At 69.1% G+C, this 56,689-nt stretch carries 51 protein-coding genes (1 of these 51 cut by a window edge); 20 read left to right on the plus strand and 31 right to left on the minus strand.

The annotated features are described in order from the left end of the window. Window positions 1-144: 144 nt before the first annotated feature. Window positions 145-735 (minus strand): hypothetical protein, encoded by a 591-nt coding sequence (locus tag VF584_03475; GenBank protein HEX8209224.1) that lies wholly within the window; start codon window positions 733-735, stop codon window positions 145-147. A gap of 834 nt (window positions 736-1,569) precedes the next feature. Here VF584_03475 and VF584_03480 point away from each other — a divergent pair. After that, window positions 1,570-2,394 (plus strand): hypothetical protein, encoded by an 825-nt coding sequence (locus tag VF584_03480; protein HEX8209225.1) that lies wholly within the window; start codon window positions 1,570-1,572, stop codon window positions 2,392-2,394. A gap of 383 nt (window positions 2,395-2,777) precedes the next feature. Here the strand turns inward: VF584_03480 and VF584_03485 are convergent, their stop codons facing one another. The 4 genes from VF584_03485 to VF584_03500 are packed head-to-tail and all read right to left on the minus strand — an operon-like array spanning window position 2,778 to window position 7,228. Then, window positions 2,778-4,025, minus strand: a complete 1,248-nt coding sequence (locus VF584_03485) for a glycosyltransferase family 4 protein (GenBank protein ID HEX8209226.1) — start codon at window positions 4,023-4,025, stop codon at window positions 2,778-2,780. After that, entirely contained in the window at window positions 4,022-5,023 is a 1,002-nt protein-coding gene (locus tag VF584_03490) for an NAD-dependent epimerase/dehydratase family protein (GenBank protein ID HEX8209227.1), read from the minus strand. The genes VF584_03485 and VF584_03490 overlap by 4 nt, the downstream gene beginning before the upstream one ends. Then, window positions 5,016-6,131 carry a UDP-N-acetylglucosamine 2-epimerase (non-hydrolyzing) gene (wecB, locus tag VF584_03495; GenBank protein ID HEX8209228.1) on the minus strand — a complete coding sequence of 372 codons (1,116 nt, stop codon included), beginning with the start codon at window positions 6,129-6,131 and terminating at the stop codon, window positions 5,016-5,018. Before wecB ends, VF584_03490 begins: the two co-directional genes overlap by 8 nt. Window positions 6,132-6,157: 26 nt before the next feature. After that, window positions 6,158-7,228 carry a polysaccharide biosynthesis protein gene (locus tag VF584_03500; protein ID HEX8209229.1) on the minus strand — a complete coding sequence of 357 codons (1,071 nt, stop codon included), beginning with the start codon at window positions 7,226-7,228 and terminating at the stop codon, window positions 6,158-6,160. A gap of 161 nt (window positions 7,229-7,389) precedes the next feature. On the opposite strand from VF584_03500, the gene VF584_03505 reads away from it, so the two are divergent. Beyond that, window positions 7,390-8,655 (plus strand): glycosyltransferase family 1 protein, encoded by a 1,266-nt coding sequence (locus VF584_03505; protein HEX8209230.1) that lies wholly within the window; start codon window positions 7,390-7,392, stop codon window positions 8,653-8,655. A gap of 112 nt (window positions 8,656-8,767) precedes the next feature. Here the strand turns inward: VF584_03505 and VF584_03510 are convergent, their stop codons facing one another. The 5 genes from VF584_03510 to VF584_03530 form a co-directional block, all read right to left on the minus strand. Continuing rightward, entirely contained in the window at window positions 8,768-9,028 is a 261-nt protein-coding gene (locus VF584_03510) for a hypothetical protein (protein HEX8209231.1), read from the minus strand. Beyond that, window positions 9,025-9,576 carry a DNA-3-methyladenine glycosylase I gene (locus tag VF584_03515; protein HEX8209232.1) on the minus strand — a complete coding sequence of 184 codons (552 nt, stop codon included), beginning with the start codon at window positions 9,574-9,576 and terminating at the stop codon, window positions 9,025-9,027. The genes VF584_03510 and VF584_03515 overlap by 4 nt, the downstream gene beginning before the upstream one ends. After that, window positions 9,573-10,886 (minus strand): APC family permease, encoded by a 1,314-nt coding sequence (locus VF584_03520; GenBank protein HEX8209233.1) that lies wholly within the window; start codon window positions 10,884-10,886, stop codon window positions 9,573-9,575. Before VF584_03520 ends, VF584_03515 begins: the two co-directional genes overlap by 4 nt. A gap of 550 nt (window positions 10,887-11,436) precedes the next feature. Beyond that, window positions 11,437-11,952, minus strand: coding sequence for a ricin-type beta-trefoil lectin domain protein (locus tag VF584_03525; protein ID HEX8209234.1), 516 nt, complete (start codon window positions 11,950-11,952; stop codon window positions 11,437-11,439). Window positions 11,953-12,158: 206 nt separating this feature from the next. Then, complete coding sequence (locus tag VF584_03530; protein ID HEX8209235.1) at window positions 12,159-13,364, minus strand: hypothetical protein; 1,206 nt, start codon at window positions 13,362-13,364, stop codon at window positions 12,159-12,161. A 202-nt stretch (window positions 13,365-13,566) separates the two neighbouring features. On the opposite strand from VF584_03530, the gene VF584_03535 reads away from it, so the two are divergent. After that, a complete protein-coding gene (locus VF584_03535) occupies window positions 13,567-14,796 on the plus strand; it encodes an MFS transporter (protein ID HEX8209236.1) in 1,230 nt (409 codons plus the stop codon). 55 nt (window positions 14,797-14,851) lie between these two features. Beyond that, window positions 14,852-16,048: a cytochrome P450 gene (locus tag VF584_03540; GenBank protein ID HEX8209237.1), complete on the plus strand. Its 1,197-nt coding sequence runs from the start codon at window positions 14,852-14,854 to the stop codon at window positions 16,046-16,048. Between the two features lie 222 nt (window positions 16,049-16,270). Here VF584_03540 and VF584_03545 read toward each other — a convergent pair whose 3' ends face one another. Further along, the gene (locus VF584_03545) at window positions 16,271-16,966 is read right to left on the minus strand and encodes an LrgB family protein (protein HEX8209238.1); all 696 of its coding nucleotides are present in this window, start codon (window positions 16,964-16,966) and stop codon (window positions 16,271-16,273) included. Then, window positions 16,959-17,315 (minus strand): CidA/LrgA family protein, encoded by a 357-nt coding sequence (locus VF584_03550; protein ID HEX8209239.1) that lies wholly within the window; start codon window positions 17,313-17,315, stop codon window positions 16,959-16,961. Before VF584_03550 ends, VF584_03545 begins: the two co-directional genes overlap by 8 nt. A 271-nt stretch (window positions 17,316-17,586) precedes the next feature. Here VF584_03550 and VF584_03555 point away from each other — a divergent pair, with 271 nt between their 5' ends. From VF584_03555 to VF584_03570, 4 genes are all read left to right on the plus strand, one after another. Then, window positions 17,587-17,961 carry a BlaI/MecI/CopY family transcriptional regulator gene (locus VF584_03555; GenBank protein ID HEX8209240.1) on the plus strand — a complete coding sequence of 125 codons (375 nt, stop codon included), beginning with the start codon at window positions 17,587-17,589 and terminating at the stop codon, window positions 17,959-17,961. Then, complete coding sequence (locus tag VF584_03560) at window positions 17,958-19,457, plus strand: M56 family metallopeptidase (GenBank protein ID HEX8209241.1); 1,500 nt, start codon at window positions 17,958-17,960, stop codon at window positions 19,455-19,457. Before VF584_03555 ends, VF584_03560 begins: the two co-directional genes overlap by 4 nt. A 372-nt stretch (window positions 19,458-19,829) precedes the next feature. Next, on the plus strand, window positions 19,830-21,746 hold the full coding sequence (locus VF584_03565) for a hypothetical protein (protein ID HEX8209242.1): 1,917 nt from the start codon (window positions 19,830-19,832) through the stop codon (window positions 21,744-21,746). 299 nt (window positions 21,747-22,045) lie between these two features. Then, window positions 22,046-23,443 (plus strand): MATE family efflux transporter, encoded by a 1,398-nt coding sequence (locus VF584_03570; protein HEX8209243.1) that lies wholly within the window; start codon window positions 22,046-22,048, stop codon window positions 23,441-23,443. A gap of 185 nt (window positions 23,444-23,628) precedes the next feature. Here VF584_03570 and VF584_03575 read toward each other — a convergent pair whose 3' ends face one another. The 4 genes from VF584_03575 to VF584_03590 form a co-directional block, all read right to left on the minus strand. Next, the gene (locus VF584_03575; protein ID HEX8209244.1) at window positions 23,629-24,714 is read right to left on the minus strand and encodes a glycosyltransferase; all 1,086 of its coding nucleotides are present in this window, start codon (window positions 24,712-24,714) and stop codon (window positions 23,629-23,631) included. A 93-nt stretch (window positions 24,715-24,807) separates the two neighbouring features. After that, window positions 24,808-24,987: a hypothetical protein gene (locus tag VF584_03580; GenBank protein ID HEX8209245.1), complete on the minus strand. Its 180-nt coding sequence runs from the start codon at window positions 24,985-24,987 to the stop codon at window positions 24,808-24,810. Next, on the minus strand, window positions 24,971-25,459 hold the full coding sequence (locus VF584_03585) for a hypothetical protein (GenBank protein HEX8209246.1): 489 nt from the start codon (window positions 25,457-25,459) through the stop codon (window positions 24,971-24,973). Before VF584_03585 ends, VF584_03580 begins: the two co-directional genes overlap by 17 nt. After that, the gene (locus VF584_03590) at window positions 25,456-26,163 is read right to left on the minus strand and encodes an arylesterase (GenBank protein HEX8209247.1); all 708 of its coding nucleotides are present in this window, start codon (window positions 26,161-26,163) and stop codon (window positions 25,456-25,458) included. Before VF584_03590 ends, VF584_03585 begins: the two co-directional genes overlap by 4 nt. On the opposite strand from VF584_03590, the gene VF584_03595 reads away from it, so the two are divergent. From VF584_03595 to VF584_03630, 8 genes are all read left to right on the plus strand, one after another. Further along, window positions 26,162-26,836 carry an ABC transporter ATP-binding protein gene (locus VF584_03595; GenBank protein ID HEX8209248.1) on the plus strand — a complete coding sequence of 225 codons (675 nt, stop codon included), beginning with the start codon at window positions 26,162-26,164 and terminating at the stop codon, window positions 26,834-26,836. The two genes, VF584_03590 and VF584_03595, sit on opposite strands and share 2 nt — an antisense overlap. After that, window positions 26,833-29,451 (plus strand): FtsX-like permease family protein, encoded by a 2,619-nt coding sequence (locus VF584_03600; GenBank protein ID HEX8209249.1) that lies wholly within the window; start codon window positions 26,833-26,835, stop codon window positions 29,449-29,451. The genes VF584_03595 and VF584_03600 overlap by 4 nt, the downstream gene beginning before the upstream one ends. A gap of 453 nt (window positions 29,452-29,904) precedes the next feature. After that, window positions 29,905-31,293 carry an RNB domain-containing ribonuclease gene (locus VF584_03605; GenBank protein HEX8209250.1) on the plus strand — a complete coding sequence of 463 codons (1,389 nt, stop codon included), beginning with the start codon at window positions 29,905-29,907 and terminating at the stop codon, window positions 31,291-31,293. A 270-nt stretch (window positions 31,294-31,563) separates the two neighbouring features. Further along, window positions 31,564-32,280 (plus strand): alpha/beta hydrolase-fold protein, encoded by a 717-nt coding sequence (locus VF584_03610; protein HEX8209251.1) that lies wholly within the window; start codon window positions 31,564-31,566, stop codon window positions 32,278-32,280. A gap of 2 nt (window positions 32,281-32,282) precedes the next feature. Continuing rightward, window positions 32,283-32,750, plus strand: a complete 468-nt coding sequence (locus VF584_03615) for a hypothetical protein (GenBank protein HEX8209252.1) — start codon at window positions 32,283-32,285, stop codon at window positions 32,748-32,750. A gap of 31 nt (window positions 32,751-32,781) precedes the next feature. Beyond that, a complete protein-coding gene (locus VF584_03620) occupies window positions 32,782-33,780 on the plus strand; it encodes a hypothetical protein (protein HEX8209253.1) in 999 nt (332 codons plus the stop codon). Further along, window positions 33,777-35,147, plus strand: coding sequence for a circularly permuted type 2 ATP-grasp protein (locus VF584_03625; GenBank protein ID HEX8209254.1), 1,371 nt, complete (start codon window positions 33,777-33,779; stop codon window positions 35,145-35,147). Before VF584_03620 ends, VF584_03625 begins: the two co-directional genes overlap by 4 nt. A gap of 76 nt (window positions 35,148-35,223) precedes the next feature. Continuing rightward, window positions 35,224-36,366 carry a carboxylate-amine ligase gene (locus VF584_03630; GenBank protein HEX8209255.1) on the plus strand — a complete coding sequence of 381 codons (1,143 nt, stop codon included), beginning with the start codon at window positions 35,224-35,226 and terminating at the stop codon, window positions 36,364-36,366. A 444-nt stretch (window positions 36,367-36,810) separates the two neighbouring features. Here VF584_03630 and VF584_03635 read toward each other — a convergent pair whose 3' ends face one another. Both VF584_03635 and VF584_03640 read right to left on the minus strand, forming a co-directional pair. Next, window positions 36,811-37,224 (minus strand): hypothetical protein, encoded by a 414-nt coding sequence (locus VF584_03635; GenBank protein ID HEX8209256.1) that lies wholly within the window; start codon window positions 37,222-37,224, stop codon window positions 36,811-36,813. Then, on the minus strand, window positions 37,221-37,604 hold the full coding sequence (locus tag VF584_03640; protein HEX8209257.1) for a hypothetical protein: 384 nt from the start codon (window positions 37,602-37,604) through the stop codon (window positions 37,221-37,223). The genes VF584_03635 and VF584_03640 overlap by 4 nt, the downstream gene beginning before the upstream one ends. Window positions 37,605-37,826: 222 nt before the next feature. Between VF584_03640 and VF584_03645 the strand changes: the two genes are divergently transcribed. After that, window positions 37,827-38,609 carry a gamma-glutamyl-gamma-aminobutyrate hydrolase family protein gene (locus VF584_03645; GenBank protein ID HEX8209258.1) on the plus strand — a complete coding sequence of 261 codons (783 nt, stop codon included), beginning with the start codon at window positions 37,827-37,829 and terminating at the stop codon, window positions 38,607-38,609. A 328-nt stretch (window positions 38,610-38,937) separates the two neighbouring features. Here VF584_03645 and VF584_03650 read toward each other — a convergent pair whose 3' ends face one another. From VF584_03650 to VF584_03685, 8 genes are all read right to left on the minus strand, one after another. Further along, window positions 38,938-40,452 (minus strand): amino acid permease, encoded by a 1,515-nt coding sequence (locus VF584_03650; protein ID HEX8209259.1) that lies wholly within the window; start codon window positions 40,450-40,452, stop codon window positions 38,938-38,940. 132 nt (window positions 40,453-40,584) lie between these two features. Next, window positions 40,585-41,931 (minus strand): cation:dicarboxylase symporter family transporter, encoded by a 1,347-nt coding sequence (locus tag VF584_03655; GenBank protein HEX8209260.1) that lies wholly within the window; start codon window positions 41,929-41,931, stop codon window positions 40,585-40,587. Between the two features lie 145 nt (window positions 41,932-42,076). Continuing rightward, the gene (locus VF584_03660) at window positions 42,077-42,487 is read right to left on the minus strand and encodes a biopolymer transporter ExbD (protein HEX8209261.1); all 411 of its coding nucleotides are present in this window, start codon (window positions 42,485-42,487) and stop codon (window positions 42,077-42,079) included. Between the two features lie 88 nt (window positions 42,488-42,575). Continuing rightward, window positions 42,576-43,031: a biopolymer transporter ExbD gene (locus VF584_03665; protein HEX8209262.1), complete on the minus strand. Its 456-nt coding sequence runs from the start codon at window positions 43,029-43,031 to the stop codon at window positions 42,576-42,578. 12 nt (window positions 43,032-43,043) lie between these two features. After that, a complete protein-coding gene (locus VF584_03670; protein ID HEX8209263.1) occupies window positions 43,044-43,511 on the minus strand; it encodes a biopolymer transporter ExbD in 468 nt (155 codons plus the stop codon). 3 nt (window positions 43,512-43,514) lie between these two features. After that, on the minus strand, window positions 43,515-44,183 hold the full coding sequence (locus VF584_03675; GenBank protein HEX8209264.1) for a MotA/TolQ/ExbB proton channel family protein: 669 nt from the start codon (window positions 44,181-44,183) through the stop codon (window positions 43,515-43,517). 199 nt (window positions 44,184-44,382) lie between these two features. Beyond that, window positions 44,383-45,153, minus strand: a complete 771-nt coding sequence (locus VF584_03680; protein HEX8209265.1) for a TonB family protein — start codon at window positions 45,151-45,153, stop codon at window positions 44,383-44,385. 745 nt (window positions 45,154-45,898) lie between these two features. Beyond that, the gene (locus VF584_03685; GenBank protein HEX8209266.1) at window positions 45,899-46,822 is read right to left on the minus strand and encodes an MBL fold metallo-hydrolase; all 924 of its coding nucleotides are present in this window, start codon (window positions 46,820-46,822) and stop codon (window positions 45,899-45,901) included. Window positions 46,823-47,052: 230 nt separating this feature from the next. Between VF584_03685 and VF584_03690 the strand changes: the two genes are divergently transcribed. Further along, window positions 47,053-48,825, plus strand: coding sequence for a stage II sporulation protein M (locus tag VF584_03690; GenBank protein HEX8209267.1), 1,773 nt, complete (start codon window positions 47,053-47,055; stop codon window positions 48,823-48,825). A gap of 144 nt (window positions 48,826-48,969) precedes the next feature. Here the strand turns inward: VF584_03690 and VF584_03695 are convergent, their stop codons facing one another. Then, window positions 48,970-50,070: an SPFH domain-containing protein gene (locus VF584_03695; GenBank protein ID HEX8209268.1), complete on the minus strand. Its 1,101-nt coding sequence runs from the start codon at window positions 50,068-50,070 to the stop codon at window positions 48,970-48,972. Between the two features lie 202 nt (window positions 50,071-50,272). Between VF584_03695 and VF584_03700 the strand changes: the two genes are divergently transcribed. Next, window positions 50,273-51,151, plus strand: a complete 879-nt coding sequence (locus tag VF584_03700) for a DUF72 domain-containing protein (protein ID HEX8209269.1) — start codon at window positions 50,273-50,275, stop codon at window positions 51,149-51,151. Window positions 51,152-51,444: 293 nt separating this feature from the next. Here the strand turns inward: VF584_03700 and VF584_03705 are convergent, their stop codons facing one another. Continuing rightward, complete coding sequence (locus VF584_03705; GenBank protein HEX8209270.1) at window positions 51,445-53,208, minus strand: acyl-CoA dehydrogenase family protein; 1,764 nt, start codon at window positions 53,206-53,208, stop codon at window positions 51,445-51,447. Window positions 53,209-53,353: 145 nt separating this feature from the next. On the opposite strand from VF584_03705, the gene VF584_03710 reads away from it, so the two are divergent. Continuing rightward, window positions 53,354-53,743, plus strand: a complete 390-nt coding sequence (locus tag VF584_03710) for a response regulator (protein HEX8209271.1) — start codon at window positions 53,354-53,356, stop codon at window positions 53,741-53,743. Window positions 53,744-53,870: 127 nt separating this feature from the next. On the opposite strand, the gene VF584_03715 is transcribed toward VF584_03710, so the two are convergent. The 3 genes from VF584_03715 to VF584_03725 form a co-directional block, all read right to left on the minus strand. Then, the gene (locus VF584_03715; GenBank protein HEX8209272.1) at window positions 53,871-55,610 is read right to left on the minus strand and encodes a PQQ-dependent dehydrogenase, methanol/ethanol family; all 1,740 of its coding nucleotides are present in this window, start codon (window positions 55,608-55,610) and stop codon (window positions 53,871-53,873) included. A gap of 10 nt (window positions 55,611-55,620) precedes the next feature. Beyond that, on the minus strand, window positions 55,621-56,187 hold the full coding sequence (locus VF584_03720; GenBank protein ID HEX8209273.1) for an MSMEG_3727 family PQQ-associated protein: 567 nt from the start codon (window positions 56,185-56,187) through the stop codon (window positions 55,621-55,623). Between the two features lie 453 nt (window positions 56,188-56,640). Beyond that, window positions 56,641-56,689 carry the final stretch of a hypothetical protein gene (locus VF584_03725; GenBank protein HEX8209274.1) on the minus strand. 341 nt of this gene lie beyond the right edge of the window, so only the last 49 of its 390 coding nucleotides appear in the window; its start codon lies off the right edge, out of view; its stop codon occupies window positions 56,641-56,643.

The raw sequence follows: 56,689 nt of genomic DNA on the forward strand, positions 1-56,689 counted from the left end.
CAACTTCTCATCCGCCGTGTGCTGCCGCCCCTTGGGCATCGTACTTTCCCCTTGCTCGTGGTCCCGGCCACTCGCCGGTCGAGGGGAAAGTGTAACTCTCAAGCGTTTGCGGAAAGTTCGATTTCCGCTGAACCAATACACCTTTCACGGCGGCCCCGGAGCGACGATCAAGACACCGGCTGCGATGAGCACCGGGATCACCAGGTAGGCCATCATCGCGGCCTGCTGCTGGCTGACATAGATACCATCTACCTGCAGCATCTTGCGGTAGGCGTAGCCAAGGTCAGACACCCAAGCCGCCTTAGGTCGGCTGTTGTTGCCGCAACCGATCCACTCCTGATACCGGGTGTTGACCTCATAAATGTAGATACACAGCCTACCCCAGTCGTTCCGCACCAAGGCAGTGTGCCAGTGGAATTCCTTTGTCCTGCCGCCGCGCCACCACGACTCTGACTTCTTATACGTAATGATGCTCAGATACTTTTGGTTGGGGTAGCGATCGCTCACCCACCCCGATTTGTAGTGCCAGTAGAAGTCAGTGTAGGTGTATCTATCCAACGGCACCCTGCCAACCCATTGCGAGCCGTTCCCGTTGAGGATGGAGTACTTCGGATCGGTTTCAGGCGGCGAAATCTGCTGAGCCGAATCGCTGAAGGTAGGCGAGCCGTTGCAGGCGCTAGAGAAGATCGCCAGGAGGACGGCGATCGTTGTGACCCGTCGAGTTGAGTTCCTCATGGTACTCTTCCTTTTTCCAGAGACGTTACCACACAGCAGATCACAGGAGTTCTGTGTTCGCAAGTGTGAAGGCTTGGGGTTGATTATTGGCTAAGGCAGCCCCACCCTGAGACACCATGCCGCGGCTCACCTCCTATTTTTCTCGGGTGGGGGGCCAACTCAACGCCCCTGATGGCGCATAGCCTGCCCCAAGGTTTGTGCTTCTTACGTTAAGTTAGACACATCGATTTATCGTCATTATGCCAGCGAACTGCGTTCTTCACTAAACGCCATAGCCTGAGCAATGCAACGAATAGAATGAACCCGGGGATCGTTGAGAGAGGACGTTCTAACATCGTTCGGCCACCAGCTTAAAATCGAGCTCAAATCAGCAACACAACGTAGTGACTTGATTGTTCCAACCTTGCGATACCGGCGCTCAATCGAGGCATAGAAAGTATCGCAATGCACCCAACTACACCGATCTCTGTTCTCCAAATCCCGTTTATCTCCCCTGGCCAAGATGTGTGGATCGGAAATGAGAGCCTATGGTTCTTTACACGTGTATCTTCTGCAAGGATCGATAATAGCACGTCCACGACCTTGAGAAGGCGCAAACCTCGCTTTCTTGAGGAGACGAATCTTCGTCACCGATCCCCATCCCTATCCAGCTCTTGCCTCCACCGGTCGCTCAAGCGTATATAACCGTTAGACCACGTGGTAGGGGGTCTTAGAGACCTTATTTCCAAACTGCTACATGGTTGGAGAGGGGGAAGTGAGAACTACGGGTGACACGGCCACACCGCGCCTTAGAAATCCCGTCTGAATCCAAACAGCTACTGATTGGAAATAACTATGCTGGAGGTCTTAACCTTACGAAAAATAATCGAACGGCGTGACCTGTTGCGCCTCGAGTTTCAAACACTCATGAGCCGGAGAACTTTCGCAGTCAAGCCGAATTCGAATCAATGGGAGTTCCTTCGGTTCGCGTTTGATGCACTGCTCGGCATGCGAGACCAAGTCTTCCCCTGTGATCGGCGGACTACTTCCCAATATGTTCATGAGGTCAATAAACGTCTCGCAGAATATTATGGGTCGGGAGGTCCAATCGTTTCCTACTTGTTCAAGCTCGTGCCTATGCGTCAAGGTCTGGCGCAGGGCCTGATTGATAAAGGATATCCTTCGGTAAATGGTTACGCTTTGGTAGTGAGAGAGTGGGTTGATCGCCGTAATGATGACCACCGGGCGAAAGACTTAATTGAGCGTCTCGCGATGGAGGTAATGCAGGCCGAGTTTGCAGTTTACAGCGCACTACCAACCGTAGATTTAACACCACTTCGCGGAAAGGTTTTGGATAACAGCCCGATTTACAAGTTGATAGCCGCGATTGCACAACGGAATAGCGCACGTGGATGGACAATCTCAAACCCAGGGAATCCCTCCAATATGCGACTGCTGGATATAAAGATCAAAAAACTTACCCATGAACGTGCCGAAGTGGCTACAAGGGAGTACTGGCTGCTTGACTACTGGTCCATACCACTCGGCCGGTATGTTAAGCCTCATTATCAAGTGGAAAATCGCCAAACCTACGTCTTCGTTAAGCAGGAGGAGCGTTGGTTGGCAATATCAAATAAACGACCTCCACCTGAACTTTTTGCAGATAGAATGAAAGCGTAATTCCACTCCAGTCTGTCCAGAGCCTCGCGAGGGGGCCTTCTTCTACGCACACGAGATAGCACACGGGCTCACTGCCCGTGTGCCTCTGGTCATATCACCCGAAGCGGGAAGCTTTCCGGAGCGCCGGGGGTGGCCACGGGACCTGGATCCCACCCTGCCTGGCCGTCCAAGTGCCGACGACGTGCGCGAGCGGGCCGAGGTCTGGAACAACTTAGGGGGTGCCGAAGCGAACGAACTGGGGCAACTCTAGTGAGCGTTGTTGTACTTTCATCTGCATGAAACGGCTCCGGGCATTCAGGTTGTGCGACGCGAAGAACTCAGGCGCAGCCGCCTGTGATATCAATCAGTCGTTGTCGGACTGTTCGGGTCGCACGCGGCAGCACTCAGCCCTCCGCGGGCGCCACCTCCCGCATCCACCCCTCCAGGCGAGTCGTCAGGCACTCGCGCTCGAAGTGCTCCAAAAAGTAGCCGCGGCCCCGGGCGCCCATCGCGGCGCGCTCCTCGGGAGAGAGGGCGCGCAGGGCGAGGACGGCGTCGGCGAGGGCGCGGGGGTCCTCGGCGGGGCAGGAGAGGCCGGCGCGGGCGTCGTTCACCACGCGCGCGCCCTCGCCGTCCATGGCGGCGATCAGGGGGCGGGCACTGGCCAGGTACGACGGCACCTTGGCGGGCAGCGTGTAGGCGTAGACCGGGGCGCGCTTCAGCGATGCCAGCAGCACGTCCGCGTGCGCAAAGAAGTGCGGCATGCGCTCCGCCGGGTGGCGCCCCAGCATGTGGACGGTGGCACCCAGCCCTCGCTCGCGCACCTCGCGCTCCACCCACTCCCGCATCCGCCCGTCCCCCACCACGATCCAGTGAATGTCGCCCCGGTCGCGCAGCAGCTCGGCGGCGGCCAGCAGCGTGGGAAAGTCCTGCGAGGCGCCGATGTTGCCGGCCACCATCACCCGGAACCCCGCGGGAAGCGGCGGAACGCCCTCGGTCTCTTCGGGCGAGAGCGGGCGGTAGAACGGCTCGGCGGACTGGGGGAAGTAGCGCACGCGCGCATCGCCATCCGCCAGTTCCGAGACGGGGCGCAGGAAGCCCTCCGACGACACCAGGATGCGGTCGCTGCCGCGGTAGATGCGCCGCGCCAGCCGCCGCACCGCACCCAGCACCGACTCGGACGAGACCGCGCCGGTGCCCTGGAGGACCTCCGGCCACAGGTCGAGCACCCAGAAGAGGAGCGCCGCGCCGGTGAGCCGCTTCAGCACGAGCGCGGGGATGCCGACGGTGATAGGCGACACTTCGTACACCAGGATCACGTCGTAGCGGCGGCGCGCCACCAGCGGGGCGAGCAGGCTGGCCGTGAGCGCGAACGAGGCGTAGTTGAGCGCCAGGCGCACCCCGCCCGCGCGTCCGCGGGGGAGCAGCGGCACACGGCGCACGGGGATGCCGTGGTACTCTTCCTGGCGGGGACGGAACGGAGTGTACCCCGGGTACGCGCGCCCCTCGGGGTAGTTGGGGATGCCGGTGAGGACCTCGACGTGGTGCCCGCGCTCCTTCAGCGCCAGCGCCAGGTCGTTGATGCGGAAGTCCTCCGGCCAGAAGTACTGCGAGAGGACCAGGATGCGCAGTGGGCGCTCGCCGGCCGTCATGCGCGCGGGTGGAGGCCGCGGTACCACCTCGCGGTGTCCGCCATCCCCTCGGCCATCGTGTAGCGCGGCGACCACCCCAGTCCGCGCAGCGTGGCGACGTCCACGCACAGCGAGCCGGTCAGCCGCTCGAGCGCGCCGGTGGTGAACGGCACCGGCACCGCGCGCGACACCACGTCCCCCGCGCGCGCGGCCAGCCGGGCGATGGCGCGCGGGATGGGGACGATGCGCGCCGAGACCCTCAGCGCCGCGGCGATGCGGCGCACCAGATCCGGCGTGGAGACGTCGTCGTCGTCGCTCACGAAGAGCGTGGCGTGGCCGGCGGCGGGGGCGGAGAGCACCGTCTCGACGGCGGCCACCACGTTGCCGGCGTACCCCAGGCTGCGCCGGTTGTGGATGCCCCCCACCGGCATCGGCACGCCGCGGTCAACGGTGCGGAAGAGCCGCAGCATGTTGGCGCGCACGCCGGCGCCGTACAGCAGCGGGAGCCGCAGGATCGGCGCGTGGATGCCCGCCGCCGCCTCCCGCACCACCTGCTCCGCCTCCAGCTTACTGATGCCGTACGCGTCCGCGGGGCGCGGTGTTACATCCTCGGTCCAGCACGTCGCGCTCCCCTCCCCCACCGCCTTCACCGAGCTGGCGTATACGAAGCGTGTGGCCCCCGCCTCCAGCGCCTCGCGCAGCAGGACGCGCGTCCCTTCCACGTTGACCGCCCGGAAGCGTTCCAGCGGATCGCGGGCGGAGTCGCGCAGGACGTGCGTGCGCGCGGCCAGGTGGACCACCGCCTCCACCCCCGCGCACGCCGCACGCAACGCGGCGCGGTCGGAGAGATCCGAAGCGCGCACCTGCTGGACGGACGCGGGGATGCTCGCGTGCTCGGCGCGCACCAGCGCGCGCACGCCGACGCCGAGCTTCAGGAGCCCGTCCACCACGTACGCGCCCAGGAAGCCCGTGGCGCCGGTGACCAGCACGCTGCCGGGAAGCGGCAGCCGCTCAGGCATCGTGCCAGACGGTGCGGCGGACGTAGCGCGTGTAGCTCAGGATGATGCGCACCACCTTGAGCGACACGGTCTCGGTGTCGTAGTCCGGCACAAGCGTGGGGCGGCGCTCGGCGTGCTGCCCCGTGACGACGCGGATGGCGTTCAGCACCTCGCCGGGCACCAGCCCGCACATCACCAGCGTCCCCTCGTCCATCCCCTCCGGCCGCTCGTGCGCCTCGCGGATGGTGACGGCGGGAAAGCCGAGCACCGACGCCTCCTCCGTCACCGTGCCGCTGTCCGAGACGACGCAGAACGCCCCCTGCTGAAGGCGCACGTAGTCGAAGAAGCCGAGCGGCTTCAGCATCCGCACGCGCGGGTCCAGGGGCACGCCCGCCGCGTCGATGCGCGCCCTGGTGCGCGGGTGCGCGGAGAAGATGACGGGCCGCTCCAGCCCCTCCGCCATCGCGTTCAGCGTCGCCACCAGGTTGGCGAGGTTGCGCTCGGAGTCCACGTTCTCCTCGCGGTGCGCGCTCGCCACGGTGTAGCCCCCCTCCGCCAGCTCCAGCCGCTCCAGCACGTCGGACGCGGCGATCTGCGCGGCGTAGTGCGAGAGCACCTCCTTCATCGGCGAGCCCGTCTTGATGACCGTCTCCGGCGCCAGGCCTTCGCGCAGCAGGTAGCGGCGCGCGTGCTCGGTGTAGGTGAGGTTGATGTCGCTCAGGTGGTCCACCACGCGGCGGTTGATCTCCTCCGGCACGCGGTCGTCGAACGAGCGGTTGCCCGCCTCCATGTGGAAGACGGGCACCCTGCGCCGCTTGGCCGGGTAGGCGGCGAGCGCCGAATTGGTGTCGCCCAGCAGCAGGAGGGCGTCCGGCTTCACCTCCGCGATCAGCGCGTCCGCTCGCGCGATGACGTTGCCCACGGTCTCCACCGGGGTCGCGCCGGCCGCCTGGAGGAAGTGGTCCGGCTGCCGCACCCCGAGCTCGCGGAAGAAGATGCCGCTCAGCTCCCAGTCGTAGTTCTGGCCGGTGTGCACCAGGACGTGGTCCGTGAACCGGTCCAGCTCGTGGATCACCCGGCACAGCTTGATGATCTCCGGCCGGGTCCCCACGATGGTCATCACACGCATCTTGAGCTCGCTTCGAGTGGGCCGGCTCAGCGAAAGATCTCGCCGGTCTCGGGAGCGGTGCCGCGGGTGAGGCGGTGCCGCTGCAGCAGCGCGCGCACCTCCGCCAGCGGCAGCGGCGCGGCGCCAGAGGTGTACTCGCCGGCAAAGGGAAGCTCGCGCGTCCCCACCTCGTCCACGCGCAGCTCGGGGAGGATGGGGAGGATCACCAGGTCGTCGCCGCGGAAGACGGTGTGCGCCACCTCTTCCTCGCTCACCAGGATCTCCTGGATCTTTTCGCCGGGGCGGATGCCGGTGTCGGTCATGGGGTACGTTTCCGCCTCGGCCACGGCCAGCGCGATGTCCGTAACCCTGGCCGACGCGAGGAGGGGGACGTACGTCTCGCCGGCGTTGGCGTGGCGCAGCGCCCGGAAGATCAGGTCCACCGACTCGTCCAGCGTCATCAGGAAGCGCGTCATCCGCCGGTCCGTGATGGGCAGGGGCTTGCCCCGCCGCACCAGGTCGATGAAGAAGGGGATGACGGAGCCGCGCGAGGCCATCACGTTGCCGTAGCGCACGTTCACGAAGCGGCAGCCGGGGGTGTCCAGGTTGGCCTGCACCAGGATGCGCTCCTGGATCGCCTTGGTCATCCCCATCATGTTCACCGGCTTGCACGCCTTGTCGGTGGAGATCCCCACCACGTGCTTGCCGCCGCCGCGGCTCTCGAAGACGGCGCGCGCCAGGTTGATGGCACCGATCACGTTGGTGTCCACCGCCGCCGCGCCGTGGTACTCGCAGGTGGGCACCTGCTTGAGCGCGGCGGCGTGAAAGATCACGTCCGAGCGCTCCACGTACCGGCGCATGTCCGCGTAGTTGCGCACGTCGCCGATGGCGAAGCGCGCGCGCTTGGCGGTCTCGTTGTAGATGACGTCGTCGGTGGCCGTGGCCTGGCGCATCAGCTCCAGGCGCATGGCGTGCTGCTTGGCCTCGTCGCGCGAGACGACGGTGACCGAGGCGGGCGAGCCCATCTCGTCCGCCAGTATCCGGTGGAAGAGGCGCTGGCCCAGCGACCCCGTGCCGCCCAGGATCAGGACCTCCGCGCCGTCGAGCGCAGCCTTCATGGTGTATCGCTGGATTCGCGGCAGCCGGGACGAAAAAGACGAACGTAGCGGATGATCGGTACCCCGGCAACGGGGCGCCGCGCCGCCTGTCGCGCGGCCGTGGGATCGGGTAGATTGCCCGCGCGCGGCAGGGAAAGCGCGCGGCCCTCCTGATCGATCCCATGCGCACTCTACTCGACGTCTCCTGGCTGGGCCTCGGGCACCTGTACCCCGAGAGCCGCAGCGGGAGCTTCCGCGCGCACCGCGATCTGGCCGCGGGGCTGCTGCGGACCGGCGAATGCGAACTGCTCTTCTGCGCGAACATCTCCAGCGTTGCCTTCTCCGGAACGGCGGAGTACCTGCGCACCGATCCCGTGCTCGCGCGGGTGCCCCTGATCGGCCCGTCCGCACCGGTGGCGTCCGGAATCGGCCGCGCCGCGCGCCGGGTGCACCGTGCTCTCCGGGAGTGGTTTCCCAACCACGCGATCCCGGGGGTGCTGCGCTCCGGCGCCCGCGCGCTCGACCAGCGCGTCCACCCGCCCATTACCGGCGCCGCGCCACCCGTCGACGTCTTCCACTCGCCGGGCGCCCCTCTCCCGCCGCTCCGCCCCGGCTCGCCGCCGCGCCTGCTCACCATCTACGACGTGGTGCACCCCCGCTACGCCGCGCTCTATGACGCCAACCGGGCGCAGTCGCTGGCCGTGACCATCGGGAGCCTGGCGCCTCACGACCGGCTGATCACCACCTCGCTGGCCACCCGCGACGACCTGGTGGAGATGGGGGTCGCCGGGGCGGACCGCATCTCGGTGGTCCCCCTGGCCGCGGACCCGGAGCTCTTCTTCCCCAGCACGGACCTGGCGCGGCGGGAGGCGGTGCGGGTGCGGCTCGGCATCCCGCCGGGGCCGTACCTGCTCTCGCTCGGGCTCCTGGACGTACGCAAGAACGTGGAAGCGGCCGTGGAAGCGTTCGCCCGCCTGGTTCGCCAGGAGGGGTGCCGCGACCTGTCACTGGTGGTGGTGGGGCCGCCGGGGAGCGGAACCGCGGGGGTGGAGCGGGCGGTGGCGGAGGCGCGCGCGCGGGGCGCCCGCGTGGTGATGGCCGGCTTCGTTCCGGACGAGGAGCTGGCGGCGCTCTACGGCGGGGCGCTCGGCTTCGTCTTCCCGTCGCTCCACGAGGGGTTCGGGATCCCGCCGCTGGAGGCGATGCAGTGCGGCACCCCCGTGATCGCCTCGAACCGCTCCTCGATCCCGGAGGTGGTGGGCGACGCCGCGCTCGTCGTCGATCCACAGGACGCCGACGCCCTTTCCCACGCGATGTACCGCCTGTACCACGACGGGGCGCTGCGCGACGATCTCCGCGTCCGGTCGCTGGCCCGCGCCGCCCACTTCAATTGGGACCGCACCGCCGCGGAGACCCTCGCCGCCTACCGCGCCGCGATCGCCGCCTGACCGGAAAAAGCATCACACAGAGGCCACGGAGGGAGACAGCGAAGGCACAGAGAACTCCTTTTCTGTTCTTGCCTTTACCCTCTGTGTCTCTGTGTGATGCTGCGGTTGCCGTTCAGTCGAAGCTGTTCGTGACCACGATGCTTTCGACGATCTTGCCGTTGCGCACCAGGGCGTAGCCGGTCTGCTTCCCCAGCTTCTTCCAGGTGTTGGACGGGTTCGCGAAGGCCCACACCTCGTCGCCCTCCTCCGCCTTGGCCTTGAGCTTCTGCCACGCCATGCGGATGCGCATCGCCGTCATCTCGGAGAGGTTGCGGTGCTCCGAGATGGGCGCGTTCCCCGCCTTCTGCGACAGCCACTCCTTGGGGATCTTCATAGCGGCACCGGCGTTGAGGTCATCCAGGGCGGTCGGAGCGCGGCGACCCGGGCGTACACGGGGCAGCCGGGGTGGTGCGCGCCCGGCAGGTAGCCCGTGCTCATCAGGAACTCGCCCACGATCTCGCCGCCGGTGAAGCGGAACGTCTTTCTGAACAGCTTCACCCACTCCTCCTTCGTGAGCGGGTGGTGCGCGTCCAGCCACCCCGCGAACGAGCCGTGCGACTCGCGCAGGCGCAGGACGGTGCGCGCGTTCTCGATGGCCGCGTCCACCTTGAGGCGGTTGCGCACGATCCCGGCGTCCGCCAGCAGGCGGGCGCGCTCGGCATCGCCGTACGCCGCCACGCGCTCCACGTCGAACCCATCGTAGGCGTGGCGGAAGGCGTCGCGCTTCTTGAGGATGGTGAGCCACGACAGCCCCGCCTGGTTGATCTCCAGCACCAGCCGCTCGAACAGCTCGTCGTCCTCGCGGAGCGGAAAGCCGTACTCCTCGTCGTGGTAGGGCCCGTGAAAGGGGTGCCCGTCCGCCGCCTCGCAGTACGTCGTCATCGCAGCGCGCGGCTGGGGCGCGTGATGAAGAAGATCATCGCCGCCAGCGCCAGCACCCCGAGCACCCAGGCCCACTCCTTCAGCGTCACCGAGAAGAGCATGAACGCGATCACCGCGAGCGCCAGCCACGGGATCACCGGCGCGGCGGGCACGCGAAAGGGCATCGCGCCGTCGGTGGTCACCCCGCGGCGGCGCAGCTCCCAGGCGGCCACGCAGCACGCCGCATAGAGCAGCAGCGTGCTGAGGTTGGCGAGCACGGCCAGGAGGATGAACTGGCTGGAGATCGCGAGCGCGCAGGTGATGACCGCCTGCACCATGATGGCGACGTGCGGCGTGTGGAAGCGGGGATGCACCGAGGCCAGCGCGCGCGGCAGGAATCCGTCGCGCGCCATGGCGAAGGGGCCGCGGGGGACGGCCAGGATCATCCCGCTCACGTAGCCAAAGGTGGAGACGGCGGTCCCCACCAGGATCAGCGTGCGCCCGCCGGAGCCCATCGCCTTCCCGGCAGCATCGGCGAGAGGCGTGGCGCTCTGCGCGAGCACGTCCGTGCCGAGCACCCCCTGCGCAACGGCGTGCAGCGCCAGGTAGAGCACAGTGATCCCCAGCATCGCCATGAGGATGGCGCGCGGAACGGTGCGCGCCGGGTTGCGGACCTCTCCGCTCGGCACCAGCGCGCTCTCGACCCCCGCGAAGGCGAAGATCAGCACGATGCAGGCGCGGGCCAGGCTCCCCGTCTCGGGCGGCGTGGAGGCCAGGTTGTCCGGGCTCACGGCCAGCGCGCCGGCCCCCACCAGCAGCAGCAGTGGCAGGAGCTTGGCGACGGTGGCGACGTCGTTGAGCCTCGCCCCCTGCTTGACCCCGCCGACGTTGACCCCGGCCAGCAGCGCGTACACCACCACGAGCACCCCGGCTTTGGCCACGCGCCCGCTCAGCGCCGGCACGAGCGCCGCCACCGAGTCGGCCAGCACGGTGGAGACGGCCGCGAGCGCAAAGGTCCCCACCGCCCACAGCAGCACCCCCGAGAGGAAGCCCACGAACGGCCCGAACGCCGTCTCCACGTAGGCATAGGGCCCGCCGGTGAGCGCCACCCGGCTCCCCGCATCGGCGAAGCAGAGGACGATCAGCCCCATGGCGAGCGCGCACACCGCGTACGCCCAGAGTGCGGAGGGCCCCAGCAGCTTCGACATCTCGCCGGGGAGGCGAAAGATGCCGCCGCCCACCGTCACGTTGACGATGCTGGCGGCCAGCGCCCACGTCCCCAGGGCGCGTACGAGGCGGGACTCGGTGGATGCTACCGTGGCTTCGGTCACGAGAGTGCGCGGCGGGCGGGATGGTCGATCAGGGGAACCCGCGGACGATACCGCCGCACGCAACCCGCGGCAAGGACGACGGGGACGCCGTGGATGGCGTCCCCGTGAGGAAACTGAAAGTGCGTTAGTGTGGGAGTGCGTTAGTGCCGAGTGCCGCCCAGTGCCCAGTGCCCAGTGCCCAGTGCCCAGTGCCCAGTGCCCAGTGCCCAGTGCCCAGTGCCCAGTGCCCAGTGCCCAGTGCCCAGTGCCCAGTGCCCAGTGCCCAGTCAGCCTTCCCCCCCTTCTGTCGTCCTGAGAGAGCCGCCGCGCAAAACACCCGCGTTGTACGCGTAGCTTCTGCGGCGAGTGAAGGATCTAGCCGGCGAGGCAAGAGGACGGCGGGTGACGACGGGCCCCTCGGCACGCGCAGTAAGATCCGTTGGTCGCCGCACTGGCTCGGCGTGGCGCCTCGGAGCCCGGCCAATGCGGCTCCCTCAGGATGACATAGTCGGGGGACTCAGCGCCGTCCTCAACATGCCCCCCGCGCACTAACGCACTCACGCACTGCGGTTCACGGCCTGGTCTTCCACCGCGTATTGCTCGGCGGGCTGCTCGGGTTGCAGGCGGCCATCACCAGCTTGGTCTCGTTGGTGCCGGCCTGCGCGGAGACGCAGTTGCCGCTCCCGCCCATCCACTGGCCGCTGCTGAGAAGGTACCAGTGCTGGCTGTCGGCGGTGCCGGTGAGCGGGCGGCAGGGCCAGATCTTCACCTGCGACCCGATCGAGCCGTTGGACGGGTAGTAGTCCATGCAGTACTGGTAGCCGTTGGCATCCTTTTGCCCCTTCTGCACGATGACGTGCCCGTCGCTCGCCCGCGTGAAGTACTGGTTGACGGAAGACTGGCAGTTGTAGATCTGGAGGTTGTTGCCGCCCGTAAGGTAGCCGCGGTAGTTGTCCATGCACTTGGCCGTCCAGGCAAGGCTCTCGTAACCGTAGTACGTCTGGGCGCTGGCGCCGCCCGGGAGTGCCGCGAGCGCCACGACCGCCGCGGCAAGGGCGAAGACGGATCTGATGCGGGTGAGGTGCATCCTGTTCCTCCGGGGTAGGGTGAGGGGATTACGCGGCCTCTGCGGCGCCGCGTGCGCCCAGTATAACGCGCCCGCCGTGACCTGGCCGTGATTTATTTGCGTAACGCTCCTTTTCAGGCGTCCCGCTCGCCCCGACCGGGGATGATGCGAAAAGCATGTGCGGCCGGTTCGTGTCTATCGCTGACACAAGCCTACGCGGACGATCGTCAGGAGGGGAGGTGCACCGTCACGGGCGTGGGGGAGCTGGTCAGGCCGCCGTTGCCGAGCTGCCCCCGCTCGCCGCCGCCCCAGCACAGCACGGTGCGGTCGCGAGTGAGGCCGCAGGAGTGCGTGCTCCCCAGCTCCAGCGCGGCGAAGCGGTGCGTAGCGACGCGCGTGCCCAGGGGGTCGCAGGTGATCGCCGCGGCGGTGGAGAAGCAGGGCGTGGGAGCCGGAGGTGTGCCGCCGAGCCGCCCGCTCGCCGTGCTCCCCCAGCAGACGACCGCATCGTCGCTGCCCGTGACGCACGCGTGCACCGCAAAGGTGTTCTCCGAGTTGAGCGCCAGCACGCGGAGCGGCGCCCCTCCGAACGCCGGCCGCGGATCGCGCCCGCCGGCGAAGTCGCCGGTGCCGAACGAGCCGGAGGTGTTGTCGCCCCAGCACGACACCCGCGCGTCCGCCGTCCTTCCGCAGGCGAAGGTGGTCCCCGTCATCAGCTCCACGTACGCCAGCTCGCCCCCGGCGCGCGCGGGGCGCGGCTGCATGGGTGCGGGGTCGGTGGTGAGGACGTTCTGCCAGTTCAGCCCCCAGCAGTACGCTTTCCCCGCCGCATCCAGCCCGCAGCTGTGGATGGTGGCCGCGACGACCGAGGTGAGCCGCACCGGCCCGGCGACCGGCTCCGGCAAGGGGTGCGTGTCGGTGTCGGCGCGGCCGATGCCGAGCTGGCCCTGCATGTTCCTCCCCCAGCAGTACGGCACCCCGTCCAGCGACATCCCGCAGATGTGCGAGTAGCCCACGCTCACGAAGCGCCACGTCATCGCCGCCGCGACGGCCACCGGCGAGCTCACGAACGGCTCGGAAACGCCGAACGCCTGCGCCGGGTTGCGCCCCCAGCAGAAGAGCTTCCCCGCCTCGTTCAGCGCGCACGTCGTCTCGCCCCCCGCGCTGATGGCGGCGAACCGCTCCCCGCTCGCCACGCGCGCCGGCTCGGGAACGCTGGCGGGCGCGGCCCCGGCACCGATCTGGCCGAAGTCGTTGCTCCCCCAGCAGTACACCTCGCCCGACCTCAGCAGCGCGCAGGTGTGCCCGCCCCCCGCCGCCAGTGCGACCGGCGTGGTGGAGGGGGTGCCCAGGGTGGGATCGGTGTCGCACCCGGCCAGGAGCGCGCACGCCAGGAGCGCCGCCGGAAGGGAGTCGCGGATGAGCATCTGCATCGCTGGAAGTCTAGGGGAGCCGTTCTGCGGAAGCAAACGTCTCAGCCCCATCACTTTGCACAAACCGTCGTGTCCGGCCGGGCTCGGGGCCACGGCACTCCGCTCTCCGCGCGAGCCATGCCGCCACCGTCCCGCGGCCTCAATTGCGCGGAACGGGAGTGGCGGAGTATCGTCCCGCTCCCCCAGCCCGGAAGAACCGTCGATGGCCGAGCGGCAAGACCCGTACGTATCCCTTCGCAACCCCAACTTCCTCTGGTACGTCGCGAGCCTGGTGGCGCTCACGCTGGGCACGCAGATCCAGGCGACGGTGGTGGCGTGGCAGGTGTACGAGATCACGCGCGACCCGCTTTCGCTGGGGCTGGTGGGGCTTGCGGAGGCGATCCCCTTCATCGGCGCCGCGCTGTACGCCGGCCACGTGGCGGATCTGCACGACCGCAAGCGCCTCTGCCTCGCCGCCCTCCTGGTGCAGACGGCGTGCGGCGGCGCCCTGCTCGCGCTGGCGATGCGTCCGCAGATCCTGGCCGGCGGCACCTGGCCGATCTTCGCCGTGGTGTTCGCCAGCGGCATCGCGCGCTCCTTTCTGCAGCCCGCCCGCACCGCGCTGGGAGCGGAGATCGTGCCGCGCGAGACGTACGCGAACGCGGTGGCGTGGCGCTCGTCGCTCTGGCAGTTCGGGGCGGTGATGGGGCCCGCGCTGGGTGGGGTGCTGTACGGCTTCGCCAGCGCCCGCGCCGCCTACGCGGCGGAGGCGGCGCTCTGCGCGCTCGCGCTCGTTCTCTTCGCGCGCATCGCGTACACGCGCCGCCCCGCCGCCGCGCGCGAGGGCACCATCGGCCAGAACCTCACCATCGGCATCCGCTTTCTCATGAAGCAGCCGCAGCTGCTGGGCGCGCAGGTGCTGGACCTGTTCTCGGTGCTCTTTGGCGGCGCCCCGGCGCTCCTCCCCATCTTCGCGTCCGAGATCCTGCGCGTGGGGCCGCAGGGGCTGGGCGTCCTTCGCGCCGCCCCCGCCGCCGGCGCCGTGGCGATGTCGCTCGTCCTGGCGCACCGCAAGCTGCGCCGCGCCGGGCCCACGCTCCTGCTGTGCGTGGCGGGATTCGGCGTGTGCTGGATCCTCTTCGCCCTGTCGCACTCCTTCTGGCTTTCGCTCGGCCTGCTGGCGCTGAGCGGGATGCTGGACAACGTGAGCGTGGTGATCCGCTCCACCCTGCTGACGCTGCGCACCCCCGAGCACCTGCTGGGCCGCGTCTCGGCCGTCAACCAGATCTTCATCGGCTCGTCCAACGAGATCGGCTCCTTTGAGTCCGGCGTGGCGGCGCGGCTGCTGGGCGCCGTCAACTCCGTGCTCCTGGGCGGGTTGATGACGCTCGGGGTGGTGAGCGTCACCGCGTACAAGGTGCCGGCGCTGCGGGAGCTGGACGAGCTGGAGTGAGGGCCCTCACCCCCGCTCGTTCCTCGCTTCGATCCACTACGACTGACGGCGAACGATGCGTGAGATCAGCTTCGAACTGGCGGACCCGAGGTTCAAGGCCGATCCGCATCCCACGTACGCGCGGCTGCGGGCGGAGGCGCCCGTCTTCCGGTCGCGGCTGGGGCGCGGGAGGCCGGTGTGGCTGGTGACGCGGTACGACGACGTGGCGGCGCTGCTCCGCGATGCGCGCTTCGCCAAGGACCCGGCGCACGCGCGTTCCGGCGCCGCGCCCTGGATGCCGGGTTTCCTGCGCCCCCTCACCCGCAACATGCTGGACCTGGACGCGCCGGACCACACGCGCCTCCGCTCGCTCGTGCAGAAGGCGTTCACGCCGCGCTTGGTGGAGCGGCTGCGGCCCAGGATCGAGGGATTGGCGGACGAGCTGATCACGCGCGCCACTCGCGGCGGCCGGATGGAGCTGGTACGCGATTACGCGCTGCCGATCCCGCTCACCATCATTGGCGAGCTGCTGGGGATCCCGGCCGCGGACCGGGACCGCTTCCACCGCTGGTCCACGACGATCGTCTCCGCGTCGCCCGGGATCGGCGCGGTGCGCCTGCTCCCAACGGTGTGGTCGATGTTCCGCTATCTGCGCCGCCAGTTCGCCGCCCGCCGCGCCGACCCGCGCGACGACCTGATCACCGCCCTCGTGCAGGCCGAGGAAGCCGGCGACCGCCTGAGCGACGACGAGCTGCTGGCGATGGTCTTCATCCTCCTCGTCGCCGGCCACGAGACCACCGTCAACCTGATCGCGGGCGGCGTCCTCGCCCTCCTCCAGCACCCCGAACAGCGCGACCGCCTGCGCGCCGACCCCGCCCTGCTCCGCCCCGCCGTTGAGGAGCTGGCGCGCTTCGTCAGCCCCGTGGAGCTCGCCACCGAGCGGTACGCGCGCGAAGACGTGGAGATCGCCGGCGTCGCGATCCGGCGCGGGGAGATGGTGCTGGGCGTGATCGGCTCCGCCAACCGCGACGAGGCGCACTTCGCCGCACCGGACACGCTGGACCTCGCGCGCGATCCCAACCGCCACCTCGCGTTCGGACTGGGCGCGCACTACTGCCTGGGCGCGCCGCTCGCCCGCCTGGAAGCCTCCGTCGCCATCCCCATGCTCCTCGACCGCGCCCCCGGCCTGCGCCTGCGCGACGCCGAGGTGCGCTGGCGCCGCCACGCCTTCCTGCGCGGCCCGCGTGAGGTGCGGCTGGCGCTGGGCGGGTAAGGCAAGCCCCTGGGCGAGTGAACTCGCGGCAACAACAGCACAAAGTCCGCCTCCGCGGACTCCGGGTCCAGTGCCGCGCTTCTCGAGCCCACTTCAGTGGGCTTCCCGTGGTTCCAGCCGGGGGCTTCAGCCCCCGGCGACCCGCCCCCGGCGACCCGCCCCCGGCGACCCGCCCCGGCGTTCGTGCCCCGGCGTTCGTGCCCCCGCGTTGATGCCGCCGCCTCACTCCAGCACCCCCGCCCTAGCCAGCAGCGCCACCACCAGCGGAGCGAGAATCGCCGTCGCCACCCCCATCAGCCCGATGGCGAGCCCGCCGCCCGCCGCCTCCGCAGTCCCCTCCTCCGCCGCGCGCGCGGTGCCGATGCCGTGCGCCGCGGCCCCCATCGCCAGACCGAACGCCGTGCGGCTCCTCACGCCGGCCGCCCTCAGCACCGCCGGCCCCAGCGCCGCGCCCAGCACCCCCGTGCCGATCACCAGCGCCGCGCTCAGCGACGGAATCCCCCCGATCCGATCCGCGATGCCGATGGCGATGGGCGTCGTCACCGAGCGCGGCGCCAGCGACCTGACCACCTCCGCGGATGCGCCGAGCCACGCCGCCACGCACACCCCCGACACGATCCCCACCACGCTCCCCGCGAGTATCGACGTCAGGATCGCCCTTCCCCGCCGCGCGATCTCCTCGCCCTGCAGGAACAACGGCACCCCGAGCGCGACCACCGCCGGCCCCAGGAAAAAGCTGAGAATCCGCGCGCCGCGGTCGTAGTGCGCGTGATCGATCCCCATCCCCCGCAACGCGCAGATCAGCACCACCGCCGACACCAGCACCGGGTTGAAGAATGGCATCCGCCAGCGCCGGTAGAGCTGTGAAGCCGCCGCGTACACCGCCACCGTGGCGACGATGGAGAGCACCTCAGCCACGCCGCTCCATCCGCTGCATAAGGCCCCCCACCGTCAGCAGCACGAGCATCGTACTCCCCACCGCCGCCGCCGTAATCGGAAGCCACTCGCGCCCGATCAGATCGAAGTACAGCATGAGTCCCACCCCCGGCGGCACGAACAGGAGCCCCATGTAGCGCACGAGGAGCTCCGCCGCCGCCCGCACCCACACCAGCGGAAGCCACCCCGCCTTCAGCGCCGCCGCCATGAGCAGCATCCCCGCCACGCCCCCCGGCATCGGCAGCCGCGCCACGGACACCAGCGCCTCCCCCGCCACCCAGAAGCCGAGCAGCACCCCCATCCCTCCCGCGAGTGCCACGAGCCGCCTCATGAAGATCCGCCGCCTGGTGCGATGAAGTGCCCCCCCGAATCGAGAAGTTACCATCCCCCGCAACCCTCCTCACCATCCCGGCATCCAACCCGAAGACACGCCACGGAAGCCCTCCTCTGTGTCTCCGTGTCTCTGTGTGAGCCAAGCAGTTGCGGTTCCCTCCGCGTCTCCGCGTCTCCGCGTGAGACCCGCCGTCCCCCGACCTACGGAAAAACCCGTTGACAACCACCCACCCACCCATTATCCTACGGAAGAACCCGTAGATGAGACCATGACCGAGATCACCTTCACACCCCGCGAGCTGGACGTGATGAGCATCCTCTGGCGGAGCGGCTCCGGCACCGTCAACGAGGTGCGCGAGGCGCTCGGCGAAGAGCTGGCCTACACGTCCGTGCTCTCCGTGCTGCAGACGCTGGAAGAAAAGGGGTACGTGCGCCACGAGCCGGAGGGCCGCGCCTACCGCTACCACCCGACCGTGGCCCCGGACCGCGCGGGCCGCAGCGCCATCAGCCGCATCCGCGAAGCCGTCTTTCAGGGCTCCGCGGAGCTGATGTTCGCCCAGCTCGTCTCCGACCGCGGCCTCAAGCGCGAGGAGCTGGAGCGCATGCGCCGCCTTCTCGCCGAGCGGATGGAGGAAGAGCCATGATCGTGTCGTGGATGCTGTACTCGCTCCTGGTGAGCGTGCTGGTCGCCGCCGCTGCGTGGGTGCTGGAGGAAGTGTGCCGCCTGCTGGGCCGCCCCGTGCGCTGGGTGTGGATCGGCGCGATGGGAGCCACCCTGGCCCTGGTCGCGCTGGCCCCGCTCCGCACCTCCGCGCCCACCTCGCTCGCCATCGACACCGCCGTCGTCCGCCGCACCGCCCCCGTCGCGGCGGACGACACGGATGCCGGCCTGCTCGCCGCCCTCACCGACGCCGCCACCGCCGTCCGCGACCTGGCCGGCGACACCCTGCGCGATGCCGCCACACTCGGCGCCCGCATCCCCGGCGAGGCGCTGGCGGCCGGGTGGCTCGTCCTCACCGCCGCGCTTCTGGCGATCGCCGCGGCCACCCTCCACCGTGGCAATCGCGAGCGCCGCCGCTGGCCGCTGCACGACGTCGCCGGCACGCCCGTGCGGGTGGCGCCGCGGGTCGGCCCGGCGGTGCTGGGCGTGCGCACGCCCGAAGTGGTCGTCCCGCGCTGGCTCCTGGAAGCCACGCCGGAAGAGCAACGGCTGGTCGTGCTGCACGAGCGCGAGCACATCCGCGCCCGCGATCCGCTCCTGCTGGCGGCGGGGTGCCTGGCCGCGGCGCTGGTCCCCTGGAACCCAGCCGCCTGGTGGATGCTCCGCCGGCTGCGGACGGCCGTGGAGCTGGACTGCGATGCCCGCGTGCTGCGCCACGGTGTGCGGCCCGCCGCGTACGGAACGCTGCTGATCGACATGGCCGGGCGTGGACCCGGCCTCACCCTGGGCGCGCCGGCGCTGGCCGGCACGCCCTCATCCCTGGAACGGAGAATACGAGCCATGAACGTACGAATTCCGCGCTTCGCCCCGGCGCGCGCCGGGCTGCTCGGCGTGCTGGCGATGGGCGCCCTCGTCGCCGCCTGCGAGACCGCGCTCCCCACCACCGCCGAAGTCGACCGCATGGACGTCCGCGCCGCCGAGACGCAGGCCACCCGCTTCCGCGTCGTCGGCGACGACGCCAACATGACCTACTTCGTCGACGGCAAGCAGGTGACCGCCGAGGAGGCGCGTGCAGTCGCCGCCGGCCGCATCGCCCAGATCGCCGTCCGCCGCAAGAACGACGGCACCGGCACCTTCACCATCACCACCGGCGCGCCCACGTTCGAAGGGACCGCGCACACCCGGGACCTCACCGTCTTCCGCAACGAAGCCGGCGGCGCCCAGATCCGCATCCGCGGCAACAACCCCAATCGCGAGTCCTTCGGCCCCGTCCACGCCCGCACCGGCGAGAACTTCGAGGGCCTGATGGTCGTTGACGGCCGCATCACCGACCCCAGCGCGATGCGCACCATCGCCCCCGGCAGCATCGACAACGTCGAAGTCATCAAGGGCCCCGCCGCCGCGCGCCTCTACCCCAACGACCCCCGCGCCGCCCACGGCGTCATCCGCATCACCACCAAGGCCGGCGCGCGACGCTGAGCCAGCGCCGGTGCAGCACGAAGGGGCTCCACGGCCGAGGCGGCCGTGGAGCTCTTTTCGCGATATGGGTGGAGAGCCGCGTCCATCAACGTAGCCCTTCGCCACTCTCGCTCGCGAGATTGTGGACCGCGCCCAGCCGATTCTGGTATCTCCTCTACGCTCAACATTGCGGTTCGGGCTCTAACACGAGAGAAACAGAAGCAGATCAGCGGTATCTGCATTGTAGGCCAGAGCGCTCCAGGTTACATTGAGGATACTGCCCTTCCGAGCGTTGGAAGCGCAGAAATCATAGCTAGCACCCCCACCGGGTCCTAGCGCCTCAAATCACCAAGCGCTCGGAAACGAGCCCTTGGGCTATCCATCGGAGGTTCTATGTCTTGGAAGGACACACCGCACTCCCTTTCCATTCAAGCAGAGGGCGTACAACACCTGATCAATCAGGTGTATCGCCAGAGCGGGCGCTACCAGTGGGTAAGAGAGACCTTCCAGAATGCACTTGAGGCACGGGCGAGCCGTGTGCATTTCGGAGTTGAGTGGCAGGCTGTCGACTCCATGCGTGTATACCGCAGATATGTGGCGGATGACGGTGTCGGAATGAGCCCCACCGAACTGATCCGCTTTTTCCGAACTTTTGGTGGGGGTGGCAAGCCTATCGGTGGCGAGCACGAGAATTTTGGCATGGGGGCCAAAGCATCGCTATTTCCATGGAATCACCACGGGCTCGTAGTGGTCTCATATCAAGATGGTGTGGCTTCGATGATATGGGTCTACCGGCATCCCGAATCGGGAGAATATAAGCTGCGTCCGTTTGTCGCCGTTGACGAGTGGGACAACGAGGAGATCGTGCACGTCGCCACCCCCTTTGATGATCCGGAGCATGGTTGCCATTGGGGCTTAGTCGGTCCTGACTGGATTCGGGAGGAAGGACATGGCACCGTCCTGGTGCTCCTAGGGAACGATCCGTCTCAGGATTCTGTCCGCGGCGATCCTGGCAGAGAAGAGGATGCGCTTCGGGGGGTTACCAGATTCCTGAATGAGCGCTTTTGGGAGCTTCCAACCGGCGTAACTTGCACAGTGGAAGAGTTCGTGAGCCATGATCGGTGGCCCGCCTCTTCTGCTGAGGCGTTCAACGGGCCAAAGAACAGGCGGATCAACAACCGAAATGTCGAGGGCGCAAAGTTCTTCGTGGAGTATCCCAAGGAGTTCCCGGACGGAAAACTAGCGAGTGCCGGGACGGTCGATCTCGACGACGGAACCGTGGTGGATTGGTATTTATGGGAGGGTGGTCGTCCGGCCGTTCAATCCTACGCGAAGCTGAATGGTTATACCGCAGCACTCTATAGAAACGAGCTCTATGACCTGAGTGATCATCACAGCCGATTCCGAAGCTTCGGCGTTACGGAGAACGCCGTCCGGGAGCGACTTTGGTTGGTCGTTCGACCGCCGTTTTGGGAGGAGACGAGCCGCTACGGTGTTTATCCTAGGGGTGATCGAAACGCACTCCTAATGACTGGAGCTGGATGGGTCGGGGATCCGATCCCTATGACCGAATGGGGGCACGACTTCGCGCAACGGCTGCCTGACGAGATCTTGGAAGCTCTTCGAAACGTCCGTGAAGGCCAAGTTGGCACACTTAGCGATCCCGCTTGGCGTGAGCGACTGAAGGAGCGGTTCGGCAGTCGTTGGCGTATCTTGAAGCTGGTCAAGGATGCGCAAGGTCTCACAACCGTAAAGCCGGTCCAGATGGCTAGGCGGCCCCATGGTCCTCACAGTGGACGTGGAGGTCGGAGGGGCGGGGGACCTGGTAATGGGCGAACCGGCGGTGCCGGGTCTGACATCAGCATGGGAAGCGATCCCGGAGCCGAGCCGGCTTCTGCGCGCACTGTTGCCGGTGGTATTCCTGACTATCGCACTGTGGGGGCGGCCGATCTACCTGAGGGAGTGCTGTGTTCGTGGGAACCGCCGAACGCTGAGTGGAAATCCGGGTGTGTCCTGATCAACCACGATCACCCGGTGATTGAGGGACAGCTCCGTCACTGGCAAGATCGGTTTCCAGCACCAGTCGCAGATGAGGTGAAGCGCATTGTCCTGGAAGTTTATGGTACCATAGCCGTCGCAAAGGTCGCACACTCCGAGGCTCTCAAGAAACTCATCTCGAAGGAGAAGGTCGAAGAGGATCTTCGGAGTGATGCTGCCCTGACGATGTCGCTTCTCGGGTTGGTGGCTGAGGAAGGAATGATCAGTACTCAGCTTCACGGGAAGTTAGGTCGACGGCTGAAGCAGGCGTAGCGAGGCGGTAGTGGGCTCCTCAGCAAGGCATGGTTTGGTTCGGATTCGGAGGGAGGCGGGGTGCAAATGAGGGGCCCCGCAATTTACGTCTCGTGGGCGCGGACACCAGCACGCACGGTTGACGAGAGCCCCCGCCGCACGCGACGGATGGCGAACGCCTGGACGCTGAAGTGACGAAGGAGACCCTTCGCGGCTATCTTGCCCGCGGAGGGTTTTCCTTGGAAGCGAACCCCAGGGCTGCCCGTCTGTGCCGGCATGGCCCCGGCTTCCCATCCTTCTCCCGCGCCACCCGGAGCCCTTTGAGCGCACCCGCCCCCGCTGCCCGCTACGACCGCTCGATCGTGGAGGGCCCGCTGCGCCCGGCGGTCTGGAAGCTGGCGTGGCCCGGGATGTTGGCGAACGTCGTCGGGGGGCTGCAGGGGATGGTGGACCACGTGATGGTGGGGCACATGGTGGGGTACGCCGGGAACGCGGCCATCGGGGTGGCGTGGCAGATCTTCCTGGTGGTGATCGCCTTCATCTCGTCGCTCTTCACCGGGATGGGTGTGCTGGTAGCACGGGCCGCCGGCGCGCGCGACTCCGAGCGGGTGGACCGCGTGGTGTACCAGGCGTTCCTGACGGCGCTGGGGATCTCAGTGGGGGTGATGGCGCCGCTGGGGTACTTTCTGGCGCCGTGGCTGCTGGATCGGGTGAACGCCGCCCCGGCGGTCCAGGCGGAGGCGCTCCCCTTCCTGCGCGTGATGTTCCTGTTCAGCGGCGGAATGCTCGTGTTCTTCATGCTGGGCGGGGCGCTGCGCGCGGCCGGCGACGCCCGCACCCCCATGGTGCTGGGATTCGTCATGACGGCGCTCAACCTGGGGCTCAACCTCCTCCTGATCCCCGCCTTCGGCACGGTGGGCGCCGCCATGGGAACCACGATCGCGTCGGGGCTGGTGGCGGCGTACGCGCTCTTCCGGCTGGTGCGCGGCGGGTGGGTGGTGTCGTTCCCGCGGGGTGGCGGGTGGGGGCCGGACTGGGGGGTGATCCGCGCCCTCTTCAGCTTCGGGCTCCCCACCGGAATCCAGGGGATCGCCATGAACGTGAGCGGGGTGCTGATGCTGGCCTACATCGGCTCGCTGGCGCAGAGCGCCGCGGCGCAGGCGGCGTACGCCGTGTCGTACGGGCAGCTCTTCTCGCTGATCACCTGGACGTCGGTGGGGCTGATGGGCGCCGCCGCCGCCGTCGCCGGGCAGAACCTGGGCGCGGGTCAGCCGGACCGCGCCGCCGACGCCGTGCGGGTGACGGCGGCCATCGGGCTGGGCGGGGCGGCCTGCGTGGGGGTGCTCTTCCTCGCCGCCCCGCGCGTGCTGCTGGCGCTCTTTGGGATGGACGAGCCCGCCGCGGTGGAGCTGGGCGTGCAGCTGCTGCGCGTGCTGGGGGTGTCCGGGATGTTCGTGGCGGTGGCGCTCACCTACACCGGCGGGCTGCAGGGCACGGGCGACACGCGGGGTCCCCTCTACATCTCCGTGGCCTCGCAGGTGGTGCTGCCGCTGGGGATCTGCTTCGTGGTCCGGCGAACGGCGACGCTGGACCCCATCGACGTCTGGCTCGCCATCCTGGCCGGGCACGTGGCGCGGTGCACGCTGAGCGTGCTGCGCTTCAAGCAGGGCCGCTGGCGCGCAATCGCCGTGGACATCGCCCCAGCGCCATCGTCCTAAAAAGCCTCACACGGAGACGCGGTGGGAAAGGCGAGGGCACAGAGAAACCCTCTTGCTGTTCTTGTAGTTCCCTCTGCGGCTCTGTGTGAGGCTGTTTTCCTCAGCGCGCCGGCCACCAGCAGCGTGGCGATCTGCGTAAAGAGCTCCGCGCGGATGCATGCGCCGCGACGATCCGCCGTGCCGGCTCAGCGACGCCGTCCGATGCTCACCAGGTGCGCGTACAGCTCGCGGTAGGCGGCGACGATCGCTTCCTTGCTGTGGCGAGTGCGGACGGTGTGCAGCCCGGCGTCGGCCAGGCGGCGCAGCTCCGGCTGGCCGGACTCCAGGGCGCGCAGGATGCCGTCGCGCATCGCCTGCGCGTCGGACGCGGCGACGAGGAGGCCCGTTTCGCCGTCGACCATCAGCTCCTCGGCGCCGCGGGTGCGGGTGGAGAGCACGGGGACGTTGCGGCCCCACGCCTCCAGGATCACGTTCCCCAGGTGCTCGATGCGCGACGGGCAGATGAAGAGGTCCGCCGCCGCGTAGTACGGCGCCGGCTCCGGGAGCCACCCCGTCCAGCTCACGCGGTTCGCGATGCCCAGGCGTTGGGCCTGCGCGAGGAGCTCGTCGCGCAGCTCTCCCTCGCCGGCGACGACCAGGCGCAGCGGGCGGCCGCCGACTTCGCGGGGGAGGAGGGCGAAGGCGTCGAGGAGGTCCACGAAGCCCTTGCTCGGGCGGAAGCGGCCCAGGGCGAAGAGCATCAGCGCGTCGTCGGGGATGCCGAGGCGCTCGCGGGCTTCACGTGCCGGGCCGGCGTCGGTGGAAGGCTCCGGCGCTTCAGCGAAGTTGCTGATGTGGAAGACGCGGTCGGCGGGGAAGCCCTGCTGCACCAGGTAATCGCAGATGCCGCGCGTGTTCCCCACCCAGGCGTCAGCGTGGCGGTAGCTGCGGGGACGGTAGTAGCCGCCCAGCCGCGCCAGGTGGATCGTGTCGCTGCCGCGCGGCACCCGCGTGAGGCGCGTGGCGCGGCCAAGGTACGTCTGCACGACTTCCGGGCGGTGGCGGGCGACGAGGCGCCGGATCGTCCACATGGTGCGCACGTCGAGCGAGTTCGCCATCCCGGTGAGCACGCGCGGCACCGCGGCGTCGATGGTACCATCGAGCAGGCTTCCGCGCCGCAGGACGGCCATCGAGGGGTAGCCGCTCTCGTGCAGGGCGCTCACCAGCCGGGCGAAGAAGCGCTCCGCCCCTCCCAGGGCCGGGCTGGCGATGGCGTGTATGGATCGGGTCATAGGAGGCCGCGGTGCGTGGACGAGCCCGCCCAGGCGGCGGGGCACTCAAGATACCGCCGATCCCGCCCGGCGACCACGCATCCGGCTAGATGGTTACGTCGGTGCCGAGCGTCCATCCTCGGCCGACACCTCGCGCGCGATCTGCTCATGAAGCCTGCGCGCTCCATCCCGATAGAATCGGATTCGCTCCTCGACACTGGCGCCTTTGAGCCGCTCGTAATTCGCATCGCGGATTCGGCGTGTCATCGCGACCGCGTCAATCTTCTTCTCCATAATGAGTCACCTCCCGCGGTGAGTAGATCGCCAGCGACCTGTAGCCGAGCTCCAAATTGACTGCGTTGAAGTACCGTATCTTATCGTAATGCACAATGTGCTTGAAGTTCCAGCTTACGAGAAGGCCCACCGCGGCCGTAGAAGCCAGGGCGATGTGCAGTCCGTCGTCGTAAAACTTCGACGTCAGTATCTTCCGTTCCTGATAAACGTCGGCGAGTCGGAGGGCCTCCGGAGTTACGGACAGCACCTCCGCGCCAGATGCGATCAGATCCGCATAGACCTCTCTCACGCGCTCCGGCGCCTGCTCGATCTCGGTCGCGACCACCTCCGAGACGACAGGCAGGTAATTACCGAGCCGGAAGTCCTTGAGGAGTCCATTAGACCACGGGGCGAACTCCGCGTCGTGGCACCCCCCGAGCACCGAAGTGTCGAGGTAGATCCGCTGGACGTGGACCGACGACGATCTGCTCACTGGCCCGAGGCCCCGGCTCGCTCCCGAAGGACGGGCTCCAGCGTCTTCCACGCGGTCTCGGCGATGACCTCGTGGCCGCGGGCGTTGGGGTGCACGCCGTCTTCGATGTTGAGCTCGGACTCGCCGGCCACGCCCTCCAGAAGGAAGGGGATCAGCGGGAGGCGGTTGCGGCGGGCTACCTCCGGATAGAGCGCGTCGAAGCGGCGCACGTACCCAGGGCCCAGATTGGGCGTCGCGTACATGCCGGCCAAGACGATGGCGGCGTCGGGGCGGCGGGAACGGACCGTGTCGATGACGGCCTGGAGGTTGGCGGCCAGCGAGTCCACGTCCGAGCCGCGCAGCATGTCGTTGGCGCCCGTCTCCAGCACCAGCACGTCGAAGGGCTGCTCCAGGATCCAGCGGATGCGGCTCCGCGCCCCCGCAGAGGTCTCGCCGCTCTGGCCCGCGTTCACCACCTCGTAGGGGAGGCCGGCGGAGTCGATCTTCTCCTGGATGTGCGCGGGGAAACCCTGCTCCGGGTCCAGCCCCTGCGCGGCCGTCAGCGAGGTTCCCAGGAAGAGCACCGTCTTACGCGCGGAAGGGTCCTGCGCGGCTTCGGCGGCGGACGATGCGTCCGCCGCCGGTTTGCTTTCCGCTCCCGTGCACCCGAAGTTCAGCGCCACCAGAAGCACCGGCAGCGCACGGAAAAGGCGGAATTTAGGCATGCTCATCGTTCGTGATCTTGAAAAGAGCTATCGGAGCGGCGGGCAGCAGCTCGCCGTGCTCCGCAATGTGAACTTCCGCGTCGACGCGGGCGAAACGGTCGCCATCGTGGGCCACTCCGGGAGCGGGAAGACGACGCTCCTGGGTCTGCTGGCCGGGCTGGACAGCCCCTCCCGCGGCTCCGTCGAGCTGGAGGGGACCGACCTGGGCACCCTCTCCGAGGACGGCCGCGCCCGGCTGCGCAGGGAGCGGATCGGTTTCGTCTTTCAGGCGTTCCAGCTGATCCCCACTCTTACCGCGCGCGAGAACGTAGAGGTCCCCCTGGAGCTGCGCGGCACGCCGGACCCCGCCCGCGCCCAGGAGCTGCTGGCCCGCGTGGGGCTCGGCGACCGCGGCCACCACTACCCCGCCCAGCTCTCCGGCGGCGAGCAGCAGCGGGTGGCCATCGCGCGCGCCTTCATCCACGCCCCCACCGTGCTCTTTGCCGACGAGCCGACCGGGAACCTGGACCGCACCACCGGCACCCGCATCATCGACCTCCTCTTTGAGCTGAACCGCGAGCAGGGGACGACGCTGGTGCTCGTCACGCACGACCCGGACCTCGCCACGCGCGCGGGCCGCGTGATCCGCCTGGAGGACGGCGCCGTCGTTGGCGACGAGCGGAGCGCCGCGTGAGCCGCATCTCGCCGCTGGCCGTGCTGGCGTGGCGGGAGAGCCGCTTCGCCAGGCGGCGGCTCCTGCTGTTCCTCTCGTCGATCTCGCTGGGCGTGGCGGCGCTGGTCGCCACGCAGAGCTTCGCCGCCAACCTGGCCGCTGGGGTGCGCCAGGAGAGCCGCTCGCTGCTGGGGGCCGACGTGGCTTTCTCCAGCAACCGGGCGTTCGGGAAGCGCACGACGGCGCTGCTCGACTCGCTGCGCCGCGCACGGACTCCGGTGGCGCAGGTGGTCTCCTTTGCCTCGGTGGCGCTGCTGGAGCGGACGGGCGGCGCGCGGCTGTCGCAGGTGCGCGCGGTGGAGGCGGGATATCCGTTCTATGGGCAGATCGTCACGGAGCCGGCGGGCGCGTGGGCGGGGCTCGCGCGCGGGCGCGAGGTGGTGGCGGACCCGGCGCTCCTCTCCTCGCTCGACGCGCGCATCGGCGACTCGATTTCTCTGGGCGAGACGCGCTTCCGGCTGGCGGGGATCATCCGCAAGATCCCGGGCGACGTGGGGATCTCCTCCGCTTTCGCGCCACGCGTCTACATCCCCGCGCGCTACGTGGCCGAGACGAAGCTCCTCCGCTTCGGAAGCCGCGCGGAATACGACGCGTACGTGCGCCTCCCGGCCGCCGGCGCGGCGGAGCGGCTGGTGGCGGGGCACCGCTCGGCATTGCGCACGGAGCGGGTGCGCGCGCGAACCGCGCAGGAGCAGCAGCGCTCGCTGGACGAGGCGCTCGGGCGGCTGGGGAACTTCCTGGGGCTGGTGGGGACCTTTGCGCTCCTGCTGGGCGGGATCGGCGTGGCGAGCTCGATGGGCGCGTACATGGCCCAGAAGCGCGAGACCGTCGCCACGCTTCGCTGCCTGGGCGCGACGGCGCGGCAGGTGATCGCCATCTACCTGCTGCAGGCGGCCGCGATGGGGCTGGCCGGGGCGTCGATCGGCGCCGCCATCGGGCTCGCCGTGCAGTGGGTGCTGCCGAAGCTCCTCGCCGGTCTCCTGCCGGTGACGGTGCAGACGGCGGTCGACCCCGCGGCGCTCGCGACCGGGGTGGGAATCGGTGTATGGGTCGCGTCCGTGTTCGCGCTCCTCCCACTGCTCGCCACGCGCCGCATCTCGCCGCTCCAGGCGATCCGCCGGCGGGTGGAGGAGGAGGACGATGCTCCGCGCCGCCGCGATCCGTGGACGTGGGCCGCGTGGATCCTGCTGGCGGCGAGCGTCGTCGCGCTGGTGATGCTGCAGGCGGGCGACATCCGCGTGGGCGGCGCATTCGCGGGTGGGATCGCGGGGGCGCTGGCCGCGCTGTGGGCCACCGCCTGGCTCGCCACCCGCGCCACGCGGACGGCGCGCGTCGCGGGCCTGCGCTACCCGGTGCGCCAGGGGATCGCCAATCTGTACCGCCCCGGCAACCAGACGCGCGTGGTGGTGCTGGCGCTCGGCTTCGGCGTCTTCCTCCTCGCCACGCTCTACCTCACCCAGCACAACCTCCTCCGCCCGCTTCGGGTGGATGCGGGGTCGCGCGGCAACCTCCTCCTCTTCGACGTGCAGGCGGAGCAGCAGGCCGGCGTGCGCCAGATCCTGAACGGCGGCGGCACGCGTGTCGTGCAGCAGGCGCCCATCGTCCCCATGCGGCTGTACTCGATCAACGGGCGTACGGTGGCGCAGATGGTGGGGCCGTCGTCTGGAAACGGTGAGGTGGAGGAAGAGGATGGGGAACCGGGAGCTGGGAACCGGGAACGACGGGGCGAGGACGGGCGGCCGGAGGGGTGGGCGCTGCGGCGGGAGTATCGCTCCACGTACCGCGACGGGCTGATGGCATCCGAGAAGGTGATCGAAGGGAAGTTCTGGGCGCCGGGCGGCGGCGGCGCACCGGGCGGGATCGCGGAGGTGTCCATCGACAAAACCATCACCGAAGACCTGGCGATCGAGCTCGGCGACACGCTCGTGTGGGACGTGCAGGGGGTGCGCATCCCCACGCGCATCACCTCCATCCGCGACGTGGACTGGCAGCGGCTGGAACCCAACTTCTTTGCCGTCTTCCCCACGCGCGTCCTGCGCGCCGCGCCGCAGACGTGGGTCCTGCTCGCCCGCGCGCCCGATGAAACTGCCCGCTCCCGCGCCCAGCGCGACGTCGTGCGCCGCTACTCCAACGTCGCCGTGCTCGACCTCACCGAGGTGCAGGCGGCCCTGGACGACGTGCTGGGGCGGGTGGCGGCGGTGATCCAGTTCCTCGCGGGGTTCAGCGTCGCGACGGGGTTCATCGTGCTGCTGGGCGCCGTTCTCACCAGCCGCCTCCAGCGCATCCGCGAGAGCGTGCTGCTGCGCACCCTGGGCGCCACCCGCCGCCAGATCGCCACCATCCTCTTCTCCGAGTACGCGGTCCTGGGCGCGCTCGCGAGCCTGGTGGGGATCGCGCTGGCGGTGGGCGGGGGCTGGGCGCTCGCGCGGCTGCTGTTCGAGGTGGAGTACTCGGTCCCGGCGCTCTCCCTCGTCGCCATCGCCGCGGCCGTCACGGCGCTGGCGGCGGGCGTGGGCGTGTGGGCCAGCCGCGAGGTCTTCCGCCACACGCCGCTGGAGGCGCTTCGGGAGGAGTGAAGGGGGCCCCCTCCCCCGCTCGTCACCTCGCGGCCCCTCCCCCAAAACAGCCTGGGGGAGGGGCGATGGCGTGCGTTGGTGCGGGGTGCGCCGGATGTCGCCGGGGTGGGCACGGGCAGCCACGTGGGGCGGCCCCTACGAATATCGGTTTGATTCAGAAGGTCCGGCGCGGTTGCAAGCACGGGCGCAATAAATCGCGCCCCGACACAACGACCTGGGCTATCCGCGCCGCAGTTCTCCCCCTCACCCGCCCTGCGCCCCCGCAGGCGGGGGAGGGGGTCGGGGGGAGGGGGCCCTCCCCGCGGCCCGCCTCTCGCATCCCGTCCCCCCGACGCAGTCCGCTTCCCCCCGCACCACAGAGGCCCCCTGTCCGCCCCGACCCTCTCCGCACCCGACAGCACGGACATCGCCCAGATCGAGGCCGCGTTTCAGCGCAAGCGGGCGGAGCTGGGGGTGCGCATCGACTTTCCCGCGGAGGTGGTGCGCGAGGCCGACGAGGCGGCGAAGCGCGATCCGGCGGCGCTCGCGGACATGACGGAGGTGCCGTTCATCACCATCGACCCGCCGGGGAGCCGGGATCTGGACCAGGCGCTCTGCATCCAGCCGGCTGAGGATGGCGGGTTCCGGCTCTGGTACGCGATCGCGGATGTGGGGTTTTTCGTGGACCGCGGCGGTGCGGTGGAGGCGGAGGCGTGGCTGCGCGCCCTCACCTTCTACGCGCCCGACCTGCGCGCGCCCGTGTATCCGCCGTCACTGTCGCAGGGGGCGGCGAGTTTGCTGGCGGACCAGCTGACACCCGCGATCGTGTTCGCGTTCGAGCTGGACGCGCGCGCGGAGATCCGCGCGCTGCGCATCCAGCGCGCGCGGGTGAGGTCGCGGGCGCAGCTCACGTACGAGCAGGCGCTGGGGCACGTGGAGAGCGGAGGGAAGACGTTCGCGGAGCCGTGGGCGGCGTCGCTCCTGGAGCTGAAGCGCTTCGGCGAGGAGCGGAGGAAGCGGGAGACGGAGCGCGGGGGCGTGTCGCTCCCCATCCTGGATCAGCACGTGGAGCGCGCCGCCGCCGCACGCCTGGGCTACGCGGTGGAGTACGAGCACCCGAACGTGGCCGAGGACTGGAACGCGCAGGTGTCGCTCCTCACCGGCCATGCGGCCGCGCTGCGCATGCTGGAAGGGCGCGTCGGCCTCCTGCGCACCATGCCGCCGCCCGAGGAGAAGCGAGTGGAGCTGTTCCGCCGCGTCGCGAGGACGCTGGGGTTCACGTGGGATGAAGGGACGAGCTACGCGGAGTTCGTGCGCTCGCTGGATCCCAGGCACCCCAGGGTGACGCCGCTGCTCTGGCAGGCGCGGCGCGTGTCGCGCGGGTCGGACTACGTGGCCTTCGACGGCGACCCGTCCGCCGACCCGCTGCACCACGCGCTGGCGATGCCGTACGCGCACGTCACCGCCCCCCTCCGCCGCCTCGCCGACCGCTACGTGCTCGATCTGCTCGTGCAGCTCGAGGCGGGAAGCCGCCCATCCCCCGCCGAGGTCGAGACGCTAAGCCGGCTTCCCAAGGTGATGAACGACACGGAGACGCGCGCCAACAAGCTGGAGCGCGGCGTGGTGGACATCGCCGAGGCGTGGACGCTGCGCGGGTGCGAAGGCAAGCGCTTCGCCGCCACCGTGCTGGACGCGCGCGGGAGCCACTTGGAGGTGCAGATCGAGGAGCCCGCCGTCCGCGTGCAGGCGGCGGGCGGCGGCGCGAAGCCGGAGATCGGCGGGCGCGTGCAGGTGCGGCTGGACGCGGTGTCGCTGGAGGACGGGCGGATGGACTTCAGCGTGGCGGGGGAGAACGGGGCGTAGGAGCGGGGGCGCGGAGCGGTGGAAGGCACGGGCAGCCACGCGGGGCGGCCCCTACGGGTATTCGTGTGGGAAACCGGCGGCGGCGCCGAATCGGGCATCGGTACCCACGCCCCCTCTCTCGATAACGGCGAGGGCGCAGCCCTCTCCTGTTATCGGGAGAGGGGGCGGCGAGGAACGAGCGGGGGTGAGGGCACTTCGGCGCGGGGCTTGCGTGCCGCCGCGTGATCCTGAAAACGACGACGTCCACACGCAACCGGAGCTTCGATCCCCTTGCACCGCGAGCACCACCGCTGGCACAGCCCGTCGCTCGACCGCGACATGGATCTGCTGGTCTTTGGGCACGCGGGAGCGCGCGTGCTCGTGTTCCCCACCTCCATGGGCCGCTACTACGAGTGGGAAGACCGGCGGATGACGGAGGTACTGGGCGACCACCTGCGCAACGGGTGGCTCCAGCTCTACTGCGTGGACAGCGTGGACGAGGAGAGCTGGTACGCGCGCCGCAAGCACCCGATCGACCGGGCGCGGCGCCACCAGCAGTTCGAGGACTACGTGCTGCGCGAGGTGCTCCCCCTCTCCTGGCAAAAGAACCCGAATCCGTTTCTGATGGCGACGGGAGCGAGCTTCGGCGCGTACCACGCGGTCGACATCGCCTTCCGCCACCCGCACCTCTTCGGGCGGGTGCTGGGGATGAGCGGGCTGTACGACATCAGCCAGTTCGCGGACGGGCACATGGACGCCAACGTGTACGGGCACAACCCGTCGCACTTCGTCCAGCACCTCGGCCACGAGCAGCTGGAGGGGCTGCGGCGGATGGACATCATCCTCGCCACGGGCCACGACGATCCAAACGTCGAGAACGTGAAGTACCTGTCGCGCGCCCTGTGGGAAAAGGGCGTGGGCAACGCCCTGCGCCTGTGGGACGGCTGGTCGCACGACTGGCCGTACTGGGAGCGGATGCTCCGCCAGTACATCGGCGGGAGCGACTGACCGTGTACCGCCACGAGCAGCGCTCGCGTACCGCGGCCGTCACCTTTGCCGTCTTCGCCGTGCTGCTCGCCGGGATCGTCTGGATGGACCCCGTGGTCTGGCCGTTGATGCTGGGTGTGGCGGTGCTGCTGGGGTGGATGTGCTGGACCGGACGCCGGATGACCGTCGAGGTGGCGGACGGCGAGCTGCGCGCCTGGTTTGGCGACGGGTGGCCGCGCTACAGCTGGCCGCTGAAGCGGATCGACTCGGTGCGGACGGTGCACAACTCCTTCTGGGACGGCACCGGCATACGCTTCACCCGGCACGGACTGCTCTACAACGTCGCGAGCGGCCCCGGAATCGAGTTCCGCCTCAAGAGCGGCGCCACCTTTCGCCTGGGCAGCGACGAGCCCGAAGCACTGGCGACCGCCATCCGGAGCGCCGCCGCCGGGGTGGAGGCACTCGAACGCACTCACGCACTGACGCACTAACGCACTTTTTCCCGAACCGAAGATACCGCCGATGACGCTGAAGATCGGGTTGATCGTGGGCCGCGAGTGGTCGTTCCCGCCCGCGTTCATCGAAGAAGTCAACAGCCGCAACGAGGGCGTGACCGCCGAGTTCGTGCAGCTCGGCGCGCCGGCCATGGACGAGCCCTGCCCGTACGCGGTCATCATCGACCGCATCTCGCACGAGGTGCCGTTCTATCGGACGTACCTCAAGCAGGCGGCGCTCCAGGGGTGCCAGGTCGTCAACAACCCGTTCATGTGGACGGCGGACGACAAGTTCTTTGGTGCCGCGCTGGCCACAAAGCTGGGGATCGCCCACCCCAAGACGGTGGTGCTGCCCAACCGCGACTACATCCCCGGCATCGTGCATGACGAGTCGCTCCGCAACCTGCAGTACCCGCTGGATTGGCAGGGGATCGTGGACTACATCGGCATGCCGTGCATCCTCAAGGACGCGCACGGCGGCGGGTGGAAGGAGGTGTACGTCTGCCGCACGCTGGACGAGCTGATCCAGAACTACAACAGCTCCGGTCTCCTGACGATGATCGTGCAGGAGTTCATCAAGTGGGACCAGTTCATCCGCTGCATCTGCCTGGGGCAGGAAGTGGTGATGCCCATCAAGTACGATCCGGGCGAGCGGAAGTACCACGTGGAGCACGACCACCTCTCGCCCGAGCTGGGGCAGCGCGTGGTGGAGGACTCGCTGAAGCTGGTGAGGGCGCTGGGCTACGACATGAACTCCATGGAGTGGGCGGTGCGCGACGGCATCCCGTACGCCATCGACTTCATGAACCCCGCGCCGGACATGGACCTGTACTCCCTCACGCCCCACTACTTCGAGTGGGTGGTGAAGGGGATGGCGGACATGACCATCAAACTGGCCAAGAACCCGCGGCCCCAGGTGCGCGAGGCGGGGTGGCAGCAGCTCTTCGCCGGCAGCCGGCACACGGGCGGCGGCGGGCCCGTGCAGGACGCGGTGCCGGACGGCTCTTCCGCGCCTGTCCCAGCGTGACCGGGGAGGCCGCCGCGCTGCGGGACGCCGTCGCCCGCTACCACGACCTGCTGGGCGACGACACCCTCGCGGCCGACACGCACGCGCGCATGGAGGAGGAGCACCGGCGCCGCGGAATGTTCTTTGGCGACCGGCCGCTGTGCAGCGTCCTGCGGCCGCGCTTCCTGACGCCGGGGCAGTGGAGCCACATCCGCCGCGGCGTGGAGACGCTGATGCGGGCCTTCCACACCGCGCACGAGGCCGCCATGGCCGACGCGGAGTTCCGCCGCCAGTTCCGCCTGCTCGATTGGGAAGAGGGGCTGCTGGAGGCGGACCCCGGCTTCCGCGATCCCAGCCCCACGGCGCGGCTGGACGCCTTCTTCGATCCCGACGACGGCTCGCTCCGCTTCACCGAGTACAACGCGGAGACCCCGGCGGGCCCGGCGTACATGGACGCGCTCTCGGAAGTCTTCCTCGCCACGCCGGCGATGGGCGAGTTCCTGCGCACGCACGCCGTGCAGCCGCTCCCGGCGCGGCACGGGGTGCTGCACGCGCTCCTCGGCGCCTTTCGCGAGTGGACGGGTACGCGCGACCTGCCGCGCATCGGTGTGCTGGACTGGGACGAGGTGCCCACGCGCAGCGAGCACCGCTTCTTCCAATCGTACTTCCAGTCGCACGGCATCGCCTGCGAGCTGGCGGACCCGCGCACCTGCGAGTACCGCGAGGGGAAGCTGATGTCGGGCGACTTCCACATCACCCTCATCTACAAGCGCGTCCTGATCGACGAGCTGGTGCAGCAGATGGGGCTGGATTCGCCCGTGGTGCGCGCCGTGCGCGACGGGGCGGTGTGCATGGTGAACCCCTTCCGCTGCAAGGTGCTCTACAAGAAGGCCTCGCTCGCAGTCCTCTCCGACGAGCGCAACGCCCACCTCTTCTCCGCCGAAGAGCGCACCGCCGTGGCCGCGCACGTCCCCTGGACGCGCGTGGTGGAGGAGCGCACGACGGAGAAGGATGGCGCCACCATCGACCTGCTGCCGTGGGCGACCGAGAACCGCGAGCGCCTGGTGCTGAAGCCCAACGACGACTACGGCGGCCGCGGCATCGTGCTCGGCTGGCTGGCGAGCGGCGAGGAGTGGGAGCGCACCCTGCGCGGCGCCCTCGAGGCGCCGTACGTGGTGCAGGAGCGCATCCCCCTCCCCTCCGAGCCCTTCCCTACCTGGACGGACGGCGGGGTGCAGATCTACGACCGCATGGTGGACCTGGCCCCCTTCATCACCGGCGGCGCCACCGTCGACGGCGCCCTTACCCGCATCGCCACCGACCCGCTCCTCAACGTCACCGCCGGCGGCGGCTCCAGCGTGGCGACGATGCTGGTGGAGGCGCGGTGAGGGCGCCCTGGCCCGTTTCCTTCTGTATTCGATCGCAGCCGAGCCGTAACCGCGCAACCCACGAAGGAGCGCACCGATGAAGCCGCCCTCGCTCACCGTCGGCATCGAAGAAGAGTACCAGATCATCGACCCCGAGACCCGGGAGCTGCGGTCGTACATCACCGAGATCCTGGACCACGACCACCTGATCCTCGGTGAGATCAAGCCGGAGCTGCACCAGTCCATCGTGGAGGTGGGCACCACCATCTGCCAGACGCCCGCCCAGGCGCGCACCGAGCTGCGGCGGCTGCGCGGAATGGTGATGGACCTCGCCGACCGCAAGGACCTCAAGGTGGTGGCGGCGGGAACGCACCCCTTCTCCAGCTGGATGACGCAGGAGATCACCCCCCTGGAGCGCTACCTGGGGGTGAAGCAGGACATGGCGGACCTGGCGCAGCAGCTCCTGATCTTCGGCACGCACGTGCACATCGGCATCGAAGACCGGGAGTTCATGATCGACGCCATGAACGTGGCCCGCTACTTCGTCCCCCACATCCTCTGCCTCACCAGCAGCTCGCCCTTCTGGATGGGGCGGAACACGGGGCTCAAGTCGTACCGCAGCGTGATCTTTCGCAACTTCCCGCGCACCGGCATCCCGCGGGTGATGCGCGACTGGGCGGACTTCCAGTACCTAACCGAGAACCTGGTGAAGACGCGCTGCATTCCGGATGGCTCCAAGATCTACTGGGACCTGCGCCCGCACCACGCGTACCCCACCCTGGAGTTCCGCTTTCTGGACGTGTGCACGCGCGTGGAGGAGGCCATCTGCGTCGCCGCCATCCTGCAGGCGATCATTGCCAAGGTGTACAAGCTGCGGCGCGACAACATGACCTTCCGCGTGTACCCGGGCGACCTGATCGAGGAGAACAAGTGGCGCGCGGTACGCTACGGCCTCGATGGGCAGCTCGTGGACCTGGGCAAGCAGGAGGAGCTCCCCGCGCGCGACCTGATCCGCGAGATCCTGGAGTGGTTCATCGACGACGTGGTGGACGACCTGGGGAGCCGCGCGGAGGTGGAGTACGCCTTCCGCATCCTGGAGGAGGGCTCCAGCGCCGACCGCCAGCTCGCCGTATTCGAGCGCACCGGCAGCCTCCACGCCGTCGTCGACCACCTGATCGCCGAGACAGAGGAGGGCATCCGCGGCCCCAGCATGGCTCACGCCCACGCCGCGCAATCGTAGCCGGGCTCCTGCAGGGCCTCACGCGGAGGCGCGGAGACGGGGAGGCATGAAAACGCAGGGCTCACACGGACGCTAATGGGGAATGTTCCCAGCGTCTACGTGTGAGCCCTGCGGTTTCAGACCACTCCTGGCGGGGGTGCCTCATCCGCAACGGCGGACCGCTTCTCCAACCCCGCACGCACCTCGCGCTCACTTTCCTCGATGTCTTCTAGCGCACCGGGATCACCGCCGAACTCAGCGCGCATCTCCTGGCAGCGCTCGAGCCACGCGCTGAGCTCCTCCAATGGAGCGAAGGCGGCGCTCGGAGTATCAATCATCATTCTTCCCATTCCAACCTCCATTTCCACTGACCATTTACGTGTAGGATAATCTCGCCGCGTCACGCGTGAGCCCTCTAAGCGTGCGCACAAGAAGATCGTGCAAAACCTCCCGTATCGCAGCCTGCTAAGCCTGGCGGCTCTGCTGACTGGTCGGCTGCGTATGGCGGGGTGCTCCGGGAAGAATCGTCCCTCGCTCCGGGAAGAACAGATCGGGTATCTCACTCGCCTCGATTGCCCATGCCTTGCCCCGCCTGCCGTCGAACAAGTGCATCCAGAGCCACGAGGACTGCAGGGCGTCCCGAACCGTGAGCGCGCCCTGCTCCAGCGCCTCGATCCGTTCAGGAGAGGTCGGCGCGAGAAAGGTGACTGCTGCAGCGCGTGACTCATCGGCGAGATAAGCGAGCAGTTGCTCACCCTGCTGAGTCTCGGTGACATAGACAATCGGGGCTTCTGCCTCGTACAGGATCTCTGAGATGGGCAGTGAGTCCGCCAGCAGCCCGGCCGGCAGCTCTGGGCGATTGGGTGGAGATAGATTCATGGTACCGGATCCTCGAAATAGCTGTGGCGCGTGACGCCCACGTATACCCACCACTCGACATGGCCGCTGCGCCAGTCGGTGAGCTTCGTCTTCCCCGCCGACGCGTCCAGCACCCCCCGCGCGATTGCGGTGCCGAGACGCGGAGAAAGTGCCAGCCGGTGCCGAGCGCGAGCCAGGCTGGCGAACACCGAAACGCCACACCGGCGGCACGGATCGATCGTAAGACCCTGCCCGAGCTCGTGGTAGCTCCGAAAATCGTCTTCCGTCAGACGTCCATCGCTGACGATACGATAAACAACACCCTGTGCATCGTCGGCAGCGGGCGGCAGCCGGGAGGAAACCAGCTTGGGAAGACAGGCATCGGCGCGTTCATCATCCATGTGAACCCAACCTCTCACGACCCGACCGCGGCGGGTCCGACAATGATGTCGGGGTCAACGGTCAAGCACAACCCCTGCAAACACTTACGTTCGAGCGGTGGCGCGTTCGTTGTGGATGCGTGCCGATTTAGCTACCTTGCATCATCCCAACTCGAACGGCCCTGATCTTGCCACCTGCCGGGTCATTCTTCCGGAATCGATACTCGTAGAAGGTAGTGTTCCATGCAGCAGCGTCCCGTAATCGGCATTCCCACGCAGAACCTGCAGGCCATAGACCGCATCCCCGAAGACCTCCCGGCGTCGTGGGTGATGAACCAGCGCTACTTCATCGCGTGCACCGCGGTGGGCGCGGTGCCGTGGATGGTGCCGCTCCTCGACGAGGACATGGACACCATCCGCGCCATCTACGACCACCTGGACGGGATCTTTTTGGCCGGCGGGGTGGACATGGACCCGGCATCGTACGGCGACGAGCGCACCGAGTACTGCGGCCGCACGGACGGCGCGCGCGACGCGGTGGAGCTCGCCTTCGCGCGCTGGGCGCTGGAGGACGGGAAGCCCGTCTTCGGCGTGTGCCGAGGGATGCAGGTGCTGAACGTGGCCGCCGGCGGCACGCTGGTGCAGGACTGCGCCGCGCAGTGGGAGAAGTCGATCAAGCACGACTACTTCCCCGGCGCCGGCTGGGCGCGCGACCACCTGGCGCACGACATCGCGGTGGCGCCGGGCTCGCGCCTCTTCCGCGCGTTCGGCGGCGATACCGTGCAGGTGAACTCGATGCACCACCAGGGGATCCGCCGCATGGGCGCGGGCCTCAAGCCGACCGCCACCGCCCCCGACGGCCTGGTGGAGGCGCTGGAGGCGGAGGACGAGTCGCACTTCCTGGTGGGCGTGCAGTGGCACCCGGAGATGCTGATCGACACCGACGCCGGCACCCGGCGCCTCTTCGAGGACTTCATCGAAGCCTCGCTCCAGTACCGCGACAGCCGCGCCGCCGTCCTGGTCTAGCACCCACGATTGGTCGCTCACGACGGGCTCGCACTCGGAAGGTTCGGGTGCGGGCCCGCTTTTGTTTTGCGGGAGGCGCCGGGGGATGAACGAACGCCGGGGGCTGAAGCCCCCGGCTGGAACCACGGGAAGGCGGCTGAAGCCGGCTCGAGAAACGCGGTATTGGACCCGGAGTCCGCGAAGGCGAACTTTGCGTGTTTCCAGCGGCGAATTCATTCGCTCCTGGAGCGGGGCTCGGCGCGGAGGCTGGTACGAAACAAACCCCCTCCCCCAGGCAGTTTCGGGGGAGGGGGATGCGTCGCGGAGCGACGCTGGGGGTGGGGGGCCCCTACCGCAGCCTGCTGTGCCGGATGCCGTACAGGAAGTAGATCACCAGGCCGGCGCCCAGCCACAGCCCGAAGCGGATCCAGGTGAGCGCCGGGAGCTGGAACATCAGGAAGCCGCACGACAGGATCGCCGCGGGCGCCACGAACCAGATCGCCGGGGTCCGGAAGGGGCGCGGCCGGTCCGGGTCGCGCACGCGCAGCACCATCACCCCCACCGCCACCAGCACGAAGGCGAAGAGCGTGCCGATGTTGGTGAGCTCGATCACCTCGTTGATGTTGGCGAAGGCCGCAAAGAACGCCACGAACGCGCCCGTCACGATGGTGGTGACGTGCGGCGTGCTGTACTTCTTGTGCAGCCGCGCCGCGATCGGCGGCAGCAGCCCGTCGCGCGCCATCGAGTAGAAGATGCGCGGCTGGCCCAGCTGGAACACCAGGAGCACGGAGGCCATCGACACGATGGCGCCGAACGAGATCACACCCGCCGCCCAGTCGTACCCGCGCGAGCTGAACGCGCTCGCCAGCGGGTCCGCGTTGCCGTGCTCGCGCCAGGGCACCAAACCCGTCATCACCAGCGTCACGACGATGTAGATGACCGAGGTGACCGCCAGCGAGATCATCATGGCCCGCGGCATGTCGCGCTGCGGGTTCTTGGCCTCCTCCGCCGCCGTGGAAACCGCGTCGAAGCCGATGTAGGCGAAGAAGATGAGCGATGCGCCCGTGAACACCCCGTGCCACCCGTTCGGCATGAACGGGGTCCAGTTGTCCGGCCGCACCCAGAAGGCGCCCACCACGATGAAGAAGGCCAGGATCGCCAGCTTCAGGATCACCATCACCGTGTTCGCCCACGCGCTCTCGCGGATGCCGATCACCAGGATCCAGGTGATCAGCGCCACGATAAGCACGGCGGGGAGGTTGAAGATGATGGGGAAGCCCAGGAGCTGCGGCGCCGTCTCCCATATCCGCGCCGCGTCGATCGTCCCCTGCGCGGTGATGGATGGGTCCGCCTGCAGCGCCTGGAACGCGATGCGGGCGGTGCGCGGATCGGTGCCCAGCCACCCCGGAATCGAGATCCCGAAGCCGCTGAGGAGCGTCTGGAAGTAGGCGGACCACGACACGGCGACCGCGATGTTCCCCACCGCGTACTCGATGATCAGGTCCCACCCGATGATCCACGCCACCAGCTCGCCCAGCGTGGCGTAGGCGTAGGTGTACGCGCTGCCGGCCTGCGGCACCACGGAGGCGAATTCCGCGTAGCAGAGCGCCGCGAAGCCGCAGGCGAACGCCACCAGGATGTACGAGACCACCAGGCTCGGCCCGGCGCCCACGTGGTTGGGGCCGCCGGAGATGGCCGTGCCGGCGCCGGAGAAGATCCCGGCGCCGATGATGGCCCCGATCCCCAGCGAGGTGAGCTGCCACATCCCCAGCGACCTGCGCAGCCCCGGCTCGACGTCGATCTGCGGGTCCACGTGCTCGGAGCGGATCTCCGAGATCGGTTTCGTGCGGAAGATCTGCTGCATCGGTGGCCGGGCGGGAAGGAGGCGGATCGTCTAGCCGCAATCGCGCGAAAGTAGGGACGGTGCGGCGCTTCCGCAACGGCCCTAAAAGAAGGCGGCCCGCCGCGTCGGTCGCGGCGGGCCACTCGGGGCGTGTCAGGAGTGCGTGTGCCCCAGACCCGCCACGGCCCGCTCCTCCTCGGCCACCATCTCCACGTCGATGCTCTCGGGGAGGCCGGCGGGGACTCCGGGGGTAAACTCGCCTTCCCAGCGCGCCATCACGCAGGTGGCCAGGCAGTTGCCCACCAGGTTCACCGTGGTGCGCGCCATGTCCATCAGCTCGTCCACCGCAAGGATCACGGTGATGGCGGCCAGCGGGAGGTTGAAGGCCGCCAGCGTGCCGGAAAGGATCACCAGCGAGGCGCGCGGCACCGCGGCGACGCCCTTGCTGGTGAGCATCAGCGTTCCCATCATCGCCAGCTGCGTCCCCAGGGATAGCTCCACGCCCGACGCCTGCGCCACGAACACCGAAGCCAGCGCCAGGTAGAGCGTGGTGCCGTCCAGGTTGAACGAGTAGCCGGTGGGCATCACGAACGACACGATGCGCCTCGGCACCCCGAACGCCTCCATCCGCTGCATGGCCAGCGGCAGCGCCGCGTCCGACGAGGTGGTGGAGAAGGCGATGACGGCGGGCTCGCGCACCTGCCGCAGGAAGGCCAGGATGGGGACGCGGGCGATGAGCGCCACCGGAAGGAGGGCGATCAGCACGAAGACGATGAGCGCGGCCCACAGGGTGGCCACCAGCTTGATGAGCGGTAGGAGCACGGAAAGCCCGCTGTGCGCCACCGTAACCGCCAGCGCCGCGCCCACGCCGATGGGCACGAAGCGCATGATGATCCCCACCAGCTTGAACATCGTCTCCGCCAGCCCCTCGCAGAAGCCGAGGAGCGCCTCCTTGGGCCGCCCCTTCACCTGCGTGAGCGCCACCGCGAAGAGGATGGAGAAAAAGACGATCTGCAGGACGTTGTTGTTCGCCAGCGAGTCGATGAAGCTGGTGGGGACGATGTCGCGCACGTGGTCCGCGAAGCCCTTGGGCTGGGCCAGCGCGGGAGGGCCGCCCGACGCCTCCGCCGCCTGGATGGCCGCCGTGAGCCGCGGGTTGTCGCCGGGGCGCACGACGTTGACCGCCACCAGCCCCACCACGAGCGCGATCGTGGTGACGATCTCGAAGTAGAGGATGGAGCGGAACGCCAGCCGCCCCACCTTTTTGAGGTCGTCGCCGTGCCCGGCGATCCCCATCACCAGCGTGGCGAAGAGGATCGGCCCGATGATCATCTTGATCCCGCGCACGAACAGGTCGGAGAGCAGCTTAAGGTCGCTCGCCGACCACCCGCCGTGGATGTCGCGCTTGCTGTCCGGGAACACCCAGCCCAGGAGGATGCCGACCGCCATCCCGATGAAGATGTAGTGCGTCAGGGTAAGCCGGCGTCGCTGCGTCTCCATCGAAAACGTCTGGATTCAGGGCGGGTGTGTGGGCGCGCGTCGGCGCCGCGTCGGTTTGCCGGGAAACTATACCGCCTGAAACAACCCGCCGCCACTCCGGCAGCTTCCGGTGTGGCGGCGGGGAACGGCTGGGCTCACGCGGCGGTTATGGATGCTCGCCGCGTGGCATGAGTCCCACGACCTCCACCCCGGCCGAGCGGCTGATGTCCACCGCGCGCACCACGTCGGCGTAGGCGACGTGCTCGCCGCCCCTGACGAAGAGCACCTTGCGCGGGCGCGGCGCGAATACCCGCTCCAGCGTGGACTCCAGTGCGCCCACGGCCACCGGCTGCTGGTTGAGCAGGTACGACCCGCCCGGCGCCACCTCCAGCACGATCTGGTCGGGCCTGTCGGTCGGCTGTTCGTGCGTGGGCGGCGGCACCTGGACGCGGACGCCGCGCTGCAACCCCTGCTGCACCACCATGAAGATGATGAGCAGGACGAGGAGCACGTCGATCATCGGCGTCATGTTGATCGCCGAGACGTGGCCGCCGCGCTTGCCGATGGTCATGGCCATGGTACACCTCCGCGGGAAGGGGAAGGGGCGGAGACAGAACCGGCCGCGCTAGGGCGGCCGGTTCGGGGGAGAAGCTGTCCTTCCGTTCTTACTGCCCCGGCGCCGGGGTGACCGTGGCCGGTCCCACCACCGGGCGGGGCACCAACCCCACCACGTCGATTCCCGCCGCGCGCGAGGCGTCCACCGCGCGGATCACGTCCTTGTAGGAGAGCTCTTCCTCGCCCTTGACGAAGATCACCTTGCGGTTGCGCTGGGCGAAAACCTCACGCAGCCGCCCCTCCAGCGCCGCCATCTCCACCGGCTGCTGGTTGATGGCGAAGGTGGGGCCCGGCTTCACCTCCAGCACGATCTGCTGGTCGTCAGGCAGCTGCTGCGCCACCTGGTTCTGGTCCGGCGGGGGCGGAATCTGCACCGACACGCCGCGCTGAAGGCTCTCCTGCACCACCATGAAGATGATGAGCAGAACCAGCAGCACGTCGATCATCGGCGTCATGTTGATCTCGTTCATGGCGCCGCCCTTGGCACCGCCTACTCCCATTCCCATGGTATGCCTCCCTTACTTGGAGATGGGAGCGCCCTTGGGCATCTCCGTGATCGCGCCGATCCGCCGCACCCCCGCGTTGCTGGCCGCCGTGATGGCGGTGAGCGTGCGCGAGTACTTGGATTCGTCGTGGGCCTTCAGGTACAGGACGTGGTCGTCCGGACGCTTGGCGTACGCCTCGCGGAGGCGCGTCTCCAGCTGGGGGTCGGCCACGTACTTGTCGTCGACGTAGTACTTCCCGTCCTTGTCGATCCCCAGCGTGACCCGCTCCTCCTTTTCCGGCGCCGCCGTCTTCGCCTTGGGGAGCTTGGCGTCGAAGGCGAGCGCGGGGGTGATCACCATGAAGATGATCAGGAGCACCAGCATCACGTCGATCATCGGCGTGACGTTGATGTCGGCCGTCACGTCCGAGCCACCGCCCGCAACCGTCGGGACGGCCGACCCGCCGAAGGCGGCATTGCCGCCCAGCCTGGTTCCAGCCATGACTCAGTCTCCGTACGCGGGAGCGTTGCGCGTGGTGATCCCCAGCTCGCGCTTGGCCTGGCGGGTCATCATCCAGTCGATCATCTCACGGCCGGCGTAGGCAAGCTCCGAGAAGAGCGTGTCCAGCTTGGCGGTGAAGTAGTTGTACAGCCACACCGCCGGGATGGCGGCGATCAGGCCGATGGCCGTGGCGATGAGCGCCTCGGCGATACCGGACGACACGGCCTCGAGCCCGCCGCCCTGCGACGCCATGCCCATGAAGGCGTTCACGATGCCCAGCGTGGTGCCCAGCAGCCCCACGAACGGCGCGGTGGCGCCGATGGTGGCCAGCAGGCCCAGCCCGCTCTTCAGGTCGTTGGCCAGCAGGATCTGCTCGCGCTCCACCGACCGCTCGGCCGAGTTGATGGCGGCGCCTGCGGCGCGCGGGTCATCCAGCAGCGGAGCCACCTCGCGAAGCGACTCGCCGAGCACGCGGGCCACGTGCGAGTTGGGGTACTGGTCTGCCGTGGCGAGCGCCTCGGCGATGTTGTCCTGCTCAAGCGCCTGCGAGAAGGCCGGCGCGAAGGCCCGCGTGGCCGCAGACATCTTGCGGAAGCGGAGCCACTTGGCCACGGCCACCGAGAGCGACAGCACGCTCATGAGCAGGAGCAGGATCACGATGCCCCGGTTCAACCATCCGGTATCGGCCCAGATCTCAGCAATCGAGAATGACATTGGCTTGGCTTCTCCTCGCGCGGGACGCGCTTCGACAAGAGTGTTTCCGGTTGACCTCAGTACGCGGCGCCGCCCGCGGCGCGCCGCACTTCCTCCGGCCCTGCCGCGGCCGCCCCCGTGGGAGCGGCCGCTTCCTTCTTCCCGATCCCGCCGCGGCTCAGGACTGCGGCTGGAAGGTGATGGGGAGCTGCACCAGCACCTTCACCGGACGGTCGTTCACCTTGGCCGGGCGGAAGCGCATGCGCTCCACCACCTTCTTGGCCGCCTCGGAGAACTGCTCGTTGTCGCTGGACACGACCTCGATGGTCGTGGGGTCCACGCGGCCGTCCTCGTTCACGCGGAAGCTGAGCTGCACCGTGCCGCCCACTCCGGCGTCGCGCAGCAGGGGCGGGTAGTTCCGCTCCAGCGCGCGCTGCACGTCGCTGCTGTTGGAGAGCGAGGGCTTCACCTCCACCGAGGAGATGTCGTACACCCCCTGGTCCGCTGGCTGCTCGCGCTCCTGAACGGGCTGCGCCACGCCCTTCTCCACGCCGTCCTTCACGCCGCCGGCCTTCCCCTCGCCGCTGAAGTCCTCGACCTTGACCGCCTGCTGGTTGGGGTCCACGGCCGGGATGTCCTTGGGCGGCTCCATGGGGGGCTGGAGCTCCTGGAAGCCCTTCACCACCGGGGGAGCGGCCTTCTCGGGCTCCGGCGGGGGCGGTTCGGGCTCTTCCGGCTTCGGCTCTTCCGGCTTCGGCTCCTCCTTCTTCTCCTCGACCTCCACGTAGTCGACGAGCTCCTCGGCCTTCTTGGCGGTGGGGTCGTACCCCTGGTTGGCCGCGACCGCGCCCGCGACGAGCAGCCCGTGCAGGGCGACCGAGGCTGCGACGGTCTTCGCCGTCCAGAAGCTCTTCTTCGCGCCGCCGGATGCGACCAGCTTGTTGAACATTCCGTCCCTCCGTGTGGATCGCGGTGGCGCCGCCCACCGGCGCCTAGGACCATGCGCGGCCCTGTTGTCTTCCTGAACGAACGGTCGCTCGGATTTCTGACCGGCTCCGTAGCGAACGTTAGATCGAAACTCCGCCTCGTGCCGAACGGGAAGGGCACTCGGCGGAGGCCGGGGTGTTCAGGCGGTGCTGCCGCCAGATGCGGGCTGTGTTCAGGTTTCCCAAAGGTGCACGGCGTCTCCACCGCTGTCAAGCACGCACCCCCGGTAGTTCCTGCTTCCGGCCCGCTCCGGCCAGCACTCTCCCCCGCCCCGCATTTTCAATCCGGTGAATGCATAAAAATACATCCACCCGCCGCAATTGTCTACCCGCCCTGCCGTTCGCGGTTCCGCGGATCGCGCTGTGGCGGAAAGGGTTACGGCCCGCCGTGGGCGCTTGAGCACGGAACGAGCGCCGATCCCCGCTAGCGGCAAGATACACGCATCGGCCGGTTTGACAACCACCCTGTTCGGCCGCACGCGGAACCCGCCCCCATTCCGCCGTCGCGAGATGCACGTGGAGCGCTGCGCATCGTCCCCGGGCCGCCGCTTCTCTCGCGCGGCGGCTCCTTTACGGCAAAGACCGGGCCCCTTCTGGACCATGGCCCCGCCATCCCCGCGCCTGTACCGCAAGCGGGTTCAAGCGGGCCCCGCTCGCCAGCGCACTCGCACGTCGTGCCCACCCTCCTGAATCCGTGCCTCCACGCACTCACGCACCGGCCGCGTGCCAGCGTGCGAGCCCTGCCGCCATCATCTCCGTGGGCACCGCGGCCTCGTAGGCGCGGGCCAGGTCGTCGCTCCCGGTAGCGGCGGCGACCTCGGCGTGGGCCTTGTGGCGGAGGGCATCGGTGAGCGACTCGAGATCCGCTCCCGCTGCCAGCTCGCGGCCGGACCAGCCATCCCAGTCGGCCAGGCGCGCCTCTAGGTCGTCCAGGTGCCACGCCACGTCTCCCGTCCCGCCGAAATGCGCGGGGAGGATGACGCTCGCGCCCGCCTCCCGCATCCGTGCGATGCTGCGGCGCCAGGCGGGGACGTCGATGTCCGGCGGCGGGGTGGGCGGGCGCACGTAGGGAGCGCCGTCCAGCCGGATGCCCCCGGCGTCGCCGCTGAAGAGGAGGCCGGCATCCGGGTCGTGGTACGCGTGGTGGTGCACGGCGTGGCCCGGCGTGTCGAGCGCGCGCAGCGTGCGCCGCCCCACGCGCACCTGCTCGCCATCGTGCAGCACGGTCATGCGCTCCTCGGGCACGGGGAGCATCGTCCCCCAGAGCACCTCCATCCGGTCCCCGTAGATGCGCGCGGCGCTGGTGAGGAGGCGCGAGGGGCCGGCGAGGTGGCGGGCTCCGCGCGGGTGCACGTACAGGCGGGCGCCTGGCGCCACACGCAGGAGCTCGCCCGCCGCACCCGCGTGGTCCAGGTGGACGTGCGTGAGGAGGACGTGCGTGATCGCGGCCGGATCGTGCCCGGCCGCGCGCACGCCGTCCAGGAGCGCGGGCAGGGTGCTCCCCGGCCCGCAGTCCACCACCGCCAGCTCCCCGCCGTCGGACACCAGGTACGAGGCCACCTGCTTCGCCATCCCCATCCAGCGCAGGTCCACCCGCACCACCCCTGGTGCTTCCGTGTGCAGCACTTCCATCGACGCTCCGACCTTCATGTGGCCGCGGCCTTGAACCGCGTCTCACACAGAGACACAGAGGGTACGGAAAGAACGGAGAAGGGGTTCTCTGCGGCTCGCCGTTGCCTCCGTGCCCTCTGTGTGACGCTGCTGTTCGAATCTACGTCCGCTCGAGGGGGCTCGCACAAGGGGGCATGCGCGGGTAGATTCGGAGCAGGAACCGCATCATCTCTCCCGCAACAACCCCCTTCATGTCCACCAGCACCGTGCAGCGCCTCCACGACCGCCAGGTGGACGTCGAGACGCCGGAGCACGTCGCCATCGGCTACGAGCTGGCCGACCTCGGGTCGCGCTTCACCGCGCTGCTCATCGACCGCCTCATCCTGCTGCTGGCCCAGGCCGGGGTGTTCCTGGCCGGGGTCCTGATCTGGAGGTCGGCGGGCGGAGAGGGGGACCTGTTCTCCGGAGTGGGGCTAGCGACCGCCATCGCCGCGTACTTCGTGCTCCAGTGGGGCTACTTCATCCTGTACGAAGGGCTGCGCGACGGGCAGACGCCGGGCAAGCGGTGGATGGGGCTCCGGGTGGTGCAGGACGGCGGCTACCCCGTGACGCTGGAAGGGGCCGCCGTGCGCAACCTGATGCGCCTCATCGACGTGCAGCCGATTCCGTCGTGCATCGTGGGCGGGCTGGCGATGACGCTCCATCCGCAGACCAAGCGCCTCGGCGACATGGCGGCGGGGACCGTGGTGGTGCGCGACCGCGGCCAGCGCATCCCCGAGGAGGAGGCCCCGGCCGCCGCCGTGCAGGGCCCGCCGCGCCTTTCGGACAAGGAGCTCGCCGCCCTATCCATGTTCGTGGAGCGGCGGCGCGACCTGGACCCGGCGGTGCGCGGGCAGCTCGCCCGCACGCTGGTGGCGCGCCTGGCGCGTCCGCTGGCGGAGGACCCGCGGCGCACCTTGCTGGCGGCCGAGGACTTCCTGATCGCCGCCCGCGACGACGAGGTGGCGCGGCGCCACGCGGCCGGCGCGGGGGGAATCGCGGGATCGGCGCAGGCCACCGCCCTGGTTCGGCGCCAGCGGCCGGAGTGGGACGAGTACGCCCGCCTGCTGGAGGGCGCGCAGAAAGACGGCCTCCGCAAGCTGGACGAGGCGACGGTGTCGCGCTTCGCCTCGCTGTACCGCGGGGTGGCGGCGGACCTGGCGCGCGCCCGCACCTACGGCGGCTCCCCCGAGCTGCTCTACGCGCTGGAGCGCAGCGTGGGCGCGGGCCACAACCTCCTCTACCGCGCCCCGTCGCGGTCGTGGCAGCGGTTCCGCGGATGGGTGGGTTCCAGCTTCCCCGCCCTGGTGCGCCGCCTGTGGAAGCCGATCGTGCTGGCCTCCATCCTCTTCTACCTCCCCGGCGTCCTGTCCTTTGCCTACGTCCGCGGCGACCCCGCCCACGCCCGCGAACTGGTCGGCGCCGAGATGATGGCGCGCGCGGAGGAGGCCGCGGCCAAGGAGGCGCGCGGCGAGGGCTACGTGGAGGTGCCGGAGGTGATGATGCCGGCGATGGCCAGCGGCCTCGTCTCCAACAACGTGCAGGTGACCTTTCTGGCGTTCGCGGGCGGGCTGCTGGCGGGGCTGGGGACGGTGTGGGTGCTGGTGTTCAACGGGGTGAGCCTGGGCTCCGTGGCGGCCGTCTTCGCCAACCACGGGCAGAGCCTGCACCTGTGGACCTTTGTCCTGCCGCACGGCGTCGTGGAGCTGACGGCCATCTGCATCGCCGGCGGCGCCGGGCTGTGGCTGGGCTCGGCGCTGCTGCTCCCCGGCCGCATGACGCGGCGCGAGGCGCTGGTGGTGCGCGGCCGCGAGGCCGTCTCGCTCATCTGCGGCACCGCGCTGCTCCTGCTGGTCGCGGGGATGATCGAAGGCTTCATCTCCCCCTCCCGGCTCCCGCGCGAGTTCAAGCTCGGCTTCGCGGCGCTGGTGGCGGTGGTGCTGTTCGCGTACCTGGGGGGTGCGGGGCGGCGCCTGGCGCGGTAGGCCCTCACCCCCGGCTCGTTACACTCGCCTGCCCCCTCTCCCCCGCACCGTCCTAACCAGCCCGCACGGATGCACGCAAACCGCCCCTCCCCAGGTGGTTATTGGGGGAGGGGCAGCGAGGTGACGAGCGGGGGTGGGGGGCCCCTACGGCAGCGGCGGGGGCGAGGCGGCGAAGAGGGCGGCCAGCTCCGGGACCTCCGCGGCGGGGGTCCAGGCGGGCATTCCCTGCATCCAGACCAGGCTTTCGCGCGTCAGCGTGCCGCTGGCGGCCTGCTGGCGAAGGGCGTCCAGGCCGTGCGGCCCCGTCTGCGCGCCGCTCACGGCGACGAAGTAGGCCGTCTGCGCCGGGAGCGGCGGCGGCGCACCCGCGGGGGCGCCGGCGGGGGCGCCGCCCATCGAGTTCGCCATGCGGTTGGCCATGGCGAAGCCCATACCCATCCCCATCCCCTCCGACGCGCCGCCGCCGGGATTGCCGGCCGCCTTCTCGATGGCGTTCGCCGTTTGGAACTGCGTGTAGGCGTTGAGGTCGCCCAGCACGCCCATGCTGGTGCGGCGGTCGAGCATCTTCTCCACCTCTTCGGGGAGCGAGATGTTCTCCACCAGCAGCTTGGTGAGCTCCAGCCCGTAGGCCGAGAACTCGGGCTGCATCCGCGCGATCAGCCGGTCGCCGATCTCGTCGTAGTTGGAGGCCAGGTCCAGCGCCGGGATCTTGGCCTCGCCCAGCGCGTCTGTGAAGCGCGAGGTCACCATGTCGCGCAGCTGGTCCGCGATCTCGTCCACCGTGAAGTGGCCGTTGGTCCCCACGATCTCGGCGATCAGCTTGCCGGGCTCGGCCACCTTGATGGAGTACGAGCCGAACGCGCGCAGACGCACGGGGCCGAAGTCGGCGTCCCGCATCATCACCGGGTTCTTTGTGCCCCACTTGCGGTTGGTGATCTGCCGCGTGGTCACGAAGTACACCTCCGCCTTGAACGGCGAGTCGAAGCCGTACTTCCACCCGCGCAGGGTGGACAGCACCGGGAGGTTCTCCGTCTTCAGCTCGTAGCGGCCGGGGGCGAAGATGTCGGCGATCTGGCCCTGGTCCACGAACACCGCGGCCTGGCCGGGGCGGACGATGAGCTGCGCGCCGTTCTTGATCTCGTTCTCGTGGCGGACGAAGCGATGGACCAGCGTGTCGCTGCTGTCGTCCAGCCATTCGACGATGTCGATCAGCTCGGTCTTGATGAAGTCCTTCCAGAAGGCCATGGGAGGGCGCTCCGTTCCAGTGTGGCGGGGAGAATCGCGGCAGGCCCTTCTATCTACACGCGCGGACGGCGCCTCCGCAACCCGTCCGTGCGGCGGGGACGTACGGCGCGGGGAGCGCGCGGGTTTCCAAACGGGTGCGTGGCATGGGAGTTGACCCCTGTGGGAGCGCTGCCGCAACCCACACGCCACCGGTGACACGTACATGATCCGCTACGGACCCGCGGGGTGGTCGTACAAGGACTGGGCGGGGATCGTGTACCCGGCGAAGAAGCCGCGCGGCTTCGACGAGCTCCAGTACATCGCGGAGTACTTCTCGGCGGTGGAGATCAACTCCACCTTCTACCGCCCGGCCACGGAGAAGACGGCGCGCAGCTGGGTGGCGCGGGTGGAGCACCGGCCGGACTTCCGCTTCACGGCCAAGCTCTACCAGCGCTTCACCCACCAGCGCAAGAGCGCGTGGACGGCGGACGAGGTGCGCGAGGTGCGCGCCGGGATGGACCCGATCCTGGAATCGGGGCGGATGGGGGCGCTCCTCCTCCAGTTCCCCTGGTCGTTCCGGCGCACGGACGAAAACCGGGAGTGGCTGGACGACGTGGCGACCACCTTCAAGGATTTCCCTCTTGTTCTGGAGGTGCGGCACGAGAGCTGGAACACGGCGGCGTTCTTTGCGGCGCTGGCGGACTGGGGGATCGGCTTCGTGAACATCGACCAGCCGCTCTTTGGCGACTCCATCGCCCCCAGCGCCCACGCTACCTCGCGCGTGGGGTACGTGCGGGTGCACGGAAGGAACTACCAGGACTGGTTCCGCGACAATGCCGAGCCGCACGAGCGCTACGACTACCTTTACCCCGCCCGCGAGTTGGAGCCGTGGGCCGGCCGCGTCGCCGAGATCGCCGGGCAGCCCGCCGCCGAGGACGTGTACGTGGTCACCAACAACCACTTCCGCGGCAAGGCCGTCACCAACGCGCTGATGCTGCAGTCGATGGTGGAGGGGAAAAAGGTGCCCGCGCCCGCCGGCCTGTTCCCGGAGTATGGCGAAGTGCTGGAGCCGTATGCGGAGCCGGGCGAGCCGGGCGGTTGAAACCGCGGCAACCGACCGCGGGAAAGCTACCTTCGCAGGTTGCGGAGGCGGGACCGGTTCGGGAGGCGGGCACCGCGGCCGCATCACCGGGGCGGATCGGTGCGGGGAGCGGGACCGCGGCCGCGCCGCCGGGGGCTGAAGCCCCCGGCTGGAACGACGGGAAGCCCGCTGAAGCGGGCTCATGATCCGCGGCGATCTTGCGGGCTCCGCCCCCTCTCTCGATGACAGGAGGGCGGAGCCCTCTCCTGTTATCGGGAGAGGGGCAGCGAGGAACGAGCGGGGGTGAGGGGCCCCTACCCGATCACATCCCCCGCCACCGTGCGCAACAGGGCATCGCGGCCGTCGGTGAGGGCCTCGCGGGCGGTGCGGAAGCGCAGGCCCGAGCGCTGGCACGCCAGGTCGCACAGGCGCAGGAGGCGCGCAACGCCCTCCGCGTCCAGACGCTCGCGGGTGCTGGTGAGCGGAGGGGCTTCGGCTGCACCGCCGTCGTGCGCCTCCAGCAGCGCCTGCGTGCGCGAGAGGACGGCGGCGCGCACGTACAGCTCCACCGCCATGTCCGCGATGCGCGTCACCACGAACTGCCGGTCGACGATCTCGCGGCCGTGGCGGCGGATCATCCGCTCGGTAGCCACGCGCAGATCGCGGGTGTGGTCCACCAGGTAGTCGAAGTGGCGGCGCAGCGATGGGTGCACCTCGCGCGCGATCTCCGGCTCGCCGCCGCCCAGCGCCAGCCGCACCCGCTCGGTGGCGAACTCGCTGAGGAGACCGAACTGCTTCACCGGCTCGCGCAGCGCCTTGCCGATCGCATTGAGGTACTCCCCCGGCTCCTGCATGCCGCTCAGCCCCACGAAGAGGCGCAGGATCTCGTTGGTCCCCTCGAAGATGCGGGTGATGCGCGCGTCGCGGTACATCCGCTCGTAGGGGTACGGCTTCACGAAGCCGCGCCCGCCCGTGATCTGCACCAGCTCGTCCACGGCGCGATCCAGGGCGTCGCTGTTCCACACCTTGGCCGCCGCCGATTCCAGCGCGTAGTCCACGTCGCAGCGGTCGGCGAGGCCGGTGGTGAGGTACGCCACGCTCTCGGCCGAGTAGGCGTCGGCGGCCATGGCGGCCAGCTTCCCCTGGATCAGCTCGTACTCGGCGATGGCCTTGCCGAACTGCCGCCGCTCCTTTGCGAACTCGGTGGCCATCCGCAGGCACTGCTTGACCCCGCCCGCCGCGCCCGCGCTCAGCCCCTGGCGGCCCGAGTTGAGGATGCGCATCGCCAGCTTGAACCCCTCGCCCACTTCGCCCAGCACGTTCTCCACCGGCACGTGCACGTCGCGGAAGTGGAGCTCGGTCTGGTTGGAGCCGCGCGCGCCCATCTTGCGCAGCACCTTGCCGCGCTCGTAGCCCGGCATGTCAGGGCGCAGGATGAAGGCGGTCACGCGGTCCACCATCTCGCCGTTCCTCTCCACCGGCGTCTGCGCGAAGGCGACGATCACCTCGCTGAACGACCCGTTGCCGATCCAGATCTTGTCGCCGTTCAGCACCCAGTGCCTGCCGTCCTCCGATAGGACCGCGCGCGTGCGGATGCCGTTGGCGTCGCTCCCCGCCTCCGGCTCGGTGAGGGCGAAGGAGGCGAACCACTCCCCCGTCGCGGCCCTGGGAAGGTAGAGGCGCTTCTGCTCGTCCGTCCCCGCGAGCTGGATCCCCTTGATGCCTATCGATAGGTGCACGCCCAGCACGATGGCGAGCCCCACGTCGTAGCCGGTGACGAACTCGAATACGCGGCAGTACGCGCTCTGCGACAGCCCCATTCCGCCGTACTCCGTGGGAAGCGAGATGCCGAAGAGGCCGATGCGCTTGAGCCCCTCCATCACCTCGGCGGGGATCTGTTCGTGCTCGTCGATCCACTCGCGGTCGAGGTTGGCGTCCAGGTACGCGCGCAGCTCGTCGAGGAAGGCGGTGACCCGCCGGTCCTCGTCGTCGGTGATGCGGGGGTAGGGGAAGAGGATCGAGTCGTCGATCGTCCCGGTGAAGAGCTGCCGGGTCAGCGAGGGCATTGCGTCGGGCATCAGGGTCCTTCCGTGCGATGGATACCAGCCGGGTCGCGTTGAGTGTATCCCGCGCCCCTGCCGCGGGGAAGGCTTGTTCGGCGCTACGCCCGCTTCTTGCGTGGGCTCCGGGCACGCCCCCAAGGACTCCCCTCTTCACACGACCATGGCATCACCGACCATTCTCCTGGTTGAGGACAACCCGGACAACCGCGCCATCTACGGAACGATCCTTCGCCACTTCGGCTACCAGGTGGCCGAGGCGGAGACGGGCGAGGACGGCATCCGCGTGGCGCGCGAGATCGGCCCTTCGCTGATCCTGATGGACGTGGCGATGCCGGGGATGGACGGCTGGGAGGCGACCCGCATCCTCAAGGGCGACCCGGCCACCGCATCGATCCCCGTGATCGCGCTCACCGCCCACGCCATGTCCGAGGACCGCAAGCGCGCCGAGGACGTCGGCTGCGACGGCTACCTGAGCAAGCCCGTGGAGCCGCGTCGAGTGGTGCAGGAGGTGGAGCGGCTGCTGGCGGCGGCATCGAGCCCGGGCGAGTAAACTCGCGGCAACAACAGCACAAAGTCCGCCTCCGCGGACTCCGGGTCCAATGCCGGTTTGCACGAGCCGGCTTCAGCCGCCTTCCCGTGGTTCCAGCCGGGGGCTTCAGCCCCCGGTGATGCGGCCCTCACGGCAGCGCGAACACGAACAGGGCGCTCCCCCGCGGCGCGCCGTACATCTCCGGCGCGTAGCCCTCCAGCCAGCCGCCCCAGCCGGTGGGCACGGCGATGTACTGCTTGCCGCGCACGCTGTAGGTGACCGGGTTGCTGTGGATGCCGTTGCCCGTCTGGTAGCTCCACACCATGGCACCGGTGCGCGCGTCCCAGGCGTTGAAGCGGCCGTTGGGCTCGCCGGTGAACACCAGCCCGCCCGCGGTGCTCAGCATCGACGCCACCATCGGGTGCTCGCCGCGCCACGACCACACCTCGCGCCCGTTGACGTCGATCGCCTTCACGTACCCCGTCTGCTCGTAGCTGCGCACGTCCGCCTCGCCGCCGAGGTAGAACATGCTCTCGCGGAAGTGGACGGGGCCGCGCTTGAAGCGGGCGCACACGTCGATCACGGGAACGTAGAAGAGCCCCGTCTGCGGGCTGTACGAAGCGTGCGGCCACTCCTTTGCGCCCGCCGGCCCCGGGCAGATCTCCGTGCCCTCGGGCGTGGGGATCAGGCGCGGGGTGACGCGGCCCGTGGTGCCGTCGATGGTGCCCCAGGTGGCGCGGGCAAAAGGGGCCGCGCGCACCAGCCGGCCGTTGGTGCGGTCCAGGACGAAGAAGTAGCCGTTGCGGTCGAAGTGCCCCAGCAGCCGCCGTCCGCCGTGCTCGAAGAGGATGTTCTCGTTGACGCCGTCGTAGTCCCACACGTCGTGCGGCGTCCACTGGTAGTGCCAGCGAAGGGCGCCGTCGTCCGGGTCGATGGCGACGACCGAGCTGGTGTACAGGTTGTTGCCCGGGCGTGGGCCGCCGTCGAACACCGGCCCCGGGTTCCCCGTGCCCCAGTAGAGGAGGTCGAGCTCGGGGTCGTAGGTGCCGGTGATCCAGGCGGTGCCGCCGCCGCGCGCCCACGCCTCGGCGGGCCACGACTCGGAGCCCGGCTCGCCCGGCTTGGGGACGTTGTAGCGGCGCCACACGCGGTTTCCCGTGGCCTGGTCGAAGGCGTCGATGTGGCCGCGCACCCCGTACTCCGCGCCCGAGCTCCCCACGATCACCAGGTTCTTGACCACCAGCGGCGCCAGCGTCGCGCTCTCCCCCGCGCGCACGTCGGCGAACGCCTTCTGCCACACGAGGCGCCCGTTCGTGGCATCGAGCGCCACCACGTAGCCGTTGATCGTCGCCAGGAAAACGCGCCCTCCGGCCACCGCCACGCCACGGTTCACGTTGCCGCAGCAGAGGGGGACGTCCAGCGGGATCTCGTGCTTGTACTGCCAGAGCATCTCGCCCGTGGCGGCGTCCAGCGCCCACACGTAGCCATCGTAGCCGGAGATGAACATCACCCCGTCCACCACGATGGGCGCCGCCTCCCACGAGTAGGTGGCGGGGGTGGCCATCAACCCGATCGGCGCGAACTGGAAGTTCCAGGCGGGGCGCAGGCCGCGTACGGTGGAGGTGTTGATCTGGTCGAGCGAGCTGTAGCGCTGGCCGTCGTAGGCGCCGTAGTAGGTGAGCCAGTTCTGCGGCTCGGAGCGCGCGCGGCGGATGCGCTCGCCGTCCACCCCCTGTGTGACGGGCGGGGCCGAGCCGCGCATCGCCTCGTTGAAGGCCGTCATCGGCTTGCTGGTTTCCGTCACCGGCCAGTCGGGCGGCCTGCTGGCGCAGGCGGCAACGGCAGCGAGAGCGAGGAGCGCGGAGGCGCGTCGGGCGGTTCGCATCATGGTTCTCGCCTCAGTGCCGGGGCTGCCGGGGACGATCCAGCTTCGCTTCCGGGGGGACTTCGCCGCTCACCATGATCAGCCCCAGCATGCCGCGCGGGGCATGGTTGGCCACGGGGCACCCGAACCAGTAGAGCCCCGGCTGGTCGAGCCGGATGCGCGCCCGTCCGCGCGAGCCAACGGGCAGAAAGAGCGCGTGCCGGTTCCCCGCGTTGGGGAGGAACGCGGCGTGGTACGAGAAGGGGTCCTCGTTGTAGAAGTCCAGCTCCAGCTCACCCCCGCGCGGCATCACCACGATGGCGGGGTACCAGATGTACTCGCCCTTGGGCACGCGCACCGTGGCGCGCATCACCCCGTCGCTCCCTACCTTGGCGCGGTCCAGCCCCCCGTGCGCGAACAGCCGCGCGACGACCTCCTCGTTGGGATCGTCCACCCGCGGAAGCTCGTTGACCAGCCGCACCACGCGCGGGTTGAGCTGCTTGAGCACGCTGGGCCTCAGCAGCTTGAGGTACTCGCAGGACGAGAGGGCCACGGCCGCCAGCAGGGGCAGCAGCACGCGGTGAAGGCGTTTGCGCGGCATGGCGCGGCCTCGCGGTGCGCAGGATCGGATACGACGAAGCGCGGGAGCGCCCGTCCATTTTGGACCTTAACCCACGCGCATTTCACGTGCCGCAACATCAGGCGAGTTCGTGTCAGATGCGAGCATTTTGCTGGGTCTGTGGCGGGGGTGGCGAGTGAACTCGCGGCAACAAAAGCACAAAGTCCGCCTTCGCGGACTCGGGGTCCAGATCCGTTCTCGCCGCCTACCGACCGTAGGGGCGTGATTCATCACGCCCACACTCGCCCCCACCTCGACCGTTGCCCCCTGCGCCGAAAGCCCGTGTTCCGTCCAGGCGCAGGATCCCGGTCCAAGAGCGAACATATTTCGTGCTCCAGATCTCGACGCCGTGTTGCACGAGCCGGCTTCAGCCGCCTTCCCGTAGTTCCAGCCGGGGGATTCATCCCCCGGCGATGCGGCTTCCCCCTCCGCCCCTCAATCCACCGCGACCGCGATGTTCGACTGTATGTTCCAGCGGATGGTG

Origin of the sequence: Longimicrobium sp. (assembly GCA_036389135.1) — a bacterium.
Lineage (GTDB): Bacteria > Gemmatimonadota > Gemmatimonadetes > Longimicrobiales > Longimicrobiaceae > Longimicrobium.

Excerpts from the sequence above, each read along its gene's own strand:
- VF584_03710 (HEX8209271.1), top strand. The coding sequence starts at position 53,354 with ATGGCATCACCGACCATTCTCCTGGTTGAGGACAACCCGGACAACCGC.
- VF584_03645 (HEX8209258.1), top strand. The coding sequence starts at position 37,827 with ATGCAGCAGCGTCCCGTAATCGGCATTCCCACGCAGAACCTGCAGGCC.
- VF584_03685 (HEX8209266.1), bottom strand. The coding sequence starts at position 46,822 with ATGGAAGTGCTGCACACGGAAGCACCAGGGGTGGTGCGGGTGGACCTG.
- VF584_03515 (HEX8209232.1), bottom strand. The coding sequence starts at position 9,576 with ATGACGACGTACTGCGAGGCGGCGGACGGGCACCCCTTTCACGGGCCC.
- VF584_03680 (HEX8209265.1), bottom strand. The coding sequence starts at position 45,153 with ATGTTCAACAAGCTGGTCGCATCCGGCGGCGCGAAGAAGAGCTTCTGG.
- wecB (HEX8209228.1), bottom strand. The coding sequence starts at position 6,131 with ATGCGTGTGATGACCATCGTGGGGACCCGGCCGGAGATCATCAAGCTG.
- VF584_03690 (HEX8209267.1), top strand. The coding sequence starts at position 47,053 with ATGTCCACCAGCACCGTGCAGCGCCTCCACGACCGCCAGGTGGACGTC.
- VF584_03510 (HEX8209231.1), bottom strand. The coding sequence starts at position 9,028 with ATGAAGATCCCCAAGGAGTGGCTGTCGCAGAAGGCGGGGAACGCGCCC.
- VF584_03580 (HEX8209245.1), bottom strand. The coding sequence starts at position 24,987 with ATGGAGAAGAAGATTGACGCGGTCGCGATGACACGCCGAATCCGCGAT.
- VF584_03635 (HEX8209256.1), bottom strand. The coding sequence starts at position 37,224 with ATGAATCTATCTCCACCCAATCGCCCAGAGCTGCCGGCCGGGCTGCTG.
- VF584_03590 (HEX8209247.1), bottom strand. The coding sequence starts at position 26,163 with ATGCCTAAATTCCGCCTTTTCCGTGCGCTGCCGGTGCTTCTGGTGGCG.
- VF584_03475 (HEX8209224.1), bottom strand. The coding sequence starts at position 735 with ATGAGGAACTCAACTCGACGGGTCACAACGATCGCCGTCCTCCTGGCG.
- VF584_03575 (HEX8209244.1), bottom strand. The coding sequence starts at position 24,714 with ATGACCCGATCCATACACGCCATCGCCAGCCCGGCCCTGGGAGGGGCG.
- VF584_03695 (HEX8209268.1), bottom strand. The coding sequence starts at position 50,070 with ATGGCCTTCTGGAAGGACTTCATCAAGACCGAGCTGATCGACATCGTC.
- VF584_03490 (HEX8209227.1), bottom strand. The coding sequence starts at position 5,023 with ATGCCTGAGCGGCTGCCGCTTCCCGGCAGCGTGCTGGTCACCGGCGCC.
- VF584_03620 (HEX8209253.1), top strand. The coding sequence starts at position 32,782 with ATGACGCTGAAGATCGGGTTGATCGTGGGCCGCGAGTGGTCGTTCCCG.
- VF584_03650 (HEX8209259.1), bottom strand. The coding sequence starts at position 40,452 with ATGCAGCAGATCTTCCGCACGAAACCGATCTCGGAGATCCGCTCCGAG.
- VF584_03630 (HEX8209255.1), top strand. The coding sequence starts at position 35,224 with ATGAAGCCGCCCTCGCTCACCGTCGGCATCGAAGAAGAGTACCAGATC.
- VF584_03555 (HEX8209240.1), top strand. The coding sequence starts at position 17,587 with ATGACCGAGATCACCTTCACACCCCGCGAGCTGGACGTGATGAGCATC.
- VF584_03705 (HEX8209270.1), bottom strand. The coding sequence starts at position 53,208 with ATGCCCGACGCAATGCCCTCGCTGACCCGGCAGCTCTTCACCGGGACG.
- VF584_03535 (HEX8209236.1), top strand. The coding sequence starts at position 13,567 with ATGGCCGAGCGGCAAGACCCGTACGTATCCCTTCGCAACCCCAACTTC.
- VF584_03665 (HEX8209262.1), bottom strand. The coding sequence starts at position 43,031 with ATGGGAATGGGAGTAGGCGGTGCCAAGGGCGGCGCCATGAACGAGATC.
- VF584_03655 (HEX8209260.1), bottom strand. The coding sequence starts at position 41,931 with ATGGAGACGCAGCGACGCCGGCTTACCCTGACGCACTACATCTTCATC.
- VF584_03550 (HEX8209239.1), bottom strand. The coding sequence starts at position 17,315 with ATGAGGCGGCTCGTGGCACTCGCGGGAGGGATGGGGGTGCTGCTCGGC.
- VF584_03485 (HEX8209226.1), bottom strand. The coding sequence starts at position 4,025 with ATGACGGCCGGCGAGCGCCCACTGCGCATCCTGGTCCTCTCGCAGTAC.
- VF584_03700 (HEX8209269.1), top strand. The coding sequence starts at position 50,273 with ATGATCCGCTACGGACCCGCGGGGTGGTCGTACAAGGACTGGGCGGGG.
- VF584_03660 (HEX8209261.1), bottom strand. The coding sequence starts at position 42,487 with ATGGCCATGACCATCGGCAAGCGCGGCGGCCACGTCTCGGCGATCAAC.
- VF584_03505 (HEX8209230.1), top strand. The coding sequence starts at position 7,390 with ATGCGCACTCTACTCGACGTCTCCTGGCTGGGCCTCGGGCACCTGTAC.
- VF584_03480 (HEX8209225.1), top strand. The coding sequence starts at position 1,570 with ATGCTGGAGGTCTTAACCTTACGAAAAATAATCGAACGGCGTGACCTG.
- VF584_03565 (HEX8209242.1), top strand. The coding sequence starts at position 19,830 with ATGTCTTGGAAGGACACACCGCACTCCCTTTCCATTCAAGCAGAGGGC.
- VF584_03560 (HEX8209241.1), top strand. The coding sequence starts at position 17,958 with ATGATCGTGTCGTGGATGCTGTACTCGCTCCTGGTGAGCGTGCTGGTC.
- VF584_03500 (HEX8209229.1), bottom strand. The coding sequence starts at position 7,228 with ATGAAGGCTGCGCTCGACGGCGCGGAGGTCCTGATCCTGGGCGGCACG.
- VF584_03715 (HEX8209272.1), bottom strand. The coding sequence starts at position 55,610 with ATGATGCGAACCGCCCGACGCGCCTCCGCGCTCCTCGCTCTCGCTGCC.
- VF584_03595 (HEX8209248.1), top strand. The coding sequence starts at position 26,162 with ATGCTCATCGTTCGTGATCTTGAAAAGAGCTATCGGAGCGGCGGGCAG.
- VF584_03540 (HEX8209237.1), top strand. The coding sequence starts at position 14,852 with ATGCGTGAGATCAGCTTCGAACTGGCGGACCCGAGGTTCAAGGCCGAT.
- VF584_03640 (HEX8209257.1), bottom strand. The coding sequence starts at position 37,604 with ATGGATGATGAACGCGCCGATGCCTGTCTTCCCAAGCTGGTTTCCTCC.
- VF584_03720 (HEX8209273.1), bottom strand. The coding sequence starts at position 56,187 with ATGCCGCGCAAACGCCTTCACCGCGTGCTGCTGCCCCTGCTGGCGGCC.
- VF584_03530 (HEX8209235.1), bottom strand. The coding sequence starts at position 13,364 with ATGCAGATGCTCATCCGCGACTCCCTTCCGGCGGCGCTCCTGGCGTGC.
- VF584_03525 (HEX8209234.1), bottom strand. The coding sequence starts at position 11,952 with ATGCACCTCACCCGCATCAGATCCGTCTTCGCCCTTGCCGCGGCGGTC.
- VF584_03670 (HEX8209263.1), bottom strand. The coding sequence starts at position 43,511 with ATGGCTGGAACCAGGCTGGGCGGCAATGCCGCCTTCGGCGGGTCGGCC.